The organism is Arthrobacter sp. USHLN218 (assembly GCF_037144715.1).
Taxonomy (GTDB): domain Bacteria; phylum Actinomycetota; class Actinomycetes; order Actinomycetales; family Micrococcaceae; genus Crystallibacter.
Map to the genome: position 1 here is coordinate 109,595 of NZ_JBBCYT010000008.1, position 55,337 is coordinate 164,931.

Below are 55,337 nucleotides of genomic sequence, written 5' to 3' on the forward strand. Positions count from 1 at the left end.
CAACTCCGATTGGGGCTATCCCATGCACTGCCACTCCGAATCGTCCCAGACCGCGGCCGGCGGCATGTATCCGGGCGGCCTCACCGCCCACTGGATTATCAAGGCACCGTTCAAAGGGGCAGGATCATGATCGAGTCGTTGCTTCCGGGCAGGCTGACCGCCCGGCAGAAGAAGGAAGCCGAGCGCAAGAAGAAGGAAGCCCTGGCGCGCAAGAAGAGGGAAGCCGAGGCCAAGCGTAAGCGCGAGGCGGAGGCCAAGAAGCGGGCCGAGTCCCGGCGCCGCCACGAGGAAGCCATGCGCCGCGCCGCCGAAGACCGGCGCAAGCGGGAGGCCGCTGCGAAGAAAAGGCGGGAGGCCGAGGCCAAGCGCAGGCGCGAGGAGGAGGCCCGGCGCAAAGCCGCGGCGGAAGCCAAACGCCGGCGCGAAGAGGAGGAGCGGCGCAAGCGGGAAGAGGCAGCCCGGAAGCGCCGCGAGGAGGCCGAGGCGAATAAGCCCAAGCCGCCGTCGCCGTCCCCGTCTCCCTCGCCCGTCGTCACGCCGCCGCCGGTGGTGCCGGACCCGGTCGAGACCACCATTCCGGTTCCGACGCCCACGGAAACGGCCGGGCAGGAGCCGACCGATCCGCCGTCGTCCCCGGACCCTGTGGAGACAACGGAACCGGACCCGGTGGAGACAACGGTCCCGGACCCGGTCGGGACCACGGATCCCGACCCGACGCCCACCGAAACGGCCGGGCAGGAGCCGACCGATCCGCCGTCGTCCCCGGACCCCGTGGAAACCACGCCCCCGGCCCCGGTGGACCCCGTGGAGCCTGAGGAGGCCCTGCACCGCTTCGACAGCCAGGTCGACTTCAGCTCCAACCAGAACGAGCTGGAGAACCCGGTCACCGAGTTCAAGCAGAAGCCGGACCTGTTCGTCGACCTCTCGTTCTACGGCACCGACCTGCGGTTCGACGACGGCGCCGAAGTGGAGATGTGGAGCTTCGAAACCGCGGACCAGCGCAAGAACTTCCCGGGCCCGCTGATCCGGCCGAAGGAAGGCCAGATCTTCCAGGCGCACTTCAAGCCGAGCAAGGGCAACCACACCATCCACTGGCACGGCATGGAGCCGGATCCGCGCAACGACGGCGTCGGGCACACCTCGTTCGAGATTGCCGGCGAGTACACCTACCAGTGGCAGCCGGAGAGGGGACGGCCCCGCGACCCGAACTGGGGCACTGCCGGCACGTACTTCTACCACTGCCACGTCAACACCACGCTGCACGTCCAGATGGGCATGTTCGGGCCGCTGATCATCGACCCGATCGTGCACGAGGACTTCCCGGTCAGCCCGGGGGCGCGGCGGGCTTTCGTGGACGGGCCGGAGTACGACATCGACACCGAGGCGCTGCTGGTGCCGTACTCGATGGCCACCCGGTGGCACGGCATGCACCACGCGGCCGGCCTCTCCGGCGAGGACGCGGGGCTCAACCACTTCGAGCCGAACCACTTCTACCTCCTGGGCGGCGAATTGGCGCGCCGGCCCGGCGGCAAGGAGACGGTCTGGAGCCTGAAGTCGCTGCGCGCCAACGTCAAGGGCGGAAGCAAGAAACGGACCCTGCTGCGGCTGCTGAACGCCAACTACCTCCCCACGGTGCTGCGATTCCAGGACTCCTGGGGCAAGCCGGTGCCGATGGCCGAGGTCATCGCGCACGACGGCCGGCCCTTCCGCGACACGTCCAAGCCGGGCGAGCCCTCGCTGCCGTGCGGCGAGGCGGGGTACCCGATGAAGACCAGCATCCTGCGCTCCGGCTCGGCCGAACGCTGGGACGTGCTGCTGGATCCGCCGTCCGCGGGGGAGTACCAGGTGGTCGTCGAGTTCCGCCACTGGATTACGGACGAGATCGTGGGAAGCCGGACCGTGAGGCTGGTTGCCTCGTAACCATTTGGGTAACGACGGCGGCACGCGCCGAGCGGCGAGTTCCGTTCGGCGCGTGCTTTCCCTACGCTGGTCTGGTGATCTTCAAAGCCGTGGGCGACAGCCGCCCCTACCCTGACCATGGATACAACAGCCCGCGGGACTGGGCCAATGTTCCGCCGCGCCAGGTTCGGCTGGATGAGCTCATCACCACCAAGAGCACCTTGGACCTGGCCGCGCTGCTGGCCGAGGACTCCACCTTCTTCGGGGACCTCTTCCCGCACGTCGTCCAGTGGCACGGCGAGCTCTACCTCGAGGACGGCCTGCACCGCGCCGTCCGTACCGCCCTCCACCAGCGCGCGCTGCTCCACGCCCGCGTGCTCGTGATCAATGACTGAGACCGGCGGGCAGCCGCCCCGCCCCAAGCGCAAGCCGAAGGACATCCTGCGGTTCCGCGGCGACCGGATCATCACCGAGGATGACCTGGACCGGACCTTCCCGGAGGACGGCGAAGAGAGCCAGTACGGGGACCGCCGCCGGCACATCTTCCACGGCGCCGTCCTGGTGTTCCTAGTCGCCCTGCTGGTGGCCGCTGTGGTGGCCGCGCTCGCGGTGATGCGCGGGGACCTGGTCATTCCGGGCTGGGAAGCCAAACAGGCCGCCGGCGGACCCAAGGGCTGCCCGGCCGGAATCTACGACTACCCGGACAACGGGTCCTTCACGCTCAACGTCTACAACGGCACCCGGCTCGAGGGGCTTGCAGGGCAGGCCGCGGAACAGTTCAAGGACCGCGGGTACAAGGTCGGCAAGGTCGAGTCCGTGGACCTCATCCGCCCGGGCACCGTCGCCGTCATCGTCTCGGGACCGGCAGGTCAGGCCGCCGCCTTCAACCTGCAGCGGAACCTCAAGGGCACCAGCTACAAGCCGGACACCCGCGGGGACAACAGCGTGGACCTGCTGGTCGGGACGGGCTTCAAGGAACTGGTGCCCGAGGAGCTGGTGGACCAGACGCCGGGCTCGATCAGCTGCCCGCTGCTCACGCCGAAGCCGGCTGCAGCCGGGTAGCCCGGCGCCGCCGGGCTGCCGCGCGTCCAGCGGGTTGCGCCTGTGGGACCCGCGGCCGTGCTTCTCTCTCGCTGCTGCCGCCCACCGTTCAGGTGAGCGGCCGGGGCACCGGACGGATGTTGCCGCCGCCAACCACCTCGGTGACGGGCAGCTCGGCGGTGCTCCGGCGGCGGGCCTGGCCGCGGCGGATGGCCTTGTCCAGTTCGACGACGATGGGCACGATCAGCGCCAGGCCGAGGCAGGCCAGCCACTGGCCCCCGCTCAGCGACGTGGTCAGCAGCAGGTTCTGCAGGAAGCCGATCTCCACCGCCGCCACCGTGAAGAGCACCGGGACGGAGAGGATCTTCAATGCGCTGATGATCGGAGCCCGCAGGCCCGATTCCGGGTCTCGCCGCTTGGCCAGGCTGCCCAGGATCGAGCTCAGCGACAGCACCACGAACGCCATCGTCAACGGGACGTTGGGTTCGGTGGCGCTCATCGGTCCCGGCGCCAGCAACAGTGCTGCCAGGGTCACCGCGAACCCAACCACGCCGTAGACGAGCCACTGGGTGACGGCGCCAGCGTTCGTGATCGGTTCCTTGGTGTTCCGCGGCGGCCTGGCCATCAGGTCCGGGGCCGGGGGATCGGTCATGATGACCATCACCGGGAAGATGGTGATGAAGAAGTTGATGAAGAGCACCATCGTCGGCGACAGCGCGACGCCCTGGTTGATGTTGAAAATGCTGGCGGTCAGGAACAGGAGCACGAGCGCGAACAGCGCCGACATCTGGTAGCGGACAAAGGAAACGATCTTGTCGTAGATGCTGCGCCCCAGCCGGATGGCGGAAACCAGGGTGCCGAAGTTGTCGTCGGTGAGGATCATGTTGCCGGCCTGCTTGGTCACCTCGCTTCCGGAGCCCATCGCCACGCCGACGTCGGCCTGCTTCAGCGCGGCGGCGTCGTTCACGGCGTCGCCGGTCATGGCGACGACGTCGCCGCCCTGCTGCATGAGCCGGGCGAGGCGCAGCTTGTCCTGCGGCGTCACCCTCCCGAAGACATGGAGGCGGGGCAGCGCGCCGGCGAGCTCCTCGTCGGACATGGCCTGGATTTCCGTGCCGCTCACGGCGCCGGGGCCCAGTTTGAGCTCGGCCCCGATGGCGGCCGCGGTGATCGCATGGTCACCGGTGATCATCCGTACGTCGATCCCCGCTTCGTGGGCCGTGCGGACGGCTTCCGCAGCCTCAGCCCGCAGGGGGTCGATGATACCGACCATGCCCACGAAGATCAGTTCCTCCACGAACCGCATCGGCTCCGCGGTCACTTGGGCCTCCTGGCCGTCCACGTATCTGGCGGCGAAGGCCAGGACGCGCAGCCCCTTGCGGGAGAGCGACTCGTTGGCTTCCGTGATGTCGCTGCGGACCCTCTCGATGTCGACGGGCCCGTCCGGCAGCATGGCCTGGGTGCATCTGGCCAGGACCACATCCGGGCCGCCCTTGACGAGTCCGACGAAGTGCGGTCCGTCCGGGAAATCGAGGTGGTGGAAGGTGGCCATGAATTTGTAGGCGGAATCGAAGGGAACCTCCGCAACGCGCGGGTAGGAACGCCGCGTCGTCTCGGCTTCGGCGCCCATCTTGGCGGCGAGCACCACCAGCGCGGCTTCCGTCGGGTCGCCGATGACCTCGCCGGTGTCCGACACCGTGGCGTCGCTGTCCAGGCACAGGCCGTACGCCAGCTGGGTGAAGTCGGGCACGGGTGAACCGGCCTTTTGCCGGATGGCCCCGGTCTTGGCATAACCCTCGCCCTGCACGCTGTACCAGTTGCCCCGGAAGTACAGCTCGCGCACCATCATCTGGTTCATCGTCAACGTGCCGGTCTTGTCCGAGTTGATCGCACTCGTGGCACCGAGGGTCTCGACGTCGCTGAGGTTCTTGACGACGGCCTTATGCTCGGCCAGCTGCTTGGCCCCGTATGCCAGCATGGCCTGCACAAACGTGGGCATGCCGGTCGGAATGGCCGCGATCGCCATCGACATGCCCACCAGCAGGACCGTCCCGAGCGTCTGCCCCCGGATGACTCCGATGGCGATGATGACGATCACCGCGGACCAGGCGATGATGCCGATCACCTTGGTGAGTCCGTCAAGCTCCCGCTGCAGCGGGGACTTCCCGGGATCCACCGCCGAGAGCATCGACGCGATCTTTCCCATTTCGGTCTGCATACCGGTTGCGGTGACGACCATCGTGGCCGTCCCCCGCGTGACGGCGGTGTTCTGGTAGACCATGTTGGTCCGGTCACCGAGGCCCGCGTCCGCCACCCGCAGCGTCTCGGGATCCTTGGCGATCGGGGCGCTTTCGCCGGTCAGCGCGGCTTCCTGGGTTTCCAGGGTGGCCGACCTCAGCAGCCGGCCGTCCGCGGGCACCAGGTCGCCTGCTTCGAGGTTGACGATGTCGCCCGGGACGAGCTCGGTCGCGTCGACCTGGAGGAGCGATCCACCCCGGGTGACGCGCGCCTGCGGAATCTGCATCTTGGCCAAGGCGTCGACGCTGGCGCGGGCCTTCAGCTCCTGCTGGGTCCCCAGGACCAGGTTGAGCACCACGAGCAGGGCGACAACGATGCCGACCGGGATCTGGTTGATGAGCAGGCTGACCACCACAACGCCCACGAGCATCAGGTTCATCGGGTCCCGCAGCAACCGCAGCGCCACCTTCCAAGGCGAAGCAGGACGCTCGGACGCGATGGCGTTAGGCCCGTACCGCGCCCGCCGCTGTTCGACCTCCGCGGCCGCGAGCCCCGACTGCTCGTCCGTGTCCAGCTTGGAAACCACTGCGCTGGAGTCTTGCATGTACCAGGACTCGGAGGCAGCCGGTCCGGACGATGCTTCCTGGATTGCCATGTCGGTGGCCCTTACTATTGCGCGGCTCGTGGTCGCATGGATTCAAGGAATCCGCCGGATTCGTGACCTGCACGAGGGCGGCGGTCAGTAGGCTGCAGGAACCTCACGGGGAAGGTACGTCGGCTCCTGGTAGCCGTTGGGTGCCTGCCGTTTTGGCAGTTTTACATCGGGACTCGCGAGCGGCTCATACGGTATCTGGCTCAGGATGTGGCTGATGATGTTGAGCCGCCCGCGCTTCTTATCGTTGGTGTCGGCGATGTGCCACGGCGCCCACGCGGTATCGGTAGCCCGGAACATATCGTCCCGGGCCCGCGAGTAGTCATACCAGCGGCTGTAGGACTTCAGGTCCATGTCCGAGAGCTTCCAGTACTTGCGCGGGTCGTCGATCCGGCTCTGCAACCGCTCGGTCTGCTGCTCGGCGGTGACCTCCAGCCAGTACTTCAACAGGAGGATTCCCGACTCGACCATGGCACGTTCGAACGCCGGCACGATCTCGAGGAACTTCTTCGCCTGGTCATCGGTGCAGAAGCCCATGACCCGTTCCACCCCGGCCCGGTTGTACCAGCTCCGGTCGAAGATGACGATCTCTCCCGCTGCCGGGAAATGACGCACATACCGCTGGACGTACATCTGCGATTTTTCGCGCTCGGTTGGGGTTGGCAGGGCCACCACGCGGAACACGCGGGGGCTGACGCGTTCAGTGATTGTCTTGATCACCCCGCCTTTGCCGGCGGTGTCGCGGCCTTCGAAGACAATGATGATCTTGGCCCCGGCTCTTTTTGTCCACTCCTGGACGGCCACGAGTTCGCCCTGCAGCGGTTTGACGAGTTGCTCGAAGTCCCGCCGTTTCATGGCGCCGGTTGCAGCCGAATCGCCTTCGGACTTACTGTTCCCGGCCTTGCTCTTGTTTTTACCCATAACTGAAAATCTTCCGCTTGCGCATGAGGCCTGCCGGGAGGTGCCTCCCCGCGGGATTTCGGACGCTGGCCACGGCCGGGTCACTTGCAGTTGAGCTCGCTCGCTACGTCGTTGCGCGCGGTCTGGACATCCGCCGCTTCGTTCTTCAGGCTGTCCGCGGCCTGCTGCAGCGTGGCGTCATCGGGAATGTCCTTGACGGCCTTGTCCAACCCGTCCCAGGCATTATCCAGCGCCTTCATCCGGTCTTGGGCGACTTTCTCGGCGGAGTCCGCCAGGGCGTCATGGGTCTTCTCGACTTCGTCGCGCGCCGCCTTGACCTGGTCTATCGTCGCGTCCGGGGACAGGCTTTCCTGGAAGCTCTTCAGAGCTGCGCCAAAGGCCGCTGCATCTGTGCAAGCCTTCGATACGTCCTCCTGCGGGCTGCTGCTGCAGCCCGTGAGCAGCACGACGGCTGTCCCGAGCGCGGCTGCTCCGGCAAGAATCGGCGTTGTCCTCGACATGGGAGACTCCTCTCACGGACGGACCGTGGCTAATGCCGGCGGCCGCCTGACATTGGCAGGCATTGCCATTGTGGACCCCGCCGAATATGCGCGCCTCATCCGTTGACGGTGAAATCGTAGTGGCCATCCTCGGGCCGGGTCCTGGAGGCCGTGCCTTCGAACATGCCACGCTCCACGGCAATGGTCAGGGCCTCGCGCCGGCCCGATGCGCCGAGCTTGCGGTAGATGGACCGCTGGTGCGTCTTGACCGTGTTGACCGAAACATAGAGCGCCTCGGCCATCTCGGCTGCCGTCATCATGGAGCGCATGTACGCGAGGACCTCGAGTTCCCGTTCCGTAAGATCCCAGTACGAACGCGTATGGTGGGCGTGGTCCTGCACCTGCGGTGCCGTCCGCGCTGCGATGAACGCCTGATGGCTGGTGCCCCAGGCGGTGTGCTGTACGAGCAGTTCTGCGAGGTCGCCGCGCCGCTCTGCAAAAGGGCGAAGGATGGACTGCGGTTCGGCACGATTGAGCGCATGCTCTATCCGTTCGTGGGTAGCCGCCGTCTCACCGCGGCCGTGGGCCAGGAGCGCCTCGGTGAGCGAAACATTGGTGTCGACGAATGAGGCACGCCGGCGGTTCGCCAGCGAGTCGATGCAGAGTTGTGCAGCGGCGGCCTCGTCTCCACGGCGAAGGAGCTCTGCCAGGAAGGCGTCCACGAGCGGCGGGTTCCCGCCCGGGCCGAGCGATCGGGTAATCCTCATGGCCGTGTCCGGATCCCCCTTCGCTTCGGAGACTTTCGCCAGCGCGAGGTTCCGGAAGGCCCTCAACGGCCCCTGGAACAGGCCCCGGCCGTCCACTGCATCCAGTATCGCGTTGGACTCGGCAAGGTGCGCCGGATTGCCGGTGGCACAATCGACAAGGACTTGGTAGATGAGCGCCAGCGGACCAAAGGGGAAGAGCCGCGTGCCGGACCGCAGCGCCGCGGCAAGGTACGCACGCGCCTTTGAGAGCTCATCCTTCCAATAGCAGCTGATTCCCCGGGCGAGCCAGACTGAAGCCAGCTGTTCCGGAGATCGCCACTCCAGCGCTGCGGCGCGTTCCAAGGCGTGTACCCCCTGGTCGTCAGCGCCGCGCAAATCACCGGATGCGACCAGCGCCAACGCCAATCCTGCAGCGGAGCAGACCTCTATGATCTCAAGGTGGTTTGCCCGCCCGGCAGCCGTCGCCTCCTCCAGCAGGGAGACCGCCTTCGGCGCACCCTCGAGCAGCCGCATTTCAGCCTGCCCGAGGAGGAAGAGGCCCGTCGAATGCGCCGCGGGATGGCTGTCCGCCGCCTCCAGAAGCACGCGGCCTTCCCCGGCCGCGGCCGCCAGATCCGGCCGGCCCTCCATCAGGAACAGCTCGAAGAGGCCCATGTTGATTTCGGCGCGGCGTTGGCGGAATGGAGCCAACGCCGGAAGTCCGGCAAGCGCGCGCTTTTTCATCTCAGACGCGGAAGAGGTGTCGCCGGCACGATTGCGGCACGCGCTCCTGATCATGAGTATTTCGGGGTCTTCGCCCCAATGCCCGGGAAGTTCAAGGCACAGGTGCTCCAGGGCCCGGGTGTCATTGCGCAGCACGAACTCCAGCCAGTGTTCCCCGAGTGAGGCGACCGCCTGCGGGGGATCGTTGCCGCGCAGTGCCTCGGAGACACAGAGCCTGACGTCGCTGTCCTGGTAATGCCTGGCGGCGATGCGATGGAGCCGTTCGGCGAGCAGGGGGTCCCGCCGCTCGAGTATTGCGCGGCACTGGGCCGCGAAGAGGGAAGACCAGTGGTAGTGGGATTCGCCGCGGCAACTGTCTTCCTCGATGAACAGGACGCTGCGGCGGCATTCCTGGAGCAGCATACTTCCGCCGGGCTGCCCGTAGAGCTCGGCGGCCAGCCGGCTGTCAAGCCGGTCGCACGTCGTGGCACGCAGCACAAAATCGGCCAGCTGGGGCGTCAACTGGCCCAGGACTTCCTCGGCGACGTAGTCCGCGAGAGGCACCCTCGCCGGTACGGCATTCCCGCGATCGTCCGGCGGACAATCGGCACGCACCGGAGCGACGAGCATTTCATGTACGACGACCGGCCAGCCGGCCGTCGCCTGCCTCAGGGATTCTGCGTCGGCCTCGGACTCATGGCCCAGAAAGGACGCGACGCGGGCTATTTCATCAGGGGTGAAGGCGAGATCTCCAGCCTGGACCTCGCCCACGCCTTCCGCGCGGCGCAACCTTTCCAGCCGGATTGAGGGATAGCAGCGGCCCGAGAGGACGAGCCGCAAGGTAGGAGGCGCACGCTCGGCAAGTACCGGGATGATCCCGTGCGCCAGTTCGGGCTCGGCCATATGGAGGTCGTCAATGACGAGGATGATGGGTTCTGCCAATCGCTCAAGGGCGCTGAGCACAAGGTCGTAGGACTCGGCCGGGTCCTGTGACAGGCTGCGGTCCAGGGCCAGTAAGGCATTGCCTTCGGAACGGGAAAGGTTTTTTGCCGCTGACTGAAGGGCCGTCACCACGCCATGGAACAGCCGGGCGGGCCGCCCATCGAACTGATCGAGGGACAGCCATGCGGAGGGCAGGCCGGTACCGTGCACCCAGTCAGCCAGCAGTGCGGTTTTGCCGTAACCCGCGGGGGCGACGACGAGAGTCAACCGGTGGGCCGCCGTGGACTTGGACAAAGCAGCCTCTAAACGCGGACGCTCCAGCGTGTCAGCATTGCGTTTAGGTGGTCGGATTTTGGCCTGCGGGCAAGATACGTCCGCAGAGGACGAAACCTCTCTCACGTGCGACACTTTAGGCGTGCCTAAGGGGCCCGGCAATGCTCCTTCTGGGGGGTATCAGGCAGCCGTCGGCGCGAACGGGAGGAACTCCTCTTCGCCGCCGTGGACGACGAGGCACGTGGACTCGGGCACTTCCTGCCATGCTCCTTGGAGGTCACCCAAAGGCTCGGATACGACCAGGCGCGCGTCCTCGGAGAGTCCCTGCAGCAGGACGTTGTCCGGGAAATGGGCCTGCAAGGTGGAAACGTCCGTGCTGCGGAAGAGCGACCGGGAGACGCCCTCGCTGGAGTACCGGAAGGCCCACGTAGTGTCGCCGTCGGTGGTCGCCACCGTCATCTGGATCGGGTTCTCGACGCCGTGGCGGCGTCCGACGTCCTCGATGAAGCCGACCGCGGAAGCGACCGCTGCCGGCTGGTCCTGCTCGAGGCCGAACGTCAGCGCAAGGTAGAAAAAGACTTCGGAGTCCGTCGACCCTTCGATATCCGGGAACAGTCCGGGCTCCACAGCCAGCGCCAGGTCGCGTTTCACCGCCGGGAAGTCCCTGATGAGCCCGTTGTGCATCCACAGCCACCGGTCGTGGCGGAAGGGGTGGCAGTTCGATTGCTGAACCGCAGATCCGGTGGAGGCACGAATGTGCGCGAAGACGCGGCCGGATCTGGCATGGACCGAAAGCTCCCGCAGGTTGCGGTCGTTCCACGCCGGTTCGGTGCTGCGGAACACGCCCGGATTCGGCTGGGTGGAGTACCACCCGACGCCGAAACCGTCCCCATTCGTGGTTTCTGCGCCTAAGCGGGAGTGTTTGCTTTGCACGACGAGCGAGTTGGTGGGTTTGAAGAGGAGATCTTCCAAACTCACAGGTGAACCTGAATAGGCGAGCCATCGACACATGTCACGGTCCTTTCCGAGGCAATTCCAACACTGCTGAAGCGCTCGCGGCTCATCTCCCGGGAATGATTTTGCCCCGCCGGTACCGGGAGCCTGTTCGACGGAACAGCGGAGAGGCCGGGAAAACCTCGCCCGGCCGCAGACCATCCGGTGCGGGTGAGGCTGCACCAGGACTCTCTGCGGATAATCGGCGATAGGGCAAGAGCTCGACTGCCGCACGCGGGATCAGGAGCTGCACATGAAAGTCGGTCCAGTTGAAGTCATCGTCTGCGCCTTCCCGGAGCCCGAAGTTGATGAGCCGGTCATCGTGTCGCTCAGCAGGGCGGTGCGGTCCGGAGCCATAGCCCTCATTGATCTGGTCCTGGTCACGCGGGACGGGCAGGGCGTGGTGCATGTGCGCGACTTGGAAGATGACTTGCCCCCGGCATGGTCTGCCATGATCGTCGGTTCCCGCCCCTTGACGCTGCTCAGCGACGCGGACATCGGGATAGCGGCGGAATCCATTGGCAACAACGAGACCGCCCTGGTGGCAGCACTCGAACACCGCTGGGCGCAGCGCCTCGCGGAAGACGTACGCAATGCCGGCGGCGTTGTTGCCCTGCACGCCCGGATTCCCCATGAAACAGTCGTGAGGGCCTTTGAGGCAGACGGGGTCGAGGCGACCTGACTGCTGAAACCGACAGGAGGAAATCCCATGCCGTCAGCCAGGGACAGAAGACCCGGTCTGCTGGGAACCGTCGCGCGGACAGCTGTTGTATCCGGTACGGCGCAGGCGACGTCGAATGTCGTCGAGCGCCGGGCCCGAGCGCGCTGGGAGCAAGGGTCGCAGACCGCCGGGACCACGCCCCCTGACATGCCGGTCGCCGAAATTCCGGCGGCTGCTCCGGCCGGCGGTGACCAGCTCGCCGATCAGCTTGCCAGACTCGCCGAGCTGCGGATTTCCGGCGTGCTGACCGATGAGGAATTCGCCGCCGCGAAAGCCAGGCTGCTGACGTGAAGCGACCGGGACCGGTGCCCGCCCGAACGGGGACGACGACCGGCACCAGGGTCCGGAGCATCATCGAGCCGGCGGCTAACGAAATAGAGGAGGGACCAATGAGCCCGGAACCAACTGGACCTGAGCCGCGTCCCGTCCTTCCCCGCAGCACCACCATCCTGCTCACCCTCGCCGGTGCAACCATCGCGGCGTTTGGCCTTTCCGCAGCCAGGGGGGTCTTCACCCCGGTGTTCCTGGCGTTTGTGCTGACGCTCTGCGTGCATCCCTTGCGGCACTGGATGCAGGCGCACGGAATCCGCCGAGGTGTGGCCACCGGAAGCACAATCGTCGCCGTTTTTGCCCTGCTGGCCGGCCTGACCGCGATCCTCATTACTGCGGTCGCGCAGTTCTCCGCGCTGCTGCCGCAGTACGCCGACCAGCTCGGCCAACTCGGCGCCTCTATCGCCGCGCTGTTGGAAAAGATCGGCTTCGGCACCGAACAGGTGCAGACCGTCCTTCAGGGATTCAGCCCGAGCCGCATTGTCAGCTTCGTTGCCGGCCTGCTGGGTAACATCACGGCAGTCGTCGGTATCCTCGTCGTCATACTGACGACGCTGATCCTGATGGCGATCGACGGCTCACGCGTGCCGGCCCTGCTGACCCACCTGGAGTACCGCCGGCCATCCATCGTTTCGGCCTTCAACGACTTCGCGACGGGAGTCCGCCGCTACATGGTCGCCACAACGATCCTTGGCGCAGCGCAGGGCCTGATCAACTGGCTCGTCCTGCTCATCCTGCAGGTCCCCGGCGCCCTGCTGTGGGGGCTGCTCTCGTTCATCTGCAGTTTTATCCCCAACATCGGCTACTTCATCGCCATCGTCCCGCCCCTGTTCTTCGGGTTCCTCACGGGAGGCTGGCCGACCGCCGTCGCCGTCATAGTGTTTTATGGCGTGTTCAACAGCATCATCCAGTCCATCATCCAGCCGAAATTCGTCGGCAATGCGGTCGCCCTTAGTGAGACGCTGACCTTCGTCTCCGTACTGTTCTGGGCGCTGGTCCTTGGTCCTGTGGGGGCCATCCTTGCCGTCCCGCTGACCCTCTTGGCCCGCACCATCCTGCTCGATTCGGACCCGTCCATGGCCTGGTGGCGGCCGTTCACCGGAGATCGAACGGAGCTCAAGGAACTCCTCGAGCAGGAGGACCATGAGATCCGCGCACGTCGGCGGCGGGGCAACCAAAACCCGGAGCCCGACGGTTCGCCGAAGCCTTGACGCCGAAGCCGTGATGGGGCGTCGCGATGGCCACCGGATCTATCCCCGCCGCGCTCGTCAGTGGCCAGTCAGTGCGCGCCGAGAATCTCGACGAGGGAGAAGGAGAGGCCGAAGCCGACTGCGGCGGTGATTCCGGTGACGGCGCCGGCGTCCTTGATCGCCTCCGGAATCATGTGGACGATCACATAGGTGAGGATGCCGCCGCCGGCGAACGCCAGCACAAACGCCACGAGTACCGCCGGCGCCGGAGTCAGCAGCCCCGTGAATGCGGCAGTAGCCACTCCGCACAGGAGCATCATTGACAGCCAGCCGCCGATAATCTGGGCCCTGGTGTGGCCCGCAGAGCGCAACGGCCCGGTGTCGGCCATGGACTCGGGGAACCCGCACAGGAAGACCGCGGCAAGCACAGCGGCGCTGAGTCCGGCGCTTCCGAGCAGGGCCCCGGTGATGATGATGGCTTCCGCGATCACGGACAACCCCACGATCCAAAAACTCGGATCGTGGCGGGGAGGTCCTGACAATCTGCCGCCCCGCAGCTTGCCGGAGGTCACCACCGCAGCCGCCACGGCCCCGCCAAGCAATCCCGCGCCGACGTAGCCGCTTCCCCCGGCCATCCGTCCGGCTTCCGCAATGAGCTTGTAGGACACGGCCGACAGCAGAGCGCCCGCGCCAAGCGCCGTCAGCGCGCCGAGGAAGACACTGTTGCCTACGTTCCAGCGCAGAGCGATCAGGCCCCCTATGAGGAAGGACGAGCCGGCCAGCAATCCCCAGCCAAGTGCCTCCAGCATCGACGTCCTCCCGCCTAGGCGCTCACCCTGACAAAGGAAGTGGCGGCAGCAGCAGCGCCCAAACGGCCCCCTGCGGTACGGAGGCGCATCCCGTCATCCCAGGATCCTCTCGGCGGGCCCCGGAGCACCACCGGCTCCGTAACCGCCATTATGGTCCGGGGCGGATGTGCCTCGAATCATCCGGCGAGGATGAGAGCCACCCGGCGGCTGCGGTGCCGCCGGAAGCACCTCCAAGGGTCAGTTGCAGCCCTCCGGACCGCAGGTCGCGCCGTCGTTCGCGTTGCCCGACAGGACGGTCAGCGGAGAACGCTCCGCCCACGCCTGCTGCAGCGCGCGCCCGAACACCTCGGCCGGCTGCGCGCCGGAGATCCCGTATTTGCGGTCCAGCACGAAGAACGGCACGCCGTTTACGCCCAGCGCCCGCGCCTCCGCGACGTCGGCACGGACCTCCGCGGCGTATTTGTCGCCGGCCAGTGCCTCGCGGACCTCGGCCTCATCGAGGCCAAGTGCGACGCCGGTGCGCACCAGGTAATCGATGTCGCCGATGTCTTCACCGTGTTCGAAGTGGCCGGAGAGCAGCGCCTCCTTGGCCGCGTCCATCCTGCCGTGCTCCTTGGCCAGATGCATGAACCGGTGGGCCATGAAGCTGTTGGCCACCACGATCCTGTCGAAGTCGTAGACCAGGCCCTCGCCGGCGGCCTGGGCCGTGACGTGCTCGAACATCTGGCGGACCTGCTGCTGCGGCATGCCCTTGATCTCGCTCAGGTACTCGGTCTCGGTGCCGTCATAGTGCTCCGGCAGCGTGGGATCCAGCTGGTAGCTGCGCCACTGCACCTCGACCCCTTCCTTGTGCTCGAAGTTCCCCAGGGCGCTCTCGAAGCGGCGCTTTCCAATGAAGCACCAGGGGCACGCAACGTCAGACCAGATCTCAACCTTCATGGACACGTCAACATTTAGGTGTGCGTCGGTATTCCTCGCGCCTGCCTCGACGCCCCCGGCGAGCGGGAGCCCCCAACTGCGGCGGAATACGGCAGGCCTTGGCGCACTTCAGCAAACTCTGACGGAACACGGCAGGCTTTGGCGGACTTCAGCAAACTCTGACGGAACACGGCAGGCTTTGGCGGACTTCAGCAAACTCTGACGGAACACGGCAGGCTTTGGCGGAAACCGGCAGACTTTCCGTGCTCCGCGTGCCGCTGACCTGCGCCTATATTTTGGATGCCGATAAAAGTCCGCAGATTCCGTCGCTGGGCCGGCCGGTTCAGCCTTCGCCGGCCGCCGCGGAATTAAGCTGGGCCACAACGGGGCGCTGCGCCGCCGGCTTCCGGCCGTGCACCAGGACGTAGACCCCGATGCTGAGGACCACCAGCACGCAAAGCCCGGCGTACATTCCGCCGAACCCCGTCAGCGGCAGGAAGACACCGAGCAGCACGGGACCGAAGCCCACGCCCACGTCGAGCATCACGAAGAACGTGGACGTCGCCAGGCCCATCCGGGCCTCGGGTACGGCGTTGACCGCGATGGCCTGGACGGCCGGCATCAGGCCGCCGAAGCCCAGCCCGCTGAACGCCGCCGCGAGGACGATCGTGGTGAAGTTCGGCTCGAACGCGAGCAGCGCCAGCCCCGCCGCGAAGACCAGCAGCATCGGGTACATGACCATGTTGTCGCCGCGCCGGTCCTGGATCCGTCCGGCGAAGAGCCGGGAGACGAGGACGGCGATGGCGTAGACCAGGAAGAACAGGGCGGCCGCCGAATCCAGCCCCTTCTCCCGCGTGTAGGAGGTCAGGAACGCCACGATGCCGGAGTAGGCGAAGCCGCCCAGCAGCGTGACCAGCGAGATCGGCAGGGCATCCGGGTCAACGATGGACGTCAGCCCCATCCGGCGCCTCCTCTTCCCGGACGGAACCGGGGCCGGCGAGGCCGGGTCTTCCGGCGTCGGATTTTCGACGGCGGGGATGCGGCGCTCGGGCAGCCGGAGGAGCAGGCCCACCGCCAGCGCCGCAATGGAGGAGACCGTGCAGAACCAGAAGATGCCGTCGTAGTTGCCGCCCGCGGAGAGCAGCACCGCCAGGAACGGTCCCACCGCCGTCGACAGCGTGGTCGAAACCCCGAAGTAGCCGGTACCCTCGCTGCGCCGCGCCGGCGGGATGAGCCCCTGCACCCCGGCCGCCAGGGCCGTGCTGCCCGCCCCGAACGCCATGCCGTGCAGCAGCCGCAGGCCCAGCAGCAGCCCGAGCGAGCCGCTCGGAATGTAGAGGTAGGACAGGAGGGTGTAGGCGGCAAGGCTGACAATGAGCAGCCGCTTCCGGCCCACAACCTCCATCAACCGGCCGCTGAACAGCCGCGCCACCACCGCGCCGATGATGAATGAGCTGGACGCGAAGCCCGCCGCGCTGTCCGAGGCCTGGAACCGCTCCACGGCGTAGAGCGCCATCGAAACCATCAGGAGGTAGTAGACCATCGAGATGAACAAGTTGGTGACGATCGCGAGGATGAAGTCCTTGGTCCACAGCCTGCTTGTTTGTTCAATGCCCACGTCTGTCGCTGGTTCCTCTCGTCGACCTAATACCTGATGTTTGCCCGAAGCAACATTCCATTATCCTCCTTTGCGAAGGTGCCTTAGTACCCCTCCCGCGGGCTAGCATGTCGGCATGGAAGATTCGATCATGCTCCGTTTCCTCGCTGCACCCGCCGACGTCGCGCAGGACGGGACCACGGTGCAGGCGGGCAGGGTGCTGGAGTGGATCGACAAGGCCGGCTACGCCTGCGCCGTCGGCTACTCGGGCGGCTACTGCGTCACCGCCTACGTGGGCAACGTGCATTTCACCCGGCCCATCGTCAACGGCGACCTGATCGAGGTCACGGCCCGCATCGCGCACACCGGCCGTTCCAGCATGCAGGTGGTGGTCACCGTCGACGCCGCCGACGTCCGCTCCCGCGAGTTCAAGCCCGCCATGGACTGCATCCTCGTGTTCGTCGCCGTCGACGAGGACGGCCGTCCGCGCCAAATCCCGGCCTGGGAGCCGGGCGACGAAGCCTCCGCCCGCCTGGCCCGCGGCATCGCCGGCCGGGTGGAGGCGCGGCGCGACATCCGCGACATCATGCGCGGCCAGGAGTACACGGACGCGGGGACGACGCCGTCGGAACGCTTCCGCTTCCTGGCCGCCCCGGGCGACGTGAACTGGGGCGGCAATGCGCACGGCGGAATCGTCATGCGGTGGATCGACGAGGTGGCCCGGGCCTGCGCCATGGGCTGGTGCGGCGCCGACGCGGTGGCCGTCTACTCGGGCGGCATCCACTTCCTGAGCCCCATCCACATCGGAGACCTGGTGGATCTGTCCGCCCGGATGATCCATACCGGTCCGCACTCCATGCACATCGCCGTCCACGTCCGGGCCCGCGACCCGCGCGGGGGCGAGTGGCGGGACACCACGCAATGCATGACCGTGTTCGTCACGCGGAACGCGGACGGCCACGCCGCCGAGGTTCCGCAGCTGGTGCTGCGCACGGACGAGGACAGGAAGCTGGACGCACACGCCCTGGACCTGGTCCGCCGCCGGGCCGCACTGCCGCCGCTGGAATTCGACGTCGAGCGGACGTACTAGTCCCGGGCCGGCAGGCCACCGGCGGCGCCCGCGGGCGGCGGGGTTAGCCGCGCCGCTCCGCCGCAACGGCCCGGGCCGGCTCCGAAGACGTCCAGTCGAACGCCGGCAGCGCGGCCGTGATGACCACCGCGTTGAGGACGCGCGCCCGCCCCGGACCCTATCGGCCGCCGTCGCCCAGCGACGCAGGCCGGACGCCGGTGGCGTAGGCCCTGGCGATCCCCGGCCGCACATTCTGCGCCACGGTCTCACCGCCGGGCAGAACCATGTAGGCGAGGAACTCGTCCTCGAAGCTGGCAATTCCCGCGCTCACGGCCTCCAGCTTGGCCCGGACCAGCATGGACAGCTTGTGCCAGTACCGGCGGGAAAATTCATCGCGGCCCTGCGGGCGCGGGAACGACCGCTGCTGGGGGCTGCGCGCGGCGCCGGCGGGCTCGGGGGTGCCGGGTGGCTCGTACAAAAACCGGAATCTTCGGCGATCCGCGGTGAACGCGATCATCGTCCGGCCGTTCTCGGACCCGGTCCGGAAGCCCGTTGCTCCGTACTGGCTGAGCATCTCCTGGATTTCGGCCCGCGACGCCGCGCAAGTGATCGAGGCACCGCGGACGTAGTTTGTCGCCATGTCTCAGGGTACCCCGGGTGGCAACGGGCGCTGCGGTGCTGACGCCGCGCCCGCTCAGCTCCGCCTGCCCCGGGTGCTACCGGTTTGCGTCGGCCGGCCTGGCAGCGGCCTCCGTAGCCGCGGCGGTCTCGTCCGCCAGTTCCGCGCGGGCGTGCCCCCTGCCCCTGACCCCGAAACGGTATGCCACGAACAGCAGGCCGATCCACACCACGCCCACCACCATGGCCACGCGGGTCTCCGGCATCACGCCCAGCAGCACCACGATGAACACCATGAACGCCAGCGCCGCGTAGGACGCCACCGGCCAGAACGGCACGCCGAACTCGGACGCCGCGAGCCCCTTGCGCTTGATCTCGCGCTTCATCGCGATGTGCGAGAGCAGGATCATCAGCCACACCCAGACGGTCGCGAAGGTGGCGATGGAAGCGATGATCGTGAACAGGGACTCGGGCAGCAGGGCATTGAGTACGACGCCGGCCAGCAGCACCGCGGTCATCGTCGCCACCGTCATCCACGGCACTCCGTGACGGGAAATCTTGGCGAACGACGCCGGAGCCTGTCCCTGCTGCGCCAGCCCGTACATCATCCGGCCGGCCCCGAAGGTGTCCGAGTTGATCGCCGAGAGCGCGGCGGTGATGACCACCGCGTTGAGGATGTGCGCCGCGGCCGGAATGCCCAGCGAGTCGAAGATCTGCACGAACGGGCTGGTCTCGCCGTCGATCTGGTTCCACGGGAAGATCATCATCAGCACGCCCAGGGTCAGGACGTAGAAGAGCAGGATGCGCACCGGCACGGTGTTGACCGCGGCGGGGATGGCCTTCTTCGGGTTTTCCGCCTCGCCGGCCGTGATGCCGATCGTCTCGATCCCGCCGAACGCGAACATCACGATCGAGAAGGAGGCCAGCAGGCCCCAGAACCCGTTCGCAAAGAACCCGCCCTCGCCGAGCATCGTGCCCAGGCCCGGATTCGCGGCGTCGGGCAGTCCGAAACCGAAGACCACAATGGCAATGCCGCCGGCAATCATCGCAATGATGGCGGAGACCTTGATGATGGAGAGCCAGAACTCGGCCTCGCCGAAGACCTTCACACGCATCAGGTTCAGCGCCGCGATCAGGAAGACCACGGCCAGGATCCAGATCCAGCGCGGCACTTCCGGGAACCAGAAGCCCATGTAGATGCCCAAGGCCGTCACATCCGCGATCGCCACGATGGCCATCTCGAACGCGAACGTCCAGCCCGTGATGAACCCCGCGAACGGCCCGAGGTAGCGACTGGCGTACTGCCCGAACGATCCCGAGACCGGATGCCGCACCGCCATCTCGCCGAGCGCCCGCATGACCAGGAAGACGGCCGCGCCGCCGATCATGTAGGCCAGCAGGACCGCCGGGCCGGCAGACTGGATCGCGGCGGCCGAGCCGTAGAACAGACCCGTCCCGATCGCGGAGCCGAGGGCCATGAAGCGGATGTGGCGGACATTCAAGCCGCGGGCGAGAGCCTGGGCGAATTGAGGCATGGCAACAAACCTAGTTTCGGCAGAAAAGGGGATTGGCCGAAAATGCGGCCAATCGATTCTACGCCCCGCCGCCCGCCCGCACCGACTTTCGTGCCCGGCGCCACACCTGTCGGCCGGGGATTCCGCGGCCCCGTGCAACCACCAGTACCTGACGGCCGAGGATTCCGCCGAACCCGCGGCCGCCCTTGCCCCGGCACCGTAGGCTACAGCCATGGCCATCATTTACGACGCAGTGTTGAACCCGACCAAGCAGGAACTCCTCTCCGCCTGGCTGCCGCAGCAGTCCTGGTTCCCGCCTGGGGCCGACGCCGCGGACCTGGAGTACCTCGGCGCATACCGCTTCGATGACCCGGCCGGCACCGTCGGCATGGAGTCCCACCTGCTCCGGCTCGACGGCCGCATCGTGCACGTCCCGCTGACCTACCGCGGTGCGCCCCTGAACGGAGCCGAGGCCGCACTCGCCGGCACCATGGAGCACTCCGTGCTCGGCGACCGCTGGATCTACGACGCTACCGCCGACCCGGTCTACGTCGCCACGCTCGCCGCCGCCATCCTGCAGGGCAGCACCGGAGCCGACGTGTTCCGCGACGTCGATGGCACCCTCGAGCCAGTCCCCGCCGTCGTCACCGTCCGCGGCAGCGGCACCCCTGGCACGCAGGTGCCGGAAATAACGACGGCGGCCCCCGCCACCGCGGGGAGCGTCACCACTATTACAGCCGGCGAAACGACCCTCGCCGTCGACCACCTCCCCGCCGCCCGCGACAGCGCCGCCGGCGCCCACTTCCTCACCGGGGGCTGGGACGGCCAGCAGCCCCTCGTCCTCGCCTCGATTTCCTGAGGAGTCCGGCCGCCCGGGTGGTGCTGCTCAAAGTGCTCGGTGAGGCGGGTGAGCACTTCGTAGTTCTCGTCGTCACCAGCAGCGGAGGCCCGGGACCGAACGGATCGGTCCCGGGCCTCCGCTGCATCCGGCAGGTTGGCTAGGCGTGGCGCCCGCGCAGCGCGGCCGGCCTCTCGGTGCCAGCCTGCTTGGCCTCGCTCTTCGCGCCGCCCTTGATCGGCGCATCGGGGCGCCGTTCGTGGAGGAAATAGACGATGCCGGCGGCGATGGCCGAGACCGCGGCGAGGCCGAACAGGCCCGGGATGACGCTGCCGGTCTGCTCCTTGATGATGCCGAAGCCGAACGGGGCGACGAACCCGCCGAGGTTGCCGATGGAGTTGATGATCGCGATGGCCGGCGCCAGCACCATCGGGTGCAGGCCGGACTGCGGGATCGTCCAGAACAGCGGGGAGGCGCTCTTGAAGCCCATCGCGGCGATGGCCAGGAACACCAAAGCCAGGACCGGCGAGGCCACGGCGGCGCAGTACGTGCCCGCGGCGGCAACCAGCAGCGCCACCACCAGCAGCGGCCGCTTGGACCGCGCCTTGTCCTGGAGCTTGCCGGCGAAGTACATGGCGAAGACCGCGCAGACCCACGGGATGGCGGAGAGGAAGCCAACGGTCAGATCGGTCGTGCCGGGGATCTGCCGCACGATGGCCGGCAGCCAGAAGGTGTTGGCGTAGATGGAGAGCTGGATCGAGAAGTAGATCAGGCAGAGCAGCATGATCTGCGGGTTGAGCAGCATCTTCCAACGGTTCAACTTGGCCCCGTCGTCGTTCTTGATATGCGCAGCGTCCTCGGCCTCAATGGTGGCGCTGAGGGCGGCCTTCTCGCCGGCCGTCAGCCAGCGGGCGTCCTGGATCTTGGAGTCCAGCAGGAAGAACACAATGATGCCGACGACGACGGAGAGCGTGCCCTCGATGCCGAACAGCCACTGCCAGCCGTGCAGTCCGAGGGTGTCGTCGAGGGTCAGCAGGCCGCCGGCGATCGGGCCGGATAGTGCGGCGGCGATCGAGGATCCGGCGATGAACAGCGCCGTCGCACGGCCGCGCTGGCCAGCCGGCACCCAGCGGGAGAAGTAGAAGATGACGGCCGGGAAGAAACCCGCCTCGGCCGCGCCCAGCAGGAAGCGCAGGACGTAGAACATCGTCTCGTTCTGCACGAAGGACATCAGGAACGCCACGATTCCCCAGCTGACCATGATCCGGGCCAGCCACACCTTGGCGCCGTACTTCTCCATCATCATGTTGCTGGGCAGCTCGAACAGCGCGTAGGCGATGAAGAACAGGCCGGCCCCGAAGCCGTACGCGGCGGCGCCGATGCCCACGTCGGCCTGCAGGTGTTCCTGGGCGTAGCCGATGTTGGAGCGGTTCAACTGGTTGCACACCAGCATGACCAGCATGATGGGAAGGACGCGGGAGAAGAATTTCTTGGTGGCTGTGGCCACATCCGCGACGGCGAGGTCTGCAGACTGCATGTGGGGCTGATCCTTCGGATAGGTGGAACTGGTGAGCCGTGGCACGCACTCCTGTGTCTGGAGCCACAGCGCACCGGACACGTTAGTTAAGAGGATCGATGCCCGTCCAAGACTGCATCGGCATGGATTGATGCCCTATGGGCACTAAAGAAGCCCTCCCCCTCGCCCGCTGCCGGAATTCCGCCGGTCAGGGGCCTGCTGGACCTGGCCGGCCCCCGCTTGCTCCGCCGGCGCCAGCCCCTTAAGTGTGATGCCTCTCACCCAGCATGCGGCGTCATAATCCTAAGTGAAGGAAGTCACCCCAGCCAAGCTGCCCGCGCCGTTAGGCTACGGCCGGCCGCTCCAGTCCCAGATGCTCGCGCAGCGTGCTGCCCGCATAGGAGGTGCGGAACAACCCCCTGCCCTGCAGGACCGGAATGACACGGTCCACGAACTCGTCGAGGGAATCCGGCAGCAGCGGCGGCATCAGGTTGAATCCGTCCGCCCCGCCGGAGGTGAACCAGAGCTCGATCTGGTCCGCCACCTGTTCGGGAGTGCCGGTCATGGTGCAGTGACCGCCGCCGGCCGCCAGCCTGCCGAGCAGCTGGCGCACGGTGGGCCGTTCGACGTCGATAATCCGCAGGATGGTTGCGTAGCGGCCTTGCGGACCGGTGAACTCCGACGCCGGAGGCAGGCGTGGCACGGGGGCGTCCAGTTCCCAGCTGCTGCAGTCCTGCCGGATGAAGCTGCCCAGCTGGGCAAGGGAGTGTTCCGTTGGCAGCAGCGCATCCGTCTCGGCCTGTTTGGCCTGGGCTTCCGCCGCCGTTGTCCCGATGTAGGTCACCAGTCCGGGCATGACGGCAACCTTGTCCGGGTTTCGTCCGGCTGCCGCGACACGGCGTTTCACATCCGCGTAGTACGCCTGCGCGGCGGGCAGGTCATAGGCGACGGCGTAGATGCCCTCCGCATAACGCGCAGCGAGGTCGCGTCCCTGCTCCGACGCGCCGGCCTGGAACAGGACGGGTCTGCCCTGCGGGGAGCGGGGCACGTTGAGGGGTCCATCGACCAGGAAGTGCGGTCCCTCATGATGCAGCGGCCGGACTTGGTCGGGGTCCGCATAGTGACCCTTCCGGTCCAGGACAAGGGCGTCGTCCGTCCAGGAATCCCACAGCGCCAGGGCGACGTCGATGAACTCCGAGGCACGGTCATAGCGTTCCCTGTGCCCGGGCATGGCCGCCAGCCCGTGGTTGCGGGCCTCGGCGTCGAACATCGACGTGACCACATTCCAGCCGGCGCGTCCGGAGCTGATGTGGTCGAGGGAGGCCAGCATTCGCGCGGCGTGGAACGGAGTATGGAAGGTGGCCGAAACGGTGCTGACCAAGCCGATCCTGCCGGTGGCTCGGGCCATGGCTGACAGCGCCGTCAACGGTTCCAGATGCCAGAGCGGACCCGTGCCCGGGTTGCCCGCCGAGTGGCCGTCGGCGAAGAAAACGGCGTCAAACAGGCCCCGCTCGGCAGTGCCGGCCAGCCGCTCGTAGTATTCAATGTCGCCGAGTTGCTCAATGGGGGACAGCGCCCGGCGCCAGGCTGCGCTGTGGTGGCCGCAGCCGAACAGGAATGCGTTGAAGTGCAGTTGCCGGGCAGCCACTAGTTCATCACCAGTCCGCCATCGACCACCAGGTTCTGTCCGGTCACCGAGCGGGCCCACGGCGACGCGAAAAACAGGACCGCGTCGGCCAGTTCTTCCGGCGTTGTGACTTTGCGCAGCGGAGTGGAGGCGGCGATCTGGTCGAAGACCTCTTCCGGCGTGGCGGAGCTGGCGTCGGTGGTGCGGAGCAGGCCGCCGGAGACCATATTGACGGTGATGTTGTGCGGGCCCATGTCCGCCGCCAGCGTCCGGGTCAGCGAGAGCAGCGCCGCCTTGGCCGCGGTGTAGTCGTGGTACGGCACAACCGGATTCTGGAAGAGGTTGGTCCCAATGTTGATGATCCGGCCGAAGCGCTGGCGGCTCATGCCGGGAATCGCCTGCTGCGCGGTGTTCAAGGCGCCGCGCACGCTGCCGGAGAACTGGGCCTCGAACTCCGCCCAGGAGATGCCGGCGGCGCCGGAGCGGGCATCTCCATTGAAGGAGAAGTCGGCCAGCGCATTGTTGACCACTGTGGTCACGGCACTACCGAAGTGGGCTTCGGCCCGGCTGAACAGCTCCGCCACCTGTCCGGCATCGGTGACGTCAGCCTGCAGGGCCAGCCCCTGCTCCGGCCCGAACTTTGCGGCCAGTTCCTCCGCGGCAACGCCGCTGCTGCGGTAGTTGATGACTATCCGGGCGCCCGCCTCCGCGAAGGCTGCGGCGATCCGCGCGCCGAGTCCGCGGCCGCCGCCGGTTACCAGTACGGTCTGTTCTGCGAGCTGCATGGAGATTTTCCACCTTGAAGTAAGGCGAAAAGATGGGTGCAGCGCACTGCGCGGCAGCCGCTGCATGACATCCCTTCGCTAGTACGAACTAGATCAGGTTCAACGGGTTTGTTCTCAGCCCCTCAAGGGGCACCCCGTGTCGCTGCCTGCGAGTCTACCTGCTGCGTCTCCTTGGCCGCGAAGACTCCTCTACGTACAATATTGAGTACGTAAGGTGGATGTTGTGCGCACGATGTCTTATTCGGAATCCAGAGCTAAATATGCCGAAACCCTAAACTCCGTCGTGGATGACCGTGAGGAAGTTGTGATCACTCGCGCCGGGCATGAGCCCGTGGTGACGGTGGCGCTGGACGACTATGAATCCTTGAAGGAATCCGCGTACCTGCTTCGAAACCCTGCCAACGCCCGCCGTCTGCTTGCCTCCATTGAGCGGTTGGAAAAGGGTCGAGGCACTGAACACGACCTCGCCGAGTGAGGCTTGTCTGGGACGAGGATGCCTGGGCCGACTATGAATGGTGGCAAGTCCAGGACCGCAGAATGCTCAAGCGGATCAATCTTCTCATCCGGGACATTGCCAGAAACGGCAATGAGGGGATCGGTAAGCCCGAGCCGCTCAAGCACGGTTTTCAGGGCTATTGGTCGCGGCGCATCAATGAAGAACATCGGCTCGTCTACAGGACTACGGGCGACGAGATTCTGCTTGCCGCATGCCGCTACCGCTATGAGTAGCTCTTGCCCGGGACAGGAAGCCCGCCTACGACTTCTAAGCGGACCTCGGCTTTCAGCAAGTAGCCTCTGGGGACACGTCCACCACAGATGGCCCCGGCCTGTTTGCCGGGGCCATCTACGCGAGTGCAGCTTCGACGGCATTGCTTAGCCGGCAGGTGCTGGATCTCTTGCGCCGGCTAAGAAGCAGGTCAGGAGCGGTAGTCGATCTCCAGATCGAAGATCTCCTGGTCCTCAAGGTTCACCACGATGTTGTCCGGGGTGCGGGTGGTCAGCCAGACCAGTTCCTCGGTCTTGCTGGCGTTGCCCTCGATGTGCGGCATGTAGGGCGGGACGAAGACGAAGTCTCCCTCTTCCAGGTAGACGATCTCGCCGTAGCCTTCTCCGTAGCGGATGAAGCCCCGGCCCTTGAAAACGTAGCCGCCGGTTTGGGCTTCGCCGTGGTGGTGGGCACCCGAAACTTCGCCGGGGCCTGTGTGTACTTTGCCGAACCAAAGGCTGTCGGCCGCGGAATTTTCCTTGCTAACGCCTGAGATCCGGCGTGCGTTCTCCGTCTGGCCGGGGGCGGCCTGAAGATCCGCGGCCCGATGGACCCGGAAGATGTCGGTGTTCTTGTTGATGTCGAAGGTTTCGGTGGTCATAGAAGGGTTCCTCTCGTTTTGCTGTTCTTGCTTGAACTGGACGGCTTAGTAGGAGCGGGGGAGTCCGAGGTGCTTCTCACCGATGTAATTGCGGATCATCTCGTCCGTCAGCGGAGCGAAGGTGTAGAGGCGGGCGTCGCGGAAGTACCGCTGCATAGGGAGCTGCCGCAGGAAGCCCCAGCCTCCCATCGCCCGCATGCCGACATCGGTTGCGGTGGTGGCGGCGTCGGACGCGGCGAGTTTGGCAATTGCGGAGAGCGTCTCGCTGGCCCCTTCGTCCTCGTCCGACGTCCGGGCGGCGTTCTGCAGCAGCAGGCGCGCTCCCTCGATCTTCACGCTGGCGTCAACGAGCATGTGCTGTAGACCTTGGAACGCGCCGACCGGGCGTCCGAAGGCCTGCCGTTCCTTGACGTATTCGACGGCGTAGTCGAGGGCTCCCCGAGCTATGCCGAAGGCAACGGCAGCACCGTTGAGCCGCTCTCCGTTAAGGGTTCCGAGTACTTGCCTGAAGCCCTTGTCCACCCGGCCGAGCACCAGTTCTGCCGGAACGCGCACATTCTCGAACTCGATGTCGCACTGTTCCAGTGCGCGGATCCCCATCGTGTCAATGGGGTTCGTCCGGATGCCGGGGGTGTCCCGCGGCACGATGAACATGGTGATTCCGTCGATCGCGGAGCGCTCAATCTTCGTGGTGCGGGCCAGCACAATCAGGAAGTCGGCATCCATGGCGCCGCCGATCCACTTCTTCCTCCCCGAGATCAAGTAGCTGCCGTCCTCCTGGGCCACGGCGTGGGTGGACATCGCCCTGGCGACGTCGGTGCCGCCGTCGGGCTCGCTCAGGGCAAAGGACATGCGGGCATCGCCGGCAAACAGCGGTGCAAGGAAGCGGTCGCGCTGCATTGAATTGCCGAACGTGTGCAGCAGCTCCACACCCATGTACTGCACCACGATGCTGACTCCGATGGACGTGGCCCGGGCCCCCAGCTCCTCAAGGACGATGGTCTGGCTCTGGTGCAGCGCACGCCTTCCGTCCAGTTCGGCTTCGAGTTGGATCAGCCCGGCCTTTGCCAGTGCCCTGTACAGGTCGAGGTCGTAGGTCTCCTCCTCGTCATGCCGGGTCAGGCGCTCGGGGGTTACGTGTTCGTCAAGGACGTCACGCACCCGCTGGCGGACTGCAGCAAGCTCTTCTGCTGTTGTCGTCTCGGTCTTGGTGGCTAGGCTCATGGGAACTCCTAATTGGGCGTGGTCAATGGTGCAGGGCCGGATCGCGGCCCGACCCTAACGTCGTTTGATCAAGAAGCTGCTGGAAAACGTCATGACCTCTGTGTCGTCCTGCTGGACGACCGTGTAGTTGATCGTCCACAGGCCGGCATCGGGATTCTTGGTTTCGCGCGCCTCGGCGACCTCGGCCTTCACCCGGACGGTGTCGCCGATGTAGACCGGCTTGAGAGCGCGTACTGCGTCCAGGCCCAACCATGCGATGACATTGGAGAAGTATCCGGTCTGCGTCATGAGGCCGAGGGCAACGGAGAGGGTCAGCGGACCATGGCCGATTCTCTGGCCGAACTGGCTTTGCGCGGCGTATTGATCGTCGAGATGCAGCGAGACCCAGTCCCCTGTGAGCCCGGCCCAGGACACCAGATGGGCCTCCGTAATCGTCAGGCCGGGACTGTGGATGCGGTCGCCGGTGACCAGCGCGTCCCAGTAATGCTCGGGACGCCCTTTGGGTTCCTTTATCGATTGTCCCTGTGGGCCGTGGCCCGCGATCGCGTCTTCCATGTCCATCCCTTCCCAGTGCTACGGCTGCATGCTGCCCGTGATGGGCTTCACCTTTTCACAACTAAGACTAGACTAGCGGACGCTTGTTCGTATACTGGTGGCGGTAAACAAATTCATTTGGAGGATTCCATGACCGAGACGCAAACTGCCGAAGAACTCCGCTTGGAGGAACTTCCGCTGGTGCCGGAACAAACGGTCCACGAGCGGCTGGAAGAGAACCTGGCTGCCGCACGGCTCGGAGGCTCGGAGAAGAACCGGGAAAAGATCCTGGCGTCCGGCAAGATGCTGGTCCGGCAGCGGCTGGCCCTGTTGTTCGACAATGAGGATTACATCGAGGACGGCCTGCTGGCCCGATTCGAAGAGGGGCTGCCCGGCGACGCGGTTGTTATCGCATTCGGCAAGGTGGATGGACGCGAAGTCTGCGTCATAGCCAACGACTTCAGCGTTAAGGCCGGCACGTGGGGCAACCGCACCTTCGAGAAGATCACCTATGCACAGGAGAAAGCCGACGCGGCCGGCATCCCGCTGATCTACCTCTTCGACTCGGCCGGTGCGCGCATCGACGAGCAGTTTGAAAGCTTCGCCGGCCGGCATGCCTGGGGGAACATCTTCTACAACCAGGTCCAGATTTCCGGACGGGTGCCGCAGATCTGCGCACTTTTCGGTCCGTCCCCGGCCGGCTCCGCCTACGTTCCCGCCCTTTGCGATATGACCATCATGGTTCGCGGTCATGCCACGGCCTACCTCGGCTCGCCTCGCCTGGCCGAGATGGTCACCGGGGAGAAAGTCACCTTGGAAGAAATGGGTGGTGCGGAGATGCACTGCAGCGTTTCAGGTCTGGGCGACGTACTGGTGGAGGACGACGCCGAGGCTATCGCTGCCATCCGCGTTTGGCTTTCCTTCCTGCCCGCCAACTGGGAAACCCCATCACCCATTGCACCGCCCGTGGAGCCGCGGCCGGGCCGCTCGCTGCAGGACATCGTGCCGCTGCGCGAGGCAGAGGTGTTCGACATGGAGGAATTTGTCGAGTCGCTCGTTGATGAAGGCAGCTGGTTCCCGTACAAGGAATTGTTCGCCCCCGAGATGCTTACGGGGTTTGCCCGGATCAACGGTCGTCCGGTGGGCCTGGTCGGCAACCAGCCCAAGCACATGGGCGGCTCCATCTTCCCGGACTCTTCGGATAAGGCGGCGCGCTTCATCTGGATCTGCAATGCCTACAACATTCCGATTATCTTCCTGGTGGATATCGCCGGGTACATGATCGGTTCTGCCGTAGAGCGCCAGGGCATTATCCGGCACGGGGCGAAGATGATTTTCGCGGTCTCCGAATGCCGGGTACCGCGGATCACGGTCCTGGTGCGCAAGGCCTATGGCGGCGGTTACTTGGCCATGTCCGGCGCGCCCATGAACCCGGACGCCGTGATCGCCCTGCCGACGGCAAGGCCTGCCCTGATGGGGCCGGACGCTGCGGTCAACGGGGTCTACTACAACCAGATCCACGAGATCGAGGATCCCGAGGAGCGCAAGAAGTTCGTCGCGGAGAAGCACGCCGAATACGCCGAGGGTATCGACGTGTTCAAGATCGCCAACGCCAACGCCGTTGAAGCCGTGGTGCCGGCCAACAACCTGCGCCACGAGCTGACCCACCGCCTCAGCCTCTACAGCAAGCGCAAAGCCGTTCCGGTGGAACGCCGCCAAGCGGTTACCCCTGTCTAAGGAAAGCCCATGATCAAAGTTGTCGCTGTCATCCGGAGCAAGCCTGGCCTGTCCCGGGAAGAGTTCCTCAAATACTGGAACGTCGAGCACCCGGCCTTTGTCCGCAAACTTCCCGGCATCCGCCGGTACCGCCAGAACCCCGCCATCGAACACAAGAAAGAGTGGCCGTTCCACGGGATGGCCGAGCTATGGTTCGACTCCGTTAAGGATGTCGCCGTCGCGTACGGCGGCCCGGAATCGGACGCCCTGCGGAAGCACGAGGAAGAATTTCTCGAAGACGTCCAGTGGATTCTCGCCGAAGAGCGCGAGATCGAGCTGGCCCAGAACGATGGAGTCAAGAATGTCTAGTGCCGTCCTCTCGGCGACCCCGCGGGTGCTCGCTGACGCATTCGTCCCCAGCAGCGCCGTGGCAAACACTGCCCTCGTACTCGGCGGTGCTGCCCTGACCGCCGTTTTGGCCCAGCTGAGCGTTCCGCTCTGGCCCGTCCCCATTACGGGCCAGACTCTAGCAGTTCTCCTTGTCGGCTCGGCCCTCGGACCGGTGCGTGGTGCCCTGGCCATGGTCGCCTACTGGATTGCCGGTGTTGCCGGCCTGCCGGTCTTCTCGGACGCTTCCTCGGGCCTAGCCAGTGCACTCGGCCCGAGCGGGGGCTACATCGTCGGATTCATTGCCTCCGCGTATCTGGTCGGAAAGCTGGCCGAACGCAACTGGGACAGGAAGTTCCTGGGCGCGGCGGTGTCGTTCCTTGCCGGGACGGTAACGACGTTCGCCTTCGGCATGGTCTGGCTCGCGATTGCGCTCGGTGCAAACCTGCAGCAAACCTTGGAATGGGGCTTGTACCCGTTCATCATCGGCGGGATCGTCAAGGCTGCCATCGCTGCGGCCATCATTCCCGCGGTCTGGAAGCTAGCACGGAAGCTTCCCAAATAGGCTCTGCACCGTGAGTTCAAAGGGGCTGGGTCCGGTATTGCACCGGGCCCAGCCCCTTTTATGTTTTCGCCGCTACGCGGATGTTCCCTCGGTGCTTGACGCCTATCGGCGGCGAGCTGCAGGCACGCCGCGCAGGCAGCGCCAAGCGCGGTTACTTCGTCCGGACGGCCCAATCAGTGAGGGCGAGCCCGGGGACGGAGATGTCTTCGCCTTGTGACCGAAGATAGGCGAGATGAGCCGCCGTTTCGGACAGCGCAAGCCGCAGTTGCAGCCCGGACAGGGAGTCCCAGCCCCGGGACCAAGTCAGCGCTTTCGCCACGGTCCAGACGGTCGATGATGCCTGGTCGAGCACGGCGTCCATCACTTCGGCCGAGCGCTCCATCGCATGTTCATGAAGCTGCGTGGCCCGCTCCGCCAAACCGCGGAAACGGTACTCGTGCGCGGGACAGACTTCAGAGTCCGAAGCCCCGCTGAGCTTCTGCAGCGAGCGCAGGTTGTGCAGCAGCGGGTTGTCCATTCCTCGGATCTCCAGCGAGACGTTGGGCGAGATCCGCGGGAGGATGTGGTCCCCGCTGAAGAGGAGGTCCGCCGCTTCGTCCCGGAGACAGATGTGGCCCGGAGTATGACCGGGTGTGGCCTGGGCTCGGATCCGCATCCCCGGTACGGGCAGGTACTGGTCGTCGTCCAGTCGAACGTCCGCATCGGCAAGGCCTTTGAGGTCCGCCAGGCTGGTGGCACTCATGGCTGCTTCGGGGACTCTGTCCGGAGGCACGCCCCAGGCGGCCATTCTTCGCTGGTCGGCCGAAACTTCCGCCGCTACATCCTCGTAGTCCGAGATGTAGCGGCGTTCGTCCGAACCCATCCCGATCCAGGCGCCGGATGCGCTTGCGAGCCGTCTGGCCAGACCGAGGTGGTCGGTATGGAAATGGGTTGCCACGACGGCGGTGACGTCGGAATGCCCCAGGCCGGCCGTCCGCAGGCCGGCACCCAAGTGCCGCCACCCCTCGTCACTGTCGAAACCCGGGTCTATGACAACGCAGTCCCGATCTGTGACGAGCACGTAGGCGAGCGTGTAGCGCATGGGGTTGCCTGGGAAGGGGACTGGCACGGACCAGACTCCGTCGCGCACTCTTTCGACGGCGGGAAGCACCTTCCGGCGCCATGCTTCCTGCTGGGCGGCACCGGTTACCTGGAACATTCAGGCGTCCGCACCGGCTGTGGCGGGTCGGTCGAAGAGCTGGAACAGCTGGGTTGCGCCGCCATCGATCAACAAGTCGGCGCCGTTGATGTTCCTGGCATCGTTCGTGAGCAGGAAACACGCCAGCGCGCCGATTTCGGCGGGGTCGACAATCTGGCCCGTGGGCACCTTGCGAGCCACCTGGTCCCGGACTTCCTGGATGACCATGGGTGTGTCGACGACGCCCGGGCAGATGGAGTTCACGGTGACGCCGGTGCCCCAGAAATCCAGGAGCAATGACCGGGTCAGGTTCGACAGGCCGGCTTTCGAGGCCGCGTAGCTGGGATAGGGGTAGCCGGTTGTCCCGGCGATGGAGGAGATATTGATGATGCGGCCCGACCCCGCCTGGACCAACTCGGGACCGAATGTCCGAATCATGGCGAACGGTCCCACCAGATTGATATCCAGGGCCCGTTTGAAGGACGCCACGTCGTGGTCCATCAAGTATTTCCGGTCAAGAATGCCGGCAGCGTTGATCAAAGCATCAATGGCGCCGATTTCTGATGTGACGGCCTCTTTGAGGCGCTGCACCGAAGCCTCGTCGGCGACGTCGACTTCGAACGACGCGGCCTGACCGCCGGCCGCAGAAATCTCGTCTGCTGCTCGCTTTGCGGCAGCAGGATCCAGATCGACGCACAGGACGGTGTGCCCGGCTTCTGCAAGCCGCCTGTTGATGCCTGCGCACATGCCGCCGGCGGCACCGGTGACCAGGACTGTCTTTGAAGTGCTTGGCGTGGTTGCCATATCCGTTGTTCCGCCTCCGGAGTTCAGCGGGCCACCGCTGCGGGCTGCAGCAGTTTGCCCAGTTGCGTGAATGGGTAATAGTCGCCAGCTCGCACGAGTTCGGTGATCGACCGAGCCGCCATGTCCTCATGGAGCCCGGCCGCGTCGGCATGGCCGCCTTCGAGAAGTGACTGCAGGCGCGCCCATCGGGTTTCATCTTCAAGGGTCGGATAGTCCGTGTAGCCTTCGAACCCTCCTGAGTAGAAACCCTTGGTTACGGGCTGCCGTACCGCAGCTCCAACTCGGAACCGCTCGGCAAGGTCCGGGTTTGCCATGTACAACCGGCCGAAGCCGACCAGGGTCGCTTCACCTCGTGCCATCAGCGCGTTGGCCGAATCGAGGTCGTGCCCGCCCGTAACGATCACAGGACCGTCAAACAACGCGCTGAGCTTCCTGGTCGGTATGGCGTCCCGGGCGGCCGCTACGGTTGTCGAACCGGCGATTTCAGGCTCAACGAGGTGCAGGTAGGCGAGGCCGGTTCCGCTGAGCGACCGGATGACGGACGAATACAGTTCCTCTTTGTCCGGATCAATCACGTCCATCCAGCTGGAGGAGGGCGAGAGCCGGACACCGATTCGCTGGCGCGGTATCTCGCGGCTCATGGCCTCCAAGACCTCATGCAGTAGCCGCAGGCGATTCTCGATCGGGCCACCGTATTCATCGCTGCGGGAGTTTGAGCCGGAGTTCAAGAACTGGTCGATCAGGTAGCCGTTGGCTGCGTGGACCTCGACGCCGTCGAACCCCGCTTTTACCGCGTTCTCCGCTGCCGCAGCGTAGTCCCCGACGATGCGGCGGATCCTGGTCCTGGTCAGTTCGCGCGGCGTTTCGTACGGGATCCGGCCGCTAGGACCGCGGTACTGGTAATTGACGATTGGGATGGCGGAGGGGGCCCAGGGAGGCAAACCATCGGGCTGTATGGTGGAGTGCGACTGGCGGCCAACATGCCACAGCTGCGCATACATCAGGGCGCCCTGTTCGTGGACGGCTGAGGTGATCCGCCGCCACGCGTGTACCTGTTCCTTGCTGTAGAGGCCCGGCACCCGGGGGTAGGCGGAGCCCTGCGGTGAAATGACGGTGCCTTCGGCGATGACCAGCCCGGCACCGGACCGTTGGCGGTAATAGACCTCCATCAGGTCGGTGGGGACACCCAGATCGCCGGCGCGGCTGCGGGTCAGGGGCGGCATGACCAACCGGTTTTTGAGGGACTGGCCACCCACTGTTGCCGAATCGAAGATGGTGGGGGTATTCATCGCACATGGACTCCGAACGATCGCTTGTTTGTTTTGACTTAGTCTGTGGCAAGGCCATGGCGGTGTCAACGGAGCCGTTGCTCGGGAAGGCACAAACAAGCGTCCGCCCGTTAGCATGGAGAGACGTATCGAGTGAAGAGGTTTATATGGCGACGCCAACACTGCAGCGAAGCACCGCCCAGGCCATCCGGGAGGAGGCCGCAAGGTTGTTCTTTCAGCGGGGATACGATGCCACCACCCTTCGTCAGGTTGCGGCAGCTGTGGGGTTGAAGGTCGGAAGCCTCTACAACCACATCGACAGCAAGGAGGACCTGCTGCTGCAGGTCATGGGCGGCATTATCGATGACCTGCTTGAGTTGCAGCAGGAGGCGCTGAACCGGGAGGGGGATGTTATTGAGAAGCTGCGGGCGGTGCTCGATTGCCACATCCGGTTCCATGCCGAGCGGGCCCAGGAAGTGTTCATTGGCAATGCAGAGCTGCGCTCGCTGCCCGCAGAGGCGCGCGGCCTCGTCGTCGACAAGCGCAGCCGCTACGAACAGATCATCCAGTCGCTGATCGAGGATGCCGGCGAGGCAGGACTTGCATCAGTCCTGGATGCCCGGATCCATACCTACAGCTTCGTCGCCCAGGCGACCCACATTGCCGGGTGGTTCAAGCCCGAGGGGCGAATGACACTCGACGAGCTGGTGGCCATGTACACCAAGTTTGCCCTGCGGGAGCTCAAGGTCGCCGACGCGGATGAGCGGGTGGACCGGCGCGAAGCCTGACAGGCAGGCGAGACAAGGGAAGGCAGCGGCGCCGCCGCTGCCTTCCCTTTGCTTTAAGTGCCGTCGAATGAGACTTGTTGCACATCACGGCCGCCTAGGCATAAACTGACTGACGAACGCTTGTTCGTCAAAAAAGGAGCCGCGATGTCACAACCTGCGTTGGCTGCGGTCACCACCGCAGAGGCCATAAGGGAACAAGCCGCGCTGCTGTTTTTCGAGCGTGGCTATGACGCGACCACGCTGCGCCAGGTCGCGGCCGCCGTCGGCATCAAAGTCAGCAGCCTCTATAACCACATCGACAGCAAAGAGCAGCTGCTGCTGAGCGTCATGGGCGGGGTCATGGACGACCTCCTGGCGCTTCAGAAGGTTGCGGTGTCCCGGGACATGGACGTGATTGACCGGCTGATCGCCGTTCTCGACTGCCACATCCGGTTCAGCGCCAGCCGGGCCCGGGAGGTGTTTATCGGCAACGCCGAACTTCGCTCGCTGCCAACCGATGCAAGGGCGAAAGTGATCGCCAAGCGTCGCGAATACGAGCGGCGGATCCAGGACCTTATCGTCGAAGCCGGCGAGCAGGGCAAAGCCGAGGTCCTCGATGCCCGGCTCCACACCTACAGCATCGTGGCCAAGGGAACGCACGTTGCCAGCTGGTACAAGCCCGCGGGTGCGCTCTCGATGGACAGGATTATCAACATCTACGCGAAGGCGGCACTACGTGAGCTGTCCGTGAACGACGCTGACACACGGGTCGATGGTTGGCCTGCCGCTGCCTAGGGCAGCTACTGAAACCAGAACTCTTGCAAGGAAGGCGAAGATGCGCACCATAGGAGACTGGATCCGCCTGAACTACCGGCGGTATCCGCAGAAGGAAGCCCTTGTCGGGGTCGACGGACGGCTGACATTTGCCGAGGTGGCCGAGCGTGCCTGGCAGCTGGCCCGCGGCCTGCGGGACGCGGGTGTGAAGCCCGGGGATCCTGTTGGCGTCCTGGCCGGGAATACGGTCTACAACGCGGAGTCGTTCTTCTCGGTGGCCGCCAGCGGCGGCATCTACGTGGCATACAACTGGCGCTGGACGGCCACGGAACTTGCTGCCGGAATCGAGGAAACGGGCGCATCCATCATCCTCGTCGAGGAGCAGTTCGAGGAACTTCTGGAAGAGGCCCTTGGAATTCTCGGCACGCGGATGGAACGGCTCCCGCGGGTGGTCCGCCAAGGCACGCAGACGGATGGACTCCGGACCGGGAGCGGCCCCATCGACGAGGTTGTCGGGCTTGAGTCTCCGCTGTGCATCATCTACACCGGCGGCAGCACGGGAGCCTCCAAGGGCGTCGTGCTCTCCCACCGCTCGGCAGCGGCGAATGCCTTCAACGAGATGTATGACTGCGGCGTCGGATCGCGTCCCAATGAACGCGGCCTGATCGTCACCCCGCTGTTCCACTCCGCTGCACTCCTGTGCTGGCTGGTGCCTCACTTCATGGCGGGTGCCACCAGCGTCCTGGCGCCAAAGTTCGACGACGCGACGATGGTTGACTGGGTGGGCCGCGAGTCCATCAGCAACACGTTCATGATCCCGAACATGATGCGCAAGCTCATGGACAACGGGGTCTTCAATGACCCTGTGTTCCAGAAGAACCTGAAAGCGCTGCACACCGGAGCCGGCCTGCTCCGCATGCCTGACAAGGAACTGTTCGCGCAGATGCTGCCGGGGACGGAACTGTTCTTCCGCTACGGCCTCACCGAAGCAGGACCGATGGTCACCAGGTTGCTGGCCAAGGACATGCTCGATCCTTCGGTCGATGGTTCCATCGGGACCGAATATTTGCTGGTGGAGGCTGAGGTGCAGGACCTGGACGGACGCCCCGCAGCTGCCGGGGAGCTGGGCGAGATCTGCGTCCGGGGTCCCGGCCTGATGACCGGCTACTTCGGTAAGCCCGAAGCAACGGCCGACGCGCTGCGCGGCGGCTGGCTCCACACGGGTGACCTGGCGGTCCGCGACGAGCGGGGCTACTTCTACTTCCGGGACCGGCTCAAGGAAATGATCAAGACCGGCGGCGAGAACGTCTACTCCGCCGAAATCGAGCAGGTGCTCCATCTGCATCCCGCCGTCCTGGAGGCGGCCGTGGTGGGAGTCCCCGACCTGAAGTGGGACGAAGAGGTGCGCGCCGCCGTCGTACTGCGCACCGGGGCAAACGTCACCCAGGAGGACCTGTCGGAATTCATGCGAACCCGGCTGGCCGGATACAAGGTCCCCAAGAAGATGGTGTTCCTCGGTCCGGAAGGCTTTCCGCGGTCGGCGGCAGGGAAGCTCGTCAAATCAAAGTTGAAGCACAATCTGGGGTGGGACAAGTGAAACTCGCAACGATCAGGACCGCGGCCGGCACGCAGGCAGCGCTCATCGACGGCAGCCGCGCCCTTCCGCTGGCGTTCGAGGACGTGGGCTTGTGGCTGCAGGCGGGCTCACCGGACCCCCTCCAGCACCTCGCCGGAGACGCGCTGGCCCTTGAAGGGCTTCGCTGGGCGCCCGTGGTTCCCCGTCCTGGCAAGATCATCTGCGTGGGGCTGAACTACCGCGACCACATTCTTGAAATGGGCCGGGAACTGCCCGAATATCCGACATTGTTCGCAAAGTTCGCCGAGGCACTGGTCGGTTCGGACGAGGACGTGGAGTTGCCAGGCGGCTCCATGAAGGTCGACTGGGAGGCCGAGTTGGCGCTTGTCGTCGGCCGGCAGACCCGGAAGGCGGACCAGCAGGAGGCGGCGGGGGCGATAGCCGGTTTCAGCGTCGCCAACGACGTCTCGGCCCGCGACTTCCAGAGGCGCACGACGCAGTGGCTGCAAGGCAAGACCTTCGAGGCAACCACGCCGCTCGGCCCGTTCCTGGTGACAACCGACGAAACGGGCCCCACCCCCGACTTGGAACTCCGCTGTTCGGTCAACGGCGTGGTGAAGCAGAAAGCCGGTACCGGGGACCTCGTATTCAGCCCCGTCGACCTGGTCTCCTACATTTCCACCATCACGACGCTGAACCCGGGGGACGTCATCCTCACGGGAACGCCCGGGGGCGTGGGGGACGGCATGGATCCGAAGGAGTACCTGAAAGCCGGCGACATCCTCGAAACCCGGATCGACGGACTGGGAGCCGCGGCCAATACCTGCGTTTCCGGCTGACCCTGACGGCGTCCGTCAATCCACCAAGACCAGCAAGGAATCAACATGTTCAAAAAGATCCTCATCGCCAACCGCGGGGAAATCGCCGTCCGCATCATGTCCACCTGTGCGGACATGGGCATCGCCACGGTGGCCGTCCACTCGGAGGCGGACTCAGCCTCGTACCACGTGCGCCGCGCAGACGAAGCAGTGAACCTCGGTGATGGACCGGCCAGCAGCAACTACCTCAATCCCGAGGCCATCCTCGATGCTGCGAAGAAGACCGGAGCCGAGGCCATCCATCCCGGCTACGGGTTCCTGTCCGAAAACGCCGGCTTCGCCCAGGCAGTCCAGGACGCCGGACTCGTTTTCATCGGCCCCTCCGCCGCGGCCATCTCCACCATGGGGGAGAAGGTAGCAGCCCGGGACGTCGCCATAGCGGCCCAGGTCCCGCTGGCTCCAGGTTCGAACGGTGCCATCGAGGACGCCGCCCGGATCCGCGAGTTCGGCGCCGAACACGGCTATCCGGTGCTGGTGAAGGCTTCGGCCGGTGGCGGCGGCCGAGGCATGCGCCGGATCAATTCGGCGGAGGAAGCCGAGGACGCCTTCGACTCGGCGGTCCGGGAAGCGACGGCAGCCTTTGGCAGCGGGGAAGTGTATCTGGAGCGTTACCTCACCAAGGCCCGGCACGTTGAGATCCAGGTTTTCGCGGACAAGCACGGCAATACGGTGTACCTCGGCGACCGCGACTGCTCGGTCCAGCGCCGGCACCAGAAACTGATCGAAGAATCTCCCGCACCCGGACTTTCCCGCACCATGCGTAGGGACATGGGCGAGGCAGCGGTCCGCCTGGCAGCCCACGTCGGGTACGTCGGAGCGGGCACCGTGGAATTCCTCGTCGAGAGGGACAAGTTCTACTTCCTGGAGATGAACACCCGGATCCAGGTGGAGCACCCCGTGACCGAACTCGTGCAGGGCATGGACCTGATTGCCGAGCAGATCAGGGTCGCGGCGGGGGAGAAGCTGTCCGTTACGGGGTCGGGACGGGAACCGCGCGGCGCCGCCATCGAGGCCAGGATCAACGCCGAAGACGTGGCCGGCGGCCGCTTTATTCCGGCGCCGGGCGTCATCACGGCGCTCGACGTGCCGAACCAGCCCGGCCTGCGCTTCGATACCGGTTACCAGAGCGGAGACGAAGTCCTGCCGTTCTACGACAGCCTGATCGGAAAATTGATCGCCTGGGGCCCCGACCGTGCAGCGGCGATCCGGCGCCTGAAGACCGGGCTTGAGCAGCTGACGGTCGGGGGCGTCAAAACCACCGTGCCGGCGGCGCTCGCCGTGCTTGAGCACGACGACTTCATCAATGAAGACTTCAGCACGCTCTGGCTGGAATCCACGGTGAACCTGCCGGAGACCGAACCGGCTGCGGATCCGGAGGACGACGAAGAGCTGGATTTCCTGGCCAGGAACGAAGTCGAGGTCGGCGGCCGCTACTACACCATCCCGTTCTTCAACGAGCTGGCACCTACACTCGGCGCCGGGATGCCCGCAGCTACCCAGAGCCCCGAACAAGCGGCAGGCGGCGGTCAGAGGTCCCGTCCGGCGGGCGCCCGGCGGGGAGCCAAAAAGGCTTCGGACGGAACCGTCAAAGCACCGATGCAGGGCACCATCGTCAAAATCAACGCAGTCCAAGGCCAAGAGGTAGAGGCGGGTGAAGTGCTCTTCGTGCTCGAGGCGATGAAGATGGAAAATCCGATTGCCGCCCCTGTGTCCGGCACCGTGGGGGAGATCCTGGTCGCCGCCGGTGATTCGCTCGCCGCGGGCACACTCCTGACTTCGATGACCGTCCTGACCCCTGCGGAGGCCTGACATGAAACCCTTCCGATCGTTGCTCTTCGTTCCCGGCCATAAGAAGGACTGGATCCACAAGGCCCTGGCTTCCGAGTCCGACGGCATCATCATCGACCTCGAAGACTCGGTGCCGCAGGACAGCAAGGAGCTGGCACGCTCGAATACCCGCGAGATCCTCGCGGAGCAGGAAGGCTCATCCAGGTCCATCCTCGTGCGTCCCAATGCCCTGGACACCCAGGAATTTGGCCGGGATGTTGCCGCGGTCGTGCGCGCCGGGCTAACCGGGCTGCTGCTGCCTAAACTGTTCGGCCGGGACGACGTCGTGCGGTTCGACGCCCTCGTTACGGCCGCAGAAATAGCAAATGACGTGTCACGCGGCAGCGTCGAGCTGATGCCCTCCCTGGAGACCGCGGCATCCATCAATAAGGTGGACGACATCTTGTCCGGACCGCGTGTCGGCGGGGTCATGGCCGCGGCCGCGAAGGACGCCGATGTGTCGCGCGAGGTCGGATTCTCCTGGACTCCCGAAGGGCTGGAGACGCTCTATCTGCGCAGCAAGGTCGTGCTGGCGGCCCGGAGCGCAGGGATCCGCTGCATCGTGCTGGGACTGTGGCAGGAAGTGCGCAACCTCGATGGCCTGCGCACCTTCGCGCAGGATAACCACCGAGTCGGCTACACCGGCCAGGTCATTATCCATCCGACCCACGCGCCTGTCGCCAACGAAGAGTACGGCTTGTCGGACAAGCAGGAGGCATACTACCGGGGCCTGATCGCAGCCTTCGAGGATGGCCAGGCCAACGGCCACGGAGCCGTCTCCTACGACGGGGAGCACATCGATTTGGCGCACGCCGCCCACGCCCGCGAGGCACTCGCCGTCGCAGGTCTTATCTGAACGCCACAAACATCGAAGGAGACCACCATGGCAGGCATGTACTACGAAGACTTCACGATCGGCGAGGTCCTGCGCCACGAGGTGACCCGCACCGTCACCGAAGCCGACAATCTGCTCATCACCACGCTGACCATGAACGTCCAGCCCCTCCACCTGGACGCCGAATTCTCGGCCCAGAGCATGTACGGCCGGCAGATCGTGAACAGCATCTTCACCCTTGGCCTGGTCACCGGCATTCCGGTTCAGGAGACCACCCTCGGAACCACCCTGGGCAACCTCGGATTCCGCGACATCGAATTCCCGAAGCCTGTGTTCATCGGAGACACCATCCGGGTGGAGACCGAGGCCCTGGACAAGCGGGTCTCCAAGTCGCGGCCCGAGACAGGCATCGTCGGCATCGAGCACCGCGGGTACAACCAGAAGAACGAACTGGTCTGCGTCGTCCGCCGCACCGCGCTCATGAAGCGCCGGGCCGGGGCGGAAGCCGAGGCCGCCGAGCCGGCCGTCGCAGTCGGCTGACCTCGGGTCGGCTTCGCACCTGTTGTGATGAAGGCGGTGTCCGGTGCATCCGGACACCGCCTTCTGTCTGTGCGCTGACCGCAGGAGGTTGCCGGCATCCAGCCGGACAGACGCCTACCAGGCGCACGGCCGAAGTACGGCAGCAAAAGGCCCGCGAGGACGGTTCCTCGCGGGCCACACCGCGGAGCCCTACCGGGGTGACGCCTTGCTGTCAGATGATCACGACTTCTTCCGCCAGGTATCCATGGACGCGGTCCAGCACGCCGGGCAGCGGATCCAGGCCCTCCGCGATGCGGGCAGCGGCCGCGGCAGCCGTAGTCGCGCTGGCGAAACCAAGGGCGACGGCAATCTGGGGGAGGTGAGGATCGGATCGCAAAGCTTTTCGCGTTAGCAGTTCGGCATCCGCCCTCAGGTAGTTCACGCTGACGCCCAGAGCGCCGGCGCACGTTTCGGCCAGCCGTTCCGCCCATCCGTCTACAGCCTCGGGGCCGGAGTCCGTTCCGCCGCTCCACCGGGCGAGTAGCCATAGTTTATGTGGCCAGACCTCGTATGGCTGAGCCGGGGAGACCGCCCCTCCTGTGAGGCCGCTAAGGAATCGAAGTTCATCCGCGGCGAGCCGATCGGCGATGTCGGAATCAAAGGCAGCCTGCACGACGTCCTCGTCGTCGAACCACAGTTCGACGATGCCATCCACCGGGTAGGCATCGTCGCTCGCCGGTAGGACTGGCAAAGGCACCACGTGGTTCTGGCGGTAGGCGGTTACGCCGGGTAGATCGCGTGCTATCTCCGCGTGAGTGGTGGACCAGTGGAGGCGGAAGTCCTCCCGGGACAGGCGGTCGCGTTTATCCAGGTAGGTGATGCGTTTGGGCATTTTCTACTCCTAGGGGTCGGTCGATGGTCGTTGTCCGTTTTGCCTGGGTTGAGGTGCGTCGATCCGTCAACGCACCGAACCGTCGGGCGGCGCCCCCGGCCTGCTGGCGGGGACGGCCGCCCGACGGTTCGTGCCGGTGCGGGAGGGAGGCCTAGTGCTCGTGCAATGCCTGCTTGAAGCGCTCGGGGAGCAGCAGGGTCGCAATGATGGAGATGACCACCAACCCGAGGGCGATGGCCGTCAGGGCCGCCGTGCCATTGCTCGTGTTCTGGAAAATCCAGGCCGCGATGAACGGGATCGGAGCCCCGAACAACAAACCGGCCAGCGTCATGCCGAGGGCCGACCCCGTGTAGCGCATCGTCGTCGGCAATGACTCCGAGAAGAAGGCCGCCTGGGTCCCAGCGGTGACCTGGATACCGCACAGCGCCAATGCGATGACGGCGACGCTGAGCGGGTAGTTCATCGAGTTCATGATGGGGAACATGGTTCCGGCCGCGATGCCCTGCATAGTGAGGCCGATGAGGAAGGTCTTCTTCCGCCCCACGTAATCGCTGAGGCGCCCGCCGAGGAGGGCCGCAGGGATGGAAATCAGGTTAGCGATGACGAGCAGGCCGAAGGTGATCGAGTTGTCGTAGCCGAGCTCTTTCGTTAGGTAGTTCACGGCGTAGGTCACGCAGATCCAGAACAGGCCCGCGGACGCTGCCCACGATGCCACCAGCTTGATGACGGTTCCCGGCTTCTTCACGATGACGGCCAGTGCGCGCTCCTGCGGAATGGCAGATTCCGCGGCCTTCTTCTGACTCTCCTTGAAGGCCGGCGTTTCCTCGATCCGCCTCCGGATGAACACGCCCACAACGAGCAGCAGGACTCCCATCAGGAAGGGGACTCGCCAGCCCCAGGATGCGAACGCCTCGTCGGAGAGGAACATCGCCAGCCCGGTGAGCGTCACCGATGCGAAAGTCTGGGCAAGGGGTGAGCCAGTAGCGAGGATTCCGCCGTACAGGCCTCGATGGTCCGAGGGTGCGTGTTCGACGACGAGGACCTGGACGCCGGATGCCTCGCCGCCGAGGGCAAAGCCTTGGAGGAAGCGCAGCAGGACCAGCAGGGCCGGTGCCACGATCCCGATCATGGCGTAGGTCGGCAGCAGCCCGATGAGCACCGAGGCCGCCCCCATCAGGACCAGCGTGAACATGAGGACATTACGCCGGCCGATCTTGTCGCCAAGGGCGCCGAAGACGATGCCGCCGAGCGGGCGGGCCAGCATACCCGCCCCGAAGGTGGCGAACGAGGCCAGGATTGCGGTGTTGTCATCAAAACCCGGGAAGAAGAGCTGGGGAAAGAGGGTGGCCGAGAGGGTGCCGTAGACCGCGAAGTCGAACCACTCGAGCGCTGTTCCGAAGGTGCCGCTCAGAACGGCCCGCCGGGAGGTTTTCGGGTCGAATGTCGGCGCTTCGGATGCATGCGGTGGTGAAGATCGAACAGTGTTCGTCAAGTCCGCCATAGGAACTCGCTCCTCGGATTGTCGGAAGGTCAGGTGGGGTCGATGCCGCCCCGTCTGCTCCGCGTCCTGCGGGCAGATGTCCTCAATAAGAACCCCGGTTAGTATCAAACAAACAAGCGTTCGTCCGTAAGATTAGCCTGTGACGTGGATCGCACGCAAGAGGCAAAATGCGGCGGGGAATGGCGGCGGGACCGGTCGCGCGCGGCTGGTCTCCGAGACGGGCGACTTCACCCGACGTGATCGCTTGCAGTGCCGGGACCGGGGCACGACGATGCCCCGGGCCTGCATGGACCGGGGCATCGCTGTCTATTTGGTTGTCGGTGCTTCCGCGCGGCCGCCGCTCCGCCCGGCTTTCGGGCTGCTGCGGCGAATTGAGCGGACTGTCGGCTCCGCGGAACGTGTCGGGCCGGCGGTCCGGAAGGTCAGGAAGTCTCGGCCCGGCGAAGCGGCCTCGAAGATCTTGCGGGCGTCGTCGGGCCGGTCGCCGTCGAAAGGGGGCAGCCTGTCGAACTCTTCTTCTAGCAGTTCCCGCATTCAGTGCCAGATGTCGGCGATATTCAGCAGCCCGCGATGATCGGTAGACGGCACGAAGCCGGATTATTTGGCCAGTGCGGGCTCCTCGCTGGTGGGGATGGCTGCCAATCCCTCTGAGCACAAGCGGCGGATCCCCTCAGCAACCGCTAGCCCGACGTACCGATCAGCCTGGGCACGAGCGGCAACTATTGTGGGTGCCACCTCAGTTAGCCCGACGGCCGATTGAACCCCATAGGCCGCCAGCTCTTCCGTCGATAGATCCAGCAATCCTGCAACGGCCAGTACGGGGATGCCTCTCTCTGCGGCCAGCGCCGCGGCGGAAAGCGGTGCTTTCCCGTGGATCGACTGGCCGTCGAGGGAGCCTTCGCCGACGACCAGCAGGTCGGCACCTTCGAGGGCTGCCTCCAGCCCTGCCAGTTCTGCAATCAGACTGAAACCCGGTTCCACCGCGGCTGCGGTCAGGGCCATGAACCCAGAGGGGAATCCGCCGGCTGCACCAGAGCCAGGGCACAGGAAGCTGCGTTGTCCGTCCGCGGCAGTGGCGGCCAGGACCTCGGCCCAATTGCGCAGGGCGGCATCCAGCCTCTCCACCTCGGCCGGACCGGCGCCTTTCTGCGGCGCGAAGATGTGCGCGGCGCCGTTGGGGCCGTACAAGGTTGAATCGACGTCCACGGCCAAGCGGATCCGGACATTTCCGAGCCGGGCGTCCAAGGCTGAGGTGTCCACGCGGGCCGCGGCGGCGAGCCCGCTTCCGCCGAACGGTACCTCTGTTCCCGAGGCGTCCAGCACCCTTAGGCCCAGCTCTCGAAGCGCGCCCGACCCGCCGTCGGTCATCGCGGAACCACCCAGTCCGATGATGATTTCCCTCGCCCCGGCGTCCAGCGCTATCCGGATCAGTTCCCCCATGCCCCGGCTGTGGGACCGCGTCGCAGTGGCAGGACCCGGGTCCAGCAAGTGCAGCCCGCATGCTTCCGCTGACTCGATTACCGCCGTCGGCGCGGGGCCGCCTGCGCCGACCAGAGCCCACCTAGCCATGGTCCGCTCGCCCAAGGGGCCGCGCACGGCGGAACGGAACTCTGTTGCTCCCGCCGCGAGCGCGACGTCCAGGGTTCCTTCCCCTCCGTCCGCCAATGGAACCAGGCGTACGTCCGCGTTGGGAAACACGCTGCGTACCCCTGCCTCCATCGCACGTGCAGCTTGCGGTGACGTCAGCGTGCCTTTGAACTTGTCGGGAGCCACGACGACGATGTGCCTTGAATCGTCCGCAGGTCGGGTGGATGCTGCACGTGCGCAGAGCATTTCAGCCACGGCCTTCCAACGCCGGAAGTACCAGCTCCTCCCAGCGTTGCTGCATGGTCTTCAGGGTCAGTGCCGGGTCCTGGTCGAAGATCTCCTGGTTGAAGATCTCCACCTCTACCGGCCCCGTGTAGCCTGCATCGGCCACCCAACGGCTGATGGGCGCGAAGTCGATGACGCCGTCGCCCATCATGCCTCGTGAGAGCAGGGCATCGGCCGCGATCGGCAGGTTGAAGTCACACACCTGGTAAGAAGCGAGCCGTCCCTCCCGTCCCGCGCGGGCAATCTGTACTTCCAGTTCCGGGTCCCACCACACGTGGAAAGTGTCCACAACGACGCCGACCGTTTCCGCGGGGTGCGGGGCCGCCAAATCGAGAGCCTGTTTCAGGGTGGACAGAACCGCCCGGTCGCCGGCGTACATCGGGTGCAGTGCCTCGAGGACCAGCCGAACGTTGTGTTCGCGGGCAAACGGCACCAGCTCGGCGAGCCGGTCCGCCACCCTGGACCGGGCACCCGCGAGGTCCTTGTCGTTCCGATCGCCCCGTCCGCCGAGCACATGGGCCGCGGAGGGCAAGCCGCCCACAACCATGATCAGCTCCCGTGTACCCAGCGTTGCGGCCTCGACAATCGCCCTGCGGTTGTCCTCCAGCGCGGAACGTTGCCCGGCTTCGTCGGCCGCGGTCAGGAATCCGCCGCGGCAGAGACTGGAAACCTTGAGGCCGGCGTCGGCAATCATTTTTGCGGCCTCGTCGAGCCCGGCTTCGGCTACGCGGTCGCGCCAGACGCCTATGTAGCCCAGCCCTGCCTGGGCAGTCGCCTCCACGGCTTCGGCCAGACTGATGTCGCGGACGGTTCCCGTATTGAGGGAGAGGTGGAAGGTCATGCCACTCCTCCTACGGCCAGCAGTGCACGCATGCGGGATGCGGCCAGCTCGGGGTCCGTAAGCAGGCCGGCCCGGTCGGCCAGCTTGAAGGTGCGGACCAGGTGCGTAAGCGAGCGGCCGGAATGCAGGCCGCCGGCCATCTGGAACCCTGGCTGTTTGCCGTTGAGCCAGGCCATGAAGACCACTCCCGCCTTGTAGTAGTAAGTCGGCGCTTCGAAGATGTGCCGCCCAAGTTCCCGGGTGGAGTCGAGTATCCGCCGTCCCTCGGTCTTGTTGCCGACGTCGTACGCCTGCAATGCAGTGGAGGCGGCCGGATAGATGGCGGCGAAGATGCCCAGGAGCGCGTCCGAGTGGTGGGCGCCGTCCCCGTGGATCAGCTCCGGGTAGTTGAAGTCGTCTCCGGTGTACAGCCTTACGCCCTCCGGGAGCCGCGACCGCAACTGCGCCTCATGGCTGGCGTCCAGCAGCGATACCTTCACGCCATCCACCTTGGACGCGTTGTCCCGAATGAGGCTCAGGAAGGTCTCGGTCGCCGCTTCCACGTCTTCGCTTCCCCAATAGCCGGACAGAGCCGGGTCGAACATGGGCCCCAGCCAGTGGAGGATAACCGGCTGGTCGGTTTCCTGCAGCAGGGTGGAATAGACGGACAGATAATCATCCGCTCCCTGTGCGGCGCGGACCAATGCGCGCGAGGCCATGATGATGACCTTGGCTCCGGAGTCCTGGACCACGGCCAGCTGCTCCCGGTATGCGGCAAGGACTGTCTCCAGCCCGGACCGGCCGGATTCGATAGTTGCCGGGTCCAGCTGGTCGGTGCCTGCGCCGCAGGCGATGAGATCACGAACGCTCAATCCTGCTACCGCCGGGTTGCCGGACTTGAGGACGGCGGTGGCCTCCGCCGCGGAACGCCGGATGAGTTCCTTAGTAGCCGTCCAGTCGAGCCCCATGCCACGCTGGGCGGTGTCCATCGCGTCGGCGACCCCCAAGCCGTACGACCATAGTTCGTGGCGGAACCCGAGGGTGGCATCCCAGTCGAGGGCCGCCGGCGCGCCGGGGGTGTTGTCGGCAAACACATGCGGCGTGACGTGCGCCGCCGCGTACACCTTCCGGGCCGTCAGCGGGACTTGCGGCCGCGTCCAGTTCCCGGGCTGCGACAACGTGAAGTCGGAGAGGTTGCCAAAGGCGTCGGGCAGGAGCAGCCTGCCGGTGGCCGTTTCGATGCTGTCCAGGTTCAAGGAGTTCACAGCTGCACCTCCGGGACATCGATGGTGCGGCGTTCGGCGGAGGACTGCAGGCCTAGCTCGGCGAGCTGTACGCCGCGGGCCGCGGAAAGCAGCCCGAACCTGTGCTCCCGGCCGGCCACTACGTCCCGCAGGAACTCTTCCCACTGCAGCTTGAATCCGTTGTCCAGCTCGGCGTTCGCGGGGACTTCCTGCCACTGGTCGCGGAAGGAATCGGTGACCGGGAGGTCCGGATTCCACACAGGCTTGGGCGTATGGGCCCGCTGCTGGGCTACGCACTTGGTCAGTCCGGCGACGGCGGAGCCGTGGGTGCCATCGATCTGGAACTCTACGAGTTCATCCCGGTAGACCCGGACCGCCCAGGAGGAGTTGATCTGCGCGACAACCTGGTCGCCGTCTGGGGTTTCCAACTCGAAGATGCCGTAGGCGGCGTCGTCTGCCGTGGCCGTGTATTCCCTGCCTCGCTCGTCCCAGCGCGTCGGGATGTGCGTGGCTGTCTTGGCATTGACGGATTTAACACTGCCGACGATGCCTTCGAGAACGTAGTTCCAGTGGCAGAACATGTCGGTCGTCATGCCGCCGCCGTCTTCCTTGCGGTAGTTCCATGACGGGCGCTGCGCCGCTTGGATCTCGCCCTCAAAAACCCAGTAGCCGAACTCGCCACGCAGCGACAGGATCCGGCCGAAGAATCCTTCGTCAACCAGCCGGCGCAGCTTGACCAGTCCAGGCAGGTAGAGCTTGTCGTGGACGACACCGGCGGTGACTCCTTTGTCCCGGGCGATCCGAGCCAGCTCGACCGCCTCACCCAGCGTCTCTGCGGTCGGCTTTTCGGTGTAGACATGTTTCCCGGCAGCCATGGCCTTCTTCAGGGTATCGGGCCGCAGATTTGTCATGGAGGCGTCGAAAACGACGTCGACGCTGGGGTCCTCGATGATTCCGTCCAGATCGGTGGTCCAGAGCTCCACCTTGTGCTGGCGGGCCAGCTCCTTGATTTTTTCCTCATTGCGGCCGACAAGGATGGGTTCGACCTGGACCTTCGTGCCGTCCGACAGGGTGACTCCGCCCTGGTCGCGGATCGGCAGGATCGAACGCAGCAGGTGCTGCCGGTAGCCCATGCGGCCCGTGATTCCGTTCATGGCAATTCGCAGTACGGGTGTAGTGGACATGTGGTCTCCTCGGTTCATCGGCGGACTCGACGGCGAGCCGGCGCCGAGACGGTAACTGACGCAGCATTTGGGAAAGCGCTTTCCAATCTAGGACTACGGTAGCCTTTCGTCAAGAGGCTGGAAAACGTTATCCAAGAATTCCCCTCACAAGCTGGAGATCATGGCGGAAAGGACCTGCGATGTCGGCAGTAACGCTCTCGCAAGTCGCCCGGCAGGCCGGCGTGTCGCTGGCTACGGCCTCCCGGGTTCTGAATGGTTCCCAACGCCGCCCTGCGGAGGGGATTGCCGAGCGTGTGCGGACCGCGGCCTTGGAGCTTGGCTATGTCGCGAACGCGCAGGCCCAAGCGCTGGCCCGGTCCTCGACGGGCATGGTGGGGCTGGTTGTCCACGACATAGCGGACCCTTACTTTTCGACGATCGCACGAGGCGTCCAGCACGCATCGCAAGAAGCCAGCCGCCAGTTGCTGCTCGCGGCGGCGGAAGCGGGAGACTCCTCGGTTTTTAGCGCCGTGTCGACCTTCGTCGCACATCGGACAGACGCCATCCTGATCGCCGGTTCCCGCTCCGTTCGACCCGATGAGAGGCTGATTCACGAGCTCCAGCGGTACCGGAGCAACGGCGGCCGCCTGGTGACAATTGGACAGGCCTGGCTGGAGGACAGCGGCGCAGTAACCATCGACAACCGCGGAGGCTCGGCTGAGCTTGTCCGCATTCTCGCCGGTACCGGCCAGACCCGGTTCGCCTATCTGGCCGGCCCCGACCACTTGGTGACTGCCGAAGACCGCCTCTCCGGCTTCCGAGGGGGCGTCCAGGCAGCGGGAGTGGAGGAAGTTGCGGTGGTCCATGGCGCCTTTACCCGCGAGGGGGGACATCAATCGGCCCGCTCGCTTGCCGGGCAGCTCGGAGCGGGCATGCTCCGCGGGGTGACCGTCCTGGCGGCAAACGACGTTATGGCGATTGGGGCCATCTCGGCCTTCCGGTCCATGGGGCTGGAGGTCCCGCGGGATGTCCGGGTGGCAGGTTTCGATGACATTCCCACGCTGCGCGACTACGTCCCGGCGCTGACAACGGTCCGGCTTCCGCTGGAGGAAATCGGCTACCTGGCCGCGGAACTCGCGCTCGGGCAGGCCTCCGATATCGTCCGGAACGTCTCGGGAACAGTCATCCTTCGCGAGAGCGCATAACCGCCCAGCAGCGTAACTTCTGCCGGCGGGAACTTGCCTGGTGCGGGGATTGGCCCGCCACATGCGACGGCGAAATGGCCCTGCAGCTGCCATTGACTTTGTGAATTGAATCACCCTAGGGTTGGAGCAGCTATTTGGGAAAGCGCATTCCAAGCACCGAATCCGCAAGTGATGCAGGAGCCGACATGTCCGTCGTTGCAACCAAATCCCTGTCCAACAGACCGTCCCGAAGTCCCGGGCCGCGTCCATCTGCGCCGCCAAGGCCTGCCGCCAGCCGGCGCATCGGGCGTCTGCTGTCCGAATCATGGCGGCCCGCCTCGTTCGTCGCTTTGCTGGGCTTCCTGTGGTGGCTGTCCACGAGCCAGGGCTGGGTAGCCCCGTTCATCCTGCCGAGCCCCCAGGACACCTGGAACGTCGCCGTCTCAAACGCGAGCTACCTCAGCCAGCACACTTGGGTTACGACGATCGAAACCGTGATCGGCTTCGCCATCGCGTTCATCGTTGGTGAATTGGTCGCCGTCATGATGATCTACTCAAAATCGGTCGAAAAGACCATGTATCCGCTGATCCTTTTTGCCCAGGTAATCCCGAAGATCGCCATCGCACCGCTGTTCGTTGTATGGCTCGGCTTCGGGATCGAGCCGAAAATCCTTGTCGCCGTCCTGATGGCCTTCTTCCCGATCGTCATCTCCGGGATGGCGGGTCTGAAGTCTGTGGATCCCGAGATCCTGGAACTTACTTCCACCATGGGAGCAAACCCGTTCAAGACCTTCATGAAAGTCCGGTTCCCGGCGTCGCTGCCGCAGCTGTTCTCGGGGCTCAAGGTTGCGGCCACACTGGCCGTAACCGGTGCGGTGGTAGGTGAATTCGTCGGGGCCAATGAGGGCCTCGGATTCGTCATCCTGCAGGCAAACGGCAACATCGACACCGCCATGCTTTTCGCCGCACTCATCATCATGTCCGTACTCGGCGTGCTGCTGTTCGCGCTAATTCAGATTCTCGAATGGTTCCTCATCCCGTGGCACAGTTCCCGCCGAACCCGCAGCGCCAGCGCACCGTCAGCCTGACTTCCGCCCGCACTAAGACTTGGAGATCATCATGAAACTGTCCCGTCGCACTATGCTCGCGGCCGGCGCCGCCTCCATTGCCGTGGCACTTTCCGCCTGCGGTGGAAATGGCAACGCAACTTCCGCTGGAGCGGACGGAGGGAGCGAAGACGTCACCCTGATGCTCAATTGGTACCCCTACGGTGAGCACGCTCCCTTCTACTACGGGGTTGAGGAGGGGATTTTCGAAAAGCACGGCATCGACCTGACCATCAAGGCCGGCCAGGGATCGACGAAGACCGTACAGGCGGCTGGCCAAGGCCAGGTGGACTTCGGCTGGGCCGATACTCCAGCCGTCCTGGCCAATGTGGATAAGGGTGTTGCGGTGAAGAGCCTGGGCGTCTTCCTGCAGACAACACCATCCGCCGTGCAGGTTTTCGTGGATTCCGGCATCAGCAGCACGGAGGATCTGAAGGGTAAGACCATCGCCGTTTCCGCCGGCGACGCCCCGACGACCACTTTCCCCGCATTCCTTGAAGCGGCCGGCCTTGCAGAGTCCGACGTCAAACAGCAGAACCTGGACGCCGCAGGCAAAATGGCGGCCATGATGTCCGGCAAGGTGGACGGACTGATCGGCTTCGCCCATGATCAGGGACCGACTATCGCCAGCAAGTCGGGCAAGGAGATGACCTACCTCCGCTACGCGGACGCCGGCATCAACTTCTATTCCAATGGCCTGATTGCCTCGAACGATTATCTTGCCGAGAACCCGGATTTGGCCGAACGGATGATGGCGGCGGTATCCGAATCATTCGAGTCGGCCATCGCCGATCCCGAGGCGGCAGCCAAGTCCATGGAGGGCAAGGATCCGCAGATTCCGGCCCAGGACGTGGTCCTGACCCAGTGGAACGAAACCATCAAGCTGCTGCACACTGACGCCACCGAGGGCAAGAAGCCCGGAGTGAATGACCCGGCCGACTGGGAAGCCACGATCAAGACCCTTTCCGAGGCCGGGCTGCTGAAGTCAGCCGGCGACGCCGACAAGTACTTCGACTCGGCCTACCAGCCGAAGTAAGGACCGGAACCATGACTGCCACAGTGACGGCACAGCCGGATACCCGCCTGAATCCGCTCCTGCAAATCGAGAACCTCTCCGTCCGGTTCGCCTCGAAGCGAGGTGAGGTGACCGCCCTGGACAACGTCGATCTCACTGTCCCGAAGGGTGAATTCCTCTCCATTGCAGGACCGTCCGGTTGTGGAAAATCGACCCTGCTCAAGGTGGTTGCCGGGCTTACGATTGCCACGTCCGGATCGGCCAGGCTGAGGGACACAGTTGTCAAGAATCCTCGACGCGACATCGGCTATGTCTTCCAGCGGGCGGCCCTGCTGGAGTGGCGCAATGTGCGCGGGAACATCCTGCTGCAAGCCGAGATGCGCGGTATGGACAAGGCGAAGGCCTCCCGACGTGCCGACGAACTGATCGAGATGACGGGGCTGACGGGTTTCGAGAATGCCATGCCGCACGAACTCTCCGGCGGCATGCAGCAGCGGGTATCCCTGTGCCGGGCGCTGTTGCATGAACCGGACGTACTGCTCATGGACGAGCCGTTCGGCGCACTTGACGCGCTGACGCGCGAACGGATGAACATTGAGCTGCACCGGATCTGGCGTGAAACCCAGACAACGGTCATTCTCGTGACCCACTCCGTGGCGGAGGCCGTGTTCCTGGCCAACAGGGTCGTGGTCATGAGTCCCCGTCCCGGAAGGATCCTCGAGACCATCGACGTTCCGCTGGGCAATGACCGCGATTACGGTGCCACCATGGAGCATCCCGAGTTCGTCCGGATTGCGGCGAAGGTGCGCGACTTGCTCGGCGCGACCCACGCTTCAGACTGAAGGACGTTGTCCGTCGCGACCACCGAAATGATGCCCCGGACCTGCGCGGTCCGGGGCATCATTTCTGGTCACTGATTCGTGCTTCCGCGGGGCCGCCGCTCCGCCCGGCTTTCGGGCTGCTTGTGGCGAAGAAAGCGTGGATCGGGCGGCTCCGCGGAAAGTGCAGGCCGGCGGGCGGGATGGAAGGTACCGCCCGCCGGAGGTTGGGGGAGGGGCCGCCCTGTTAGAGTGGCCCCTCCGGTGCCTATGCGGCGGCCATCTCCCGCTCCCGCTCCTGCACGGGCTGCTGCTGGCGCCGGCGGCGGGGCTGCTCGTCCTTGCCGTCCAGGTAGTTGGTGTACGCGGGCGTGGTCAGGAAGGGCGGGAAGTCGCGGCCGAGCGAGACGGTCTCGAAGATCTCGCGGGCGTCGTCGAAGCGGTCGCCGTCGAACCGGGGCAGCTTGTCGAATTCCTCGTCCAGCAGGTCCCGCACCCAGCGCTCGGTGACGATTTCGCCGTCGTTGGTGATGGCGTGGGCGTTGATCCACTGCCAGATCTGCGACCGCGAGATCTCGGCCGTGGCGGCGTCCTCCATCAGGTTCTTGATGGCGGCCGCGCCGTGGCCCCGCAGCCAGGACTCGATGTACTGGATGCCGACCTCGATGTTGGTGCGGATGCCGGCCTCGGTGATGGAACCCTCGGTGCCGGCGATGTTCAGCAGGCCGCGGTCATCTGGGGTGACGTCCTCGCGCTTGCGGTCGATCTGGTTCGGCCGGTCGCCGAGCACGGAGTCGAAGACCTCGCGGGCCACCGGCACCAGGTCCGGGTGCGCCACCCAGGAGCCGTCGAAGCCGTCGCCGGCCTCGCGGGTCTTGTCGGCGCGGACCTGCTCCATCGCGATCTTGTTGATGTCCGGCTTGCGGCGGTTCGGGATGAAGGCGGCCATTCCGCCGATCGCCATCGCCCCGCGGCGGTGGCAGGCCCGGACCAGCTGCTCCGTGTAGGAGCGCATGAACGGCGCCGTCATGGTGACCTGGGTGCGGTCCGGCAGGACGAACCGGGGGCCGCGGGTGCGGAAGTTCTTGATGACGGAGAAGATGTAGTCCCAGCGGCCGGCGTTCAGGCCGGAGGCGTGGTCGCGCAGTTCGTAGAGGATCTCCTCCATCCCGAACGCGGCCGTGATCGTCTCGATCAGCACGGTGGCGCGGATGGTGCCCTGCGGGATGCCGAGCAGGTCCTGGGCCAGGATGAAGACGTCGTTCCACAGCCGGGCCTCGTGGTGCGACTCGATCTTCGGCAGGTAGAAGTACGGCCCGCGGCCCTGGGCGATCAGCCGCTGCGCGTTGTGGAAGAAGTAGAGGCCGAAGTCCACGATGCCGCCGGCCACCGGCTCACCATTGATCAGCATGTGCTTCTCCGGCAGGTGCCAGCCGCGGGGCCGCACCACGATGGTCGGCATGTCGGTCAGCTTCTCGCCGCGCAGCTTGTATTCCTTGCCGGCCTCGGTGGTGAAGTCGATCCTGCGGTCCAGCGCGTCGGTCAGGTTCAGCTGCCCGTTGACGACGTTGGACCAGCTCGGGGTGGAGGAGTCCTCCATGTCCGCCAGCCACACCTTGGCACCTGAGTTCAGCGCGTTGATGGTCATCTTGCGGTCCACCGGGCCGGTGATCTCGACCCGGCGGTCCTCGAGCCCGGGTGCGATCGGGGCGACCTGCCAGGAGGAGTCCTCGCGGATGTGCCGGGTCTCCTCGAGGAAACGCGGGTCCTCGCCGCGGGCGATCGTGCGGCGGCGGTCCTCGCGCTGCTCGAGCAGTTCGTGCCGGCGCTCGGCGGTGGCGCGGTGCAGCCGGGCGACGAAGTCCAGCGCCTGCGGGGTCAGCACTTCCTCCTGCCGGCGCACGGGGGTGCCGGTCAGCGTGATGCCGTTCAAGGTGATCGGATCGTTCATGGGACTCACTCCTAGAGAATTCTGAAAAAGTACGACGACGGCACTTAGGTGAGGTGGCCAAGGAGCCTTTCGGGGGTCCGGAAAGCGGCTAATAGATTCCGTAAGGCCGCTTGCGGCCGTCGGAATGTCGTGCCGCGGCGGACCCCCGAAAGGCGAACCCAGGTGCCGCCGTCGTAAGTGTTAGTGGAACTGGCCTTCTTCGGTGGAACCCACCAGGGCCAGGGTGCTGCCGTTCGGGTTGAGGGCAGTGGAGATCTGGTCGAAGTAGCCGGTGCCCACTTCGCGCTGGTGCTTGGTTGCGGTGTAGCCGCGGTCTTCGGCGCCGAATTCGCGCTCCTGCAGCTCGACGTAGGCGCTCATGCCTTCCCGGGCGTAGCCGTGGGCCAGGTCGAACATCGAGTAGTTCAGGGCGTGGAAGCCGGCGAGGGTGATGAACTGGAAGGTGAAGCCCATGGCGCCGAGCTCGCGCTGGAACTTTGCGATGGTGGCGTCGTCCAGGTGCTTCTTCCAGTTGAAGGACGGCGAGCAGTTGTAGGAGAGCATCTGGTCCGGGAACTCGGCCTTGACGGACTCGGCAAACTTGCGGGCCAGCTCCAGGTCCGGCGTGCCGGTCTCCATCCAGATCAGGTCGGAGTACGGCGCGTAGGCCTTGGCGCGGGCGATGCAGGGCTCGATCCCGTTGCGGACCTTGTAGAAGCCCTCCGGGGTGCGCTCGCCGGTGATGAACTCGCGGTCCCGCTCATCGACGTCGGAGGTGATCAGGGTGGCAGCCTCGGCGTCGGTGCGGGCGATAATGACCGACGGCGTTCCCGCCACGTCCGCGGCCAGCCGGGCCGCGTTCAGGGTGCGGATGTGCTGCGCGGTCGGGATGAGCACCTTGCCGCCGAGGTGGCCGCACTTCTTCTCCGACGCCAGCTGGTCCTCCCAGTGGACGCCCGAGGCGCCGGAGGCGATCATCGACTTCATCAGCTCGTAGGCGTTCAGCGGACCGCCGAAGCCGGCCTCGGCGTCGGCCACGATCGGGACCAGCCAGTCCTCGACGCTCTGCTTGCCCTCGGAGAACTCGATCTGGTCCGCCCGCAGCAGCGCGTTGTTGATCCGGCGGACCACCTGC

At 65.5% G+C, this 55,337-nt stretch carries 52 protein-coding genes and 1 riboswitch (2 of these 53 running past the window's edge); of the genes, 25 read left to right on the forward strand and 27 right to left on the reverse strand.

The genetic code is table 11. The features are described from left to right. From WFH44_RS17570 to WFH44_RS17585, 4 genes are all read left to right on the forward strand, one after another. Nucleotides 1–130: the final stretch of a multicopper oxidase domain-containing protein gene (locus WFH44_RS17570; RefSeq protein WP_336715411.1), read on the forward strand. 1,538 nt of this gene lie to the left of the window's left edge; 130 of the gene's 1,668 nt are visible here — the last part of the coding sequence; the start codon falls outside the window, past its left edge; its stop codon occupies nucleotides 128–130. Next, nucleotides 127–1,920: a multicopper oxidase domain-containing protein gene (locus WFH44_RS17575; RefSeq protein ID WP_336715412.1), complete on the forward strand. Its 1,794-nt coding sequence runs from the start codon at nucleotides 127–129 to the stop codon at nucleotides 1,918–1,920. Before WFH44_RS17570 ends, WFH44_RS17575 begins: the two co-directional genes overlap by 4 nt. Nucleotides 1,921–1,994: 74 nt before the next feature. Next, on the forward strand, nucleotides 1,995–2,294 hold the full coding sequence (locus WFH44_RS17580; protein WP_264796455.1) for a type II toxin-antitoxin system VapB family antitoxin: 300 nt from the start codon (nucleotides 1,995–1,997) through the stop codon (nucleotides 2,292–2,294). Further along, on the forward strand, nucleotides 2,287–2,961 hold the full coding sequence (locus WFH44_RS17585) for a LytR C-terminal domain-containing protein (protein WP_336715413.1): 675 nt from the start codon (nucleotides 2,287–2,289) through the stop codon (nucleotides 2,959–2,961). The genes WFH44_RS17580 and WFH44_RS17585 overlap by 8 nt, the downstream gene beginning before the upstream one ends. Before the next feature lie 88 nt (nucleotides 2,962–3,049). On the opposite strand, the gene WFH44_RS17590 is transcribed toward WFH44_RS17585, so the two are convergent. The 5 genes from WFH44_RS17590 to WFH44_RS17610 form a co-directional block, all read right to left on the reverse strand. Then, nucleotides 3,050–5,833, reverse strand: coding sequence for a cation-translocating P-type ATPase (locus WFH44_RS17590; RefSeq protein WP_336715414.1), 2,784 nt, complete (start codon nucleotides 5,831–5,833; stop codon nucleotides 3,050–3,052). A gap of 84 nt (nucleotides 5,834–5,917) precedes the next feature. Continuing rightward, nucleotides 5,918–6,751, reverse strand: a complete 834-nt coding sequence (ppk2, locus tag WFH44_RS17595; RefSeq protein ID WP_336715416.1) for a polyphosphate kinase 2 — start codon at nucleotides 6,749–6,751, stop codon at nucleotides 5,918–5,920. An 80-nt stretch (nucleotides 6,752–6,831) separates the two neighbouring features. Beyond that, on the reverse strand, nucleotides 6,832–7,251 hold the full coding sequence (locus WFH44_RS17600; protein WP_336715418.1) for a hypothetical protein: 420 nt from the start codon (nucleotides 7,249–7,251) through the stop codon (nucleotides 6,832–6,834). A 95-nt stretch (nucleotides 7,252–7,346) separates the two neighbouring features. Next, nucleotides 7,347–10,040, reverse strand: coding sequence for a helix-turn-helix transcriptional regulator (locus WFH44_RS17605; protein WP_336715420.1), 2,694 nt, complete (start codon nucleotides 10,038–10,040; stop codon nucleotides 7,347–7,349). Nucleotides 10,041–10,094: 54 nt separating this feature from the next. After that, nucleotides 10,095–10,925, reverse strand: a complete 831-nt coding sequence (locus WFH44_RS17610) for a class II glutamine amidotransferase (RefSeq protein ID WP_336715422.1) — start codon at nucleotides 10,923–10,925, stop codon at nucleotides 10,095–10,097. A gap of 235 nt (nucleotides 10,926–11,160) precedes the next feature. Here WFH44_RS17610 and WFH44_RS17615 point away from each other — a divergent pair, with 235 nt between their 5' ends. From WFH44_RS17615 to WFH44_RS17625, 3 genes are all read left to right on the forward strand, one after another. Then, nucleotides 11,161–11,589, forward strand: coding sequence for a DUF6325 family protein (locus tag WFH44_RS17615; RefSeq protein WP_336715424.1), 429 nt, complete (start codon nucleotides 11,161–11,163; stop codon nucleotides 11,587–11,589). 27 nt (nucleotides 11,590–11,616) lie between these two features. Next, nucleotides 11,617–11,919: an SHOCT domain-containing protein gene (locus WFH44_RS17620; RefSeq protein ID WP_336715426.1), complete on the forward strand. Its 303-nt coding sequence runs from the start codon at nucleotides 11,617–11,619 to the stop codon at nucleotides 11,917–11,919. Nucleotides 11,920–12,017: 98 nt separating this feature from the next. Beyond that, nucleotides 12,018–13,169, forward strand: coding sequence for an AI-2E family transporter (locus tag WFH44_RS17625; RefSeq protein ID WP_336715429.1), 1,152 nt, complete (start codon nucleotides 12,018–12,020; stop codon nucleotides 13,167–13,169). A gap of 68 nt (nucleotides 13,170–13,237) precedes the next feature. Here the strand turns inward: WFH44_RS17625 and WFH44_RS17630 are convergent, their stop codons facing one another. The 3 genes from WFH44_RS17630 to WFH44_RS17640 all read right to left on the reverse strand — a co-directional run bounded on the left by WFH44_RS17630 (nucleotide 13,238) and on the right by WFH44_RS17640 (nucleotide 16,493). Beyond that, nucleotides 13,238–13,957: a ZIP family metal transporter gene (locus WFH44_RS17630; RefSeq protein WP_336715431.1), complete on the reverse strand. Its 720-nt coding sequence runs from the start codon at nucleotides 13,955–13,957 to the stop codon at nucleotides 13,238–13,240. A 237-nt stretch (nucleotides 13,958–14,194) separates the two neighbouring features. Then, nucleotides 14,195–14,896, reverse strand: a complete 702-nt coding sequence (locus WFH44_RS17635; protein WP_336715591.1) for a DsbA family oxidoreductase — start codon at nucleotides 14,894–14,896, stop codon at nucleotides 14,195–14,197. Nucleotides 14,897–15,218: 322 nt separating this feature from the next. Beyond that, complete coding sequence (locus WFH44_RS17640) at nucleotides 15,219–16,493, reverse strand: MFS transporter (RefSeq protein ID WP_336715433.1); 1,275 nt, start codon at nucleotides 16,491–16,493, stop codon at nucleotides 15,219–15,221. A gap of 115 nt (nucleotides 16,494–16,608) precedes the next feature. Between WFH44_RS17640 and WFH44_RS17645 the strand changes: the two genes are divergently transcribed. Then, nucleotides 16,609–17,562 (forward strand): acyl-CoA thioesterase, encoded by a 954-nt coding sequence (locus WFH44_RS17645; RefSeq protein ID WP_336715434.1) that lies wholly within the window; start codon nucleotides 16,609–16,611, stop codon nucleotides 17,560–17,562. A gap of 157 nt (nucleotides 17,563–17,719) precedes the next feature. Here the strand turns inward: WFH44_RS17645 and WFH44_RS17650 are convergent, their stop codons facing one another. Together WFH44_RS17650 and WFH44_RS17655 are read right to left on the reverse strand one after the other, a co-directional pair. Continuing rightward, nucleotides 17,720–18,181 (reverse strand): hypothetical protein, encoded by a 462-nt coding sequence (locus tag WFH44_RS17650; RefSeq protein ID WP_336715436.1) that lies wholly within the window; start codon nucleotides 18,179–18,181, stop codon nucleotides 17,720–17,722. Between the two features lie 76 nt (nucleotides 18,182–18,257). After that, nucleotides 18,258–19,694 (reverse strand): amino acid permease, encoded by a 1,437-nt coding sequence (locus WFH44_RS17655; protein WP_336715437.1) that lies wholly within the window; start codon nucleotides 19,692–19,694, stop codon nucleotides 18,258–18,260. A 211-nt stretch (nucleotides 19,695–19,905) separates the two neighbouring features. Here WFH44_RS17655 and WFH44_RS17660 point away from each other — a divergent pair, with 211 nt between their 5' ends. Next, complete coding sequence (locus tag WFH44_RS17660; RefSeq protein ID WP_336715438.1) at nucleotides 19,906–20,532, forward strand: CG0192-related protein; 627 nt, start codon at nucleotides 19,906–19,908, stop codon at nucleotides 20,530–20,532. Nucleotides 20,533–20,671: 139 nt separating this feature from the next. Here WFH44_RS17660 and WFH44_RS17665 read toward each other — a convergent pair whose 3' ends face one another. The 3 genes from WFH44_RS17665 to WFH44_RS17675 all read right to left on the reverse strand — a co-directional run bounded on the left by WFH44_RS17665 (nucleotide 20,672) and on the right by WFH44_RS17675 (nucleotide 24,439). Then, a complete protein-coding gene (locus WFH44_RS17665; RefSeq protein ID WP_336715439.1) occupies nucleotides 20,672–22,048 on the reverse strand; it encodes an MFS transporter in 1,377 nt (458 codons plus the stop codon). Between the two features lie 322 nt (nucleotides 22,049–22,370). After that, entirely contained in the window at nucleotides 22,371–23,675 is a 1,305-nt protein-coding gene (locus WFH44_RS17670; RefSeq protein WP_336715441.1) for an LLM class flavin-dependent oxidoreductase, read from the reverse strand. After that, nucleotides 23,675–24,439, reverse strand: a complete 765-nt coding sequence (locus tag WFH44_RS17675) for a 3-oxoacyl-ACP reductase (RefSeq protein ID WP_336715443.1) — start codon at nucleotides 24,437–24,439, stop codon at nucleotides 23,675–23,677. The genes WFH44_RS17670 and WFH44_RS17675 overlap by 1 nt, the downstream gene beginning before the upstream one ends. A 53-nt stretch (nucleotides 24,440–24,492) precedes the next feature. Beyond that, a riboswitch (TPP riboswitch) is annotated at nucleotides 24,493–24,586 on the reverse strand. Nucleotides 24,587–24,662: 76 nt separating this feature from the next. Here WFH44_RS17675 and WFH44_RS17680 point away from each other — a divergent pair. Then, on the forward strand, nucleotides 24,663–24,914 hold the full coding sequence (locus tag WFH44_RS17680) for a type II toxin-antitoxin system Phd/YefM family antitoxin (RefSeq protein WP_336715444.1): 252 nt from the start codon (nucleotides 24,663–24,665) through the stop codon (nucleotides 24,912–24,914). Further along, nucleotides 24,911–25,168 (forward strand): Txe/YoeB family addiction module toxin, encoded by a 258-nt coding sequence (locus WFH44_RS17685; protein WP_336715445.1) that lies wholly within the window; start codon nucleotides 24,911–24,913, stop codon nucleotides 25,166–25,168. The genes WFH44_RS17680 and WFH44_RS17685 overlap by 4 nt, the downstream gene beginning before the upstream one ends. A 188-nt stretch (nucleotides 25,169–25,356) precedes the next feature. Here WFH44_RS17685 and WFH44_RS17690 read toward each other — a convergent pair whose 3' ends face one another. Genes WFH44_RS17690 through WFH44_RS17700 form a run of 3 tightly spaced genes read right to left on the reverse strand, consistent with a single transcriptional unit; the run spans nucleotide 25,357 to nucleotide 27,585 of the window. Further along, the gene (locus WFH44_RS17690; protein ID WP_336715446.1) at nucleotides 25,357–25,806 is read right to left on the reverse strand and encodes a cupin domain-containing protein; all 450 of its coding nucleotides are present in this window, start codon (nucleotides 25,804–25,806) and stop codon (nucleotides 25,357–25,359) included. A 45-nt stretch (nucleotides 25,807–25,851) separates the two neighbouring features. Further along, the gene (locus tag WFH44_RS17695) at nucleotides 25,852–27,030 is read right to left on the reverse strand and encodes an acyl-CoA dehydrogenase family protein (RefSeq protein WP_336715447.1); all 1,179 of its coding nucleotides are present in this window, start codon (nucleotides 27,028–27,030) and stop codon (nucleotides 25,852–25,854) included. A gap of 54 nt (nucleotides 27,031–27,084) precedes the next feature. Then, nucleotides 27,085–27,585: a MaoC/PaaZ C-terminal domain-containing protein gene (locus WFH44_RS17700; protein WP_336715448.1), complete on the reverse strand. Its 501-nt coding sequence runs from the start codon at nucleotides 27,583–27,585 to the stop codon at nucleotides 27,085–27,087. Between the two features lie 129 nt (nucleotides 27,586–27,714). Here WFH44_RS17700 and WFH44_RS17705 point away from each other — a divergent pair, with 129 nt between their 5' ends. Genes WFH44_RS17705 through WFH44_RS17715 form a run of 3 tightly spaced genes read left to right on the forward strand, consistent with a single transcriptional unit; the run spans nucleotide 27,715 to nucleotide 30,232 of the window. Further along, entirely contained in the window at nucleotides 27,715–29,301 is a 1,587-nt protein-coding gene (locus tag WFH44_RS17705) for an acyl-CoA carboxylase subunit beta (RefSeq protein ID WP_336715449.1), read from the forward strand. A 9-nt stretch (nucleotides 29,302–29,310) separates the two neighbouring features. Beyond that, the gene (locus WFH44_RS17710; RefSeq protein WP_336715450.1) at nucleotides 29,311–29,649 is read left to right on the forward strand and encodes an EthD family reductase; all 339 of its coding nucleotides are present in this window, start codon (nucleotides 29,311–29,313) and stop codon (nucleotides 29,647–29,649) included. Further along, nucleotides 29,642–30,232 carry a biotin transporter BioY gene (locus tag WFH44_RS17715; RefSeq protein WP_336715451.1) on the forward strand — a complete coding sequence of 197 codons (591 nt, stop codon included), beginning with the start codon at nucleotides 29,642–29,644 and terminating at the stop codon, nucleotides 30,230–30,232. Before WFH44_RS17710 ends, WFH44_RS17715 begins: the two co-directional genes overlap by 8 nt. Nucleotides 30,233–30,383: 151 nt before the next feature. Here WFH44_RS17715 and WFH44_RS17720 read toward each other — a convergent pair whose 3' ends face one another. From WFH44_RS17720 to WFH44_RS17730, 3 genes are read right to left on the reverse strand one after another with little or no spacing between them, the layout of a single operon-like run. Beyond that, the gene (locus WFH44_RS17720; protein ID WP_336715452.1) at nucleotides 30,384–31,430 is read right to left on the reverse strand and encodes an MBL fold metallo-hydrolase; all 1,047 of its coding nucleotides are present in this window, start codon (nucleotides 31,428–31,430) and stop codon (nucleotides 30,384–30,386) included. Then, complete coding sequence (locus tag WFH44_RS17725; protein WP_336715453.1) at nucleotides 31,431–32,213, reverse strand: SDR family NAD(P)-dependent oxidoreductase; 783 nt, start codon at nucleotides 32,211–32,213, stop codon at nucleotides 31,431–31,433. 23 nt (nucleotides 32,214–32,236) lie between these two features. Continuing rightward, nucleotides 32,237–33,619 carry an alkene reductase gene (locus tag WFH44_RS17730; protein WP_336715454.1) on the reverse strand — a complete coding sequence of 461 codons (1,383 nt, stop codon included), beginning with the start codon at nucleotides 33,617–33,619 and terminating at the stop codon, nucleotides 32,237–32,239. 29 nt (nucleotides 33,620–33,648) lie between these two features. Between WFH44_RS17730 and WFH44_RS17735 the strand changes: the two genes are divergently transcribed. From WFH44_RS17735 to WFH44_RS17765, 7 genes are all read left to right on the forward strand, one after another. Further along, the gene (locus WFH44_RS17735; RefSeq protein WP_336715455.1) at nucleotides 33,649–34,269 is read left to right on the forward strand and encodes a TetR/AcrR family transcriptional regulator; all 621 of its coding nucleotides are present in this window, start codon (nucleotides 33,649–33,651) and stop codon (nucleotides 34,267–34,269) included. Nucleotides 34,270–34,413: 144 nt separating this feature from the next. Further along, nucleotides 34,414–35,043 (forward strand): TetR/AcrR family transcriptional regulator, encoded by a 630-nt coding sequence (locus WFH44_RS17740; protein ID WP_336715456.1) that lies wholly within the window; start codon nucleotides 34,414–34,416, stop codon nucleotides 35,041–35,043. A 40-nt stretch (nucleotides 35,044–35,083) separates the two neighbouring features. Beyond that, nucleotides 35,084–36,619, forward strand: coding sequence for a class I adenylate-forming enzyme family protein (locus WFH44_RS17745; RefSeq protein ID WP_336715457.1), 1,536 nt, complete (start codon nucleotides 35,084–35,086; stop codon nucleotides 36,617–36,619). Continuing rightward, complete coding sequence (locus WFH44_RS17750) at nucleotides 36,616–37,437, forward strand: fumarylacetoacetate hydrolase family protein (RefSeq protein WP_336715458.1); 822 nt, start codon at nucleotides 36,616–36,618, stop codon at nucleotides 37,435–37,437. Before WFH44_RS17745 ends, WFH44_RS17750 begins: the two co-directional genes overlap by 4 nt. Nucleotides 37,438–37,482: 45 nt before the next feature. Then, a complete protein-coding gene (locus tag WFH44_RS17755; RefSeq protein WP_336715459.1) occupies nucleotides 37,483–39,285 on the forward strand; it encodes an acetyl/propionyl/methylcrotonyl-CoA carboxylase subunit alpha in 1,803 nt (600 codons plus the stop codon). Nucleotide 39,286: 1 nt separating this feature from the next. Continuing rightward, nucleotides 39,287–40,159 (forward strand): HpcH/HpaI aldolase/citrate lyase family protein, encoded by an 873-nt coding sequence (locus tag WFH44_RS17760; protein ID WP_336715460.1) that lies wholly within the window; start codon nucleotides 39,287–39,289, stop codon nucleotides 40,157–40,159. 27 nt (nucleotides 40,160–40,186) lie between these two features. Next, the gene (locus WFH44_RS17765; RefSeq protein ID WP_336715461.1) at nucleotides 40,187–40,678 is read left to right on the forward strand and encodes a MaoC family dehydratase; all 492 of its coding nucleotides are present in this window, start codon (nucleotides 40,187–40,189) and stop codon (nucleotides 40,676–40,678) included. A 211-nt stretch (nucleotides 40,679–40,889) separates the two neighbouring features. Here the strand turns inward: WFH44_RS17765 and WFH44_RS17770 are convergent, their stop codons facing one another. From WFH44_RS17770 to WFH44_RS17795, 6 genes are all read right to left on the reverse strand, one after another. Next, nucleotides 40,890–41,549, reverse strand: a complete 660-nt coding sequence (locus WFH44_RS17770) for an EthD domain-containing protein (protein WP_336715463.1) — start codon at nucleotides 41,547–41,549, stop codon at nucleotides 40,890–40,892. A gap of 151 nt (nucleotides 41,550–41,700) precedes the next feature. Next, entirely contained in the window at nucleotides 41,701–43,050 is a 1,350-nt protein-coding gene (locus WFH44_RS17775; RefSeq protein ID WP_336715464.1) for an MFS transporter, read from the reverse strand. Between the two features lie 597 nt (nucleotides 43,051–43,647). Next, complete coding sequence (locus tag WFH44_RS17780; protein WP_336715593.1) at nucleotides 43,648–44,883, reverse strand: glycerate kinase; 1,236 nt, start codon at nucleotides 44,881–44,883, stop codon at nucleotides 43,648–43,650. Nucleotide 44,884: 1 nt separating this feature from the next. Next, complete coding sequence (locus tag WFH44_RS17785) at nucleotides 44,885–45,763, reverse strand: sugar phosphate isomerase/epimerase family protein (RefSeq protein WP_336715465.1); 879 nt, start codon at nucleotides 45,761–45,763, stop codon at nucleotides 44,885–44,887. After that, entirely contained in the window at nucleotides 45,760–46,998 is a 1,239-nt protein-coding gene (locus tag WFH44_RS17790; protein WP_442892935.1) for a dihydrodipicolinate synthase family protein, read from the reverse strand. The genes WFH44_RS17785 and WFH44_RS17790 overlap by 4 nt, the downstream gene beginning before the upstream one ends. Before the next feature lie 5 nt (nucleotides 46,999–47,003). After that, nucleotides 47,004–48,170 carry a Gfo/Idh/MocA family protein gene (locus tag WFH44_RS17795; protein WP_336715466.1) on the reverse strand — a complete coding sequence of 389 codons (1,167 nt, stop codon included), beginning with the start codon at nucleotides 48,168–48,170 and terminating at the stop codon, nucleotides 47,004–47,006. A 179-nt stretch (nucleotides 48,171–48,349) separates the two neighbouring features. Here WFH44_RS17795 and WFH44_RS17800 point away from each other — a divergent pair, with 179 nt between their 5' ends. From WFH44_RS17800 to WFH44_RS17815, 4 genes are all read left to right on the forward strand, one after another. Further along, on the forward strand, nucleotides 48,350–49,354 hold the full coding sequence (locus WFH44_RS17800; protein WP_336715468.1) for a LacI family DNA-binding transcriptional regulator: 1,005 nt from the start codon (nucleotides 48,350–48,352) through the stop codon (nucleotides 49,352–49,354). Between the two features lie 185 nt (nucleotides 49,355–49,539). After that, on the forward strand, nucleotides 49,540–50,421 hold the full coding sequence (locus WFH44_RS17805) for an ABC transporter permease (RefSeq protein WP_336715469.1): 882 nt from the start codon (nucleotides 49,540–49,542) through the stop codon (nucleotides 50,419–50,421). Between the two features lie 31 nt (nucleotides 50,422–50,452). Beyond that, nucleotides 50,453–51,475, forward strand: coding sequence for an ABC transporter substrate-binding protein (locus WFH44_RS17810; RefSeq protein ID WP_336715471.1), 1,023 nt, complete (start codon nucleotides 50,453–50,455; stop codon nucleotides 51,473–51,475). A gap of 11 nt (nucleotides 51,476–51,486) precedes the next feature. Next, nucleotides 51,487–52,296, forward strand: coding sequence for an ABC transporter ATP-binding protein (locus WFH44_RS17815; protein ID WP_336715472.1), 810 nt, complete (start codon nucleotides 51,487–51,489; stop codon nucleotides 52,294–52,296). Nucleotides 52,297–52,540: 244 nt separating this feature from the next. Here WFH44_RS17815 and aceB read toward each other — a convergent pair whose 3' ends face one another. Together aceB and aceA are read right to left on the reverse strand one after the other, a co-directional pair. After that, a complete protein-coding gene (aceB, locus tag WFH44_RS17820) occupies nucleotides 52,541–54,223 on the reverse strand; it encodes a malate synthase A (RefSeq protein WP_336715473.1) in 1,683 nt (560 codons plus the stop codon). A gap of 180 nt (nucleotides 54,224–54,403) precedes the next feature. Continuing rightward, nucleotides 54,404–55,337 carry the 3' portion of an isocitrate lyase gene (aceA, locus tag WFH44_RS17825; RefSeq protein ID WP_336715474.1) on the reverse strand. The gene runs 383 nt beyond the window's last position, so 934 of the gene's 1,317 nt are visible here — the last part of the coding sequence; the start codon falls outside the window, past its right edge — the gene reads right to left on this strand; it ends in the stop codon at nucleotides 54,404–54,406.

What these genes read in the sequence shown, in the direction of transcription:
- WFH44_RS17575 (WP_336715412.1), top strand. Translation starts at nt 127, where the DNA reads ATGATCGAGTCGTTGCTTCCGGGCAGGCTGACCGCCCGGCAGAAGAAG.
- WFH44_RS17585 (WP_336715413.1), top strand. Translation starts at nt 2,287, where the DNA reads ATGACTGAGACCGGCGGGCAGCCGCCCCGCCCCAAGCGCAAGCCGAAG.
- WFH44_RS17590 (WP_336715414.1), bottom strand. Translation starts at nt 5,833, where the DNA reads ATGGCAATCCAGGAAGCATCGTCCGGACCGGCTGCCTCCGAGTCCTGG.
- ppk2 (WP_336715416.1), bottom strand. Translation starts at nt 6,751, where the DNA reads ATGGGTAAAAACAAGAGCAAGGCCGGGAACAGTAAGTCCGAAGGCGAT.
- WFH44_RS17600 (WP_336715418.1), bottom strand. Translation starts at nt 7,251, where the DNA reads ATGTCGAGGACAACGCCGATTCTTGCCGGAGCAGCCGCGCTCGGGACA.
- WFH44_RS17610 (WP_336715422.1), bottom strand. Translation starts at nt 10,925, where the DNA reads ATGTGTCGATGGCTCGCCTATTCAGGTTCACCTGTGAGTTTGGAAGAT.
- WFH44_RS17615 (WP_336715424.1), top strand. Translation starts at nt 11,161, where the DNA reads ATGAAAGTCGGTCCAGTTGAAGTCATCGTCTGCGCCTTCCCGGAGCCC.
- WFH44_RS17620 (WP_336715426.1), top strand. Translation starts at nt 11,617, where the DNA reads ATGCCGTCAGCCAGGGACAGAAGACCCGGTCTGCTGGGAACCGTCGCG.
- WFH44_RS17625 (WP_336715429.1), top strand. Translation starts at nt 12,018, where the DNA reads ATGAGCCCGGAACCAACTGGACCTGAGCCGCGTCCCGTCCTTCCCCGC.
- WFH44_RS17630 (WP_336715431.1), bottom strand. Translation starts at nt 13,957, where the DNA reads ATGCTGGAGGCACTTGGCTGGGGATTGCTGGCCGGCTCGTCCTTCCTC.
- WFH44_RS17635 (WP_336715591.1), bottom strand. Translation starts at nt 14,896, where the DNA reads ATGAAGGTTGAGATCTGGTCTGACGTTGCGTGCCCCTGGTGCTTCATT.
- WFH44_RS17645 (WP_336715434.1), top strand. Translation starts at nt 16,609, where the DNA reads ATGGAAGATTCGATCATGCTCCGTTTCCTCGCTGCACCCGCCGACGTC.
- WFH44_RS17650 (WP_336715436.1), bottom strand. Translation starts at nt 18,181, where the DNA reads ATGGCGACAAACTACGTCCGCGGTGCCTCGATCACTTGCGCGGCGTCG.
- WFH44_RS17655 (WP_336715437.1), bottom strand. Translation starts at nt 19,694, where the DNA reads ATGCCTCAATTCGCCCAGGCTCTCGCCCGCGGCTTGAATGTCCGCCAC.
- WFH44_RS17660 (WP_336715438.1), top strand. Translation starts at nt 19,906, where the DNA reads ATGGCCATCATTTACGACGCAGTGTTGAACCCGACCAAGCAGGAACTC.
- WFH44_RS17665 (WP_336715439.1), bottom strand. Translation starts at nt 22,048, where the DNA reads ATGCAGTCTGCAGACCTCGCCGTCGCGGATGTGGCCACAGCCACCAAG.
- WFH44_RS17675 (WP_336715443.1), bottom strand. Translation starts at nt 24,439, where the DNA reads ATGCAGCTCGCAGAACAGACCGTACTGGTAACCGGCGGCGGCCGCGGA.
- WFH44_RS17690 (WP_336715446.1), bottom strand. Translation starts at nt 25,806, where the DNA reads ATGACCACCGAAACCTTCGACATCAACAAGAACACCGACATCTTCCGG.
- WFH44_RS17695 (WP_336715447.1), bottom strand. Translation starts at nt 27,030, where the DNA reads ATGAGCCTAGCCACCAAGACCGAGACGACAACAGCAGAAGAGCTTGCT.
- WFH44_RS17700 (WP_336715448.1), bottom strand. Translation starts at nt 27,585, where the DNA reads ATGGAAGACGCGATCGCGGGCCACGGCCCACAGGGACAATCGATAAAG.
- WFH44_RS17705 (WP_336715449.1), top strand. Translation starts at nt 27,715, where the DNA reads ATGACCGAGACGCAAACTGCCGAAGAACTCCGCTTGGAGGAACTTCCG.
- WFH44_RS17710 (WP_336715450.1), top strand. Translation starts at nt 29,311, where the DNA reads ATGATCAAAGTTGTCGCTGTCATCCGGAGCAAGCCTGGCCTGTCCCGG.
- WFH44_RS17715 (WP_336715451.1), top strand. Translation starts at nt 29,642, where the DNA reads ATGTCTAGTGCCGTCCTCTCGGCGACCCCGCGGGTGCTCGCTGACGCA.
- WFH44_RS17720 (WP_336715452.1), bottom strand. Translation starts at nt 31,430, where the DNA reads ATGTTCCAGGTAACCGGTGCCGCCCAGCAGGAAGCATGGCGCCGGAAG.
- WFH44_RS17725 (WP_336715453.1), bottom strand. Translation starts at nt 32,213, where the DNA reads ATGGCAACCACGCCAAGCACTTCAAAGACAGTCCTGGTCACCGGTGCC.
- WFH44_RS17730 (WP_336715454.1), bottom strand. Translation starts at nt 33,619, where the DNA reads ATGCTAACGGGCGGACGCTTGTTTGTGCCTTCCCGAGCAACGGCTCCG.
- WFH44_RS17735 (WP_336715455.1), top strand. Translation starts at nt 33,649, where the DNA reads ATGGCGACGCCAACACTGCAGCGAAGCACCGCCCAGGCCATCCGGGAG.
- WFH44_RS17740 (WP_336715456.1), top strand. Translation starts at nt 34,414, where the DNA reads ATGTCACAACCTGCGTTGGCTGCGGTCACCACCGCAGAGGCCATAAGG.
- WFH44_RS17745 (WP_336715457.1), top strand. Translation starts at nt 35,084, where the DNA reads ATGCGCACCATAGGAGACTGGATCCGCCTGAACTACCGGCGGTATCCG.
- WFH44_RS17755 (WP_336715459.1), top strand. Translation starts at nt 37,483, where the DNA reads ATGTTCAAAAAGATCCTCATCGCCAACCGCGGGGAAATCGCCGTCCGC.
- WFH44_RS17760 (WP_336715460.1), top strand. Translation starts at nt 39,287, where the DNA reads ATGAAACCCTTCCGATCGTTGCTCTTCGTTCCCGGCCATAAGAAGGAC.
- WFH44_RS17765 (WP_336715461.1), top strand. Translation starts at nt 40,187, where the DNA reads ATGGCAGGCATGTACTACGAAGACTTCACGATCGGCGAGGTCCTGCGC.
- WFH44_RS17770 (WP_336715463.1), bottom strand. Translation starts at nt 41,549, where the DNA reads ATGCCCAAACGCATCACCTACCTGGATAAACGCGACCGCCTGTCCCGG.
- WFH44_RS17775 (WP_336715464.1), bottom strand. Translation starts at nt 43,050, where the DNA reads ATGGCGGACTTGACGAACACTGTTCGATCTTCACCACCGCATGCATCC.
- WFH44_RS17780 (WP_336715593.1), bottom strand. Translation starts at nt 44,883, where the DNA reads ATGCTCTGCGCACGTGCAGCATCCACCCGACCTGCGGACGATTCAAGG.
- WFH44_RS17785 (WP_336715465.1), bottom strand. Translation starts at nt 45,763, where the DNA reads ATGACCTTCCACCTCTCCCTCAATACGGGAACCGTCCGCGACATCAGT.
- WFH44_RS17795 (WP_336715466.1), bottom strand. Translation starts at nt 48,170, where the DNA reads ATGTCCACTACACCCGTACTGCGAATTGCCATGAACGGAATCACGGGC.
- WFH44_RS17800 (WP_336715468.1), top strand. Translation starts at nt 48,350, where the DNA reads ATGTCGGCAGTAACGCTCTCGCAAGTCGCCCGGCAGGCCGGCGTGTCG.
- WFH44_RS17805 (WP_336715469.1), top strand. Translation starts at nt 49,540, where the DNA reads ATGTCCGTCGTTGCAACCAAATCCCTGTCCAACAGACCGTCCCGAAGT.
- WFH44_RS17810 (WP_336715471.1), top strand. Translation starts at nt 50,453, where the DNA reads ATGAAACTGTCCCGTCGCACTATGCTCGCGGCCGGCGCCGCCTCCATT.
- WFH44_RS17815 (WP_336715472.1), top strand. Translation starts at nt 51,487, where the DNA reads ATGACTGCCACAGTGACGGCACAGCCGGATACCCGCCTGAATCCGCTC.
- aceB (WP_336715473.1), bottom strand. Translation starts at nt 54,223, where the DNA reads ATGAACGATCCGATCACCTTGAACGGCATCACGCTGACCGGCACCCCC.